The 56,597-nt window shown below is 54.2% G+C and carries 58 protein-coding genes, 1 tRNA gene and 1 pseudogene; 33 read left to right on the forward strand and 27 right to left on the reverse strand.

The window, feature by feature from the left end:
- The first annotated feature begins 83 nt into the window (after positions 1–83).
- A tRNA-Ser gene (locus EDM57_RS06430) sits at positions 84–172 on the forward strand.
- Positions 173–522: 350 nt separating this feature from the next.
- Positions 523–2,091, forward strand: a complete 1,569-nt coding sequence (locus EDM57_RS06435) for an acyl-CoA synthetase (protein ID WP_122903943.1) — start codon at positions 523–525, stop codon at positions 2,089–2,091.
- Positions 2,092–2,168: 77 nt separating this feature from the next.
- Here EDM57_RS06435 and EDM57_RS06440 read toward each other — a convergent pair whose 3' ends face one another.
- Positions 2,169–4,433, reverse strand: coding sequence for an exo-beta-N-acetylmuramidase NamZ domain-containing protein (locus EDM57_RS06440; RefSeq protein WP_122903944.1), 2,265 nt, complete (start codon positions 4,431–4,433; stop codon positions 2,169–2,171).
- Between the two features lie 269 nt (positions 4,434–4,702).
- Here EDM57_RS06440 and EDM57_RS06445 point away from each other — a divergent pair, with 269 nt between their 5' ends.
- The 7 genes from EDM57_RS06445 (at position 4,703) to EDM57_RS06475 (ending at position 13,196) form a co-directional block, all read left to right on the forward strand.
- Positions 4,703–5,482, forward strand: a complete 780-nt coding sequence (locus tag EDM57_RS06445) for a copper amine oxidase N-terminal domain-containing protein (RefSeq protein ID WP_246005770.1) — start codon at positions 4,703–4,705, stop codon at positions 5,480–5,482.
- Between the two features lie 65 nt (positions 5,483–5,547).
- On the forward strand, positions 5,548–6,171 hold the full coding sequence (locus tag EDM57_RS06450; RefSeq protein WP_122903946.1) for a sporulation protein: 624 nt from the start codon (positions 5,548–5,550) through the stop codon (positions 6,169–6,171).
- Positions 6,172–6,288: 117 nt separating this feature from the next.
- Complete coding sequence (locus EDM57_RS06455) at positions 6,289–9,495, forward strand: AfsR/SARP family transcriptional regulator (RefSeq protein WP_122903947.1); 3,207 nt, start codon at positions 6,289–6,291, stop codon at positions 9,493–9,495.
- A gap of 114 nt (positions 9,496–9,609) precedes the next feature.
- Positions 9,610–10,194 (forward strand): TetR/AcrR family transcriptional regulator, encoded by a 585-nt coding sequence (locus EDM57_RS06460; RefSeq protein WP_122903948.1) that lies wholly within the window; start codon positions 9,610–9,612, stop codon positions 10,192–10,194.
- 36 nt (positions 10,195–10,230) lie between these two features.
- Positions 10,231–11,421 carry an HlyD family secretion protein gene (locus EDM57_RS06465; RefSeq protein ID WP_122903949.1) on the forward strand — a complete coding sequence of 397 codons (1,191 nt, stop codon included), beginning with the start codon at positions 10,231–10,233 and terminating at the stop codon, positions 11,419–11,421.
- Positions 11,414–12,589 (forward strand): ABC transporter permease, encoded by a 1,176-nt coding sequence (locus EDM57_RS06470; protein ID WP_122903950.1) that lies wholly within the window; start codon positions 11,414–11,416, stop codon positions 12,587–12,589. The genes EDM57_RS06465 and EDM57_RS06470 overlap by 8 nt, the downstream gene beginning before the upstream one ends.
- A 94-nt stretch (positions 12,590–12,683) precedes the next feature.
- Positions 12,684–13,196, forward strand: coding sequence for a DUF3907 family protein (locus EDM57_RS06475; protein WP_122903951.1), 513 nt, complete (start codon positions 12,684–12,686; stop codon positions 13,194–13,196).
- A gap of 45 nt (positions 13,197–13,241) precedes the next feature.
- On the opposite strand, the gene EDM57_RS06480 is transcribed toward EDM57_RS06475, so the two are convergent.
- The 7 genes from EDM57_RS06480 to EDM57_RS06510 all read right to left on the reverse strand — a co-directional run bounded on the left by EDM57_RS06480 (position 13,242) and on the right by EDM57_RS06510 (position 20,118).
- Positions 13,242–13,835, reverse strand: coding sequence for an NAD(P)H-dependent oxidoreductase (locus EDM57_RS06480; RefSeq protein ID WP_122903952.1), 594 nt, complete (start codon positions 13,833–13,835; stop codon positions 13,242–13,244).
- A gap of 34 nt (positions 13,836–13,869) precedes the next feature.
- On the reverse strand, positions 13,870–15,270 hold the full coding sequence (locus tag EDM57_RS06485; RefSeq protein ID WP_122903953.1) for a S8 family peptidase: 1,401 nt from the start codon (positions 15,268–15,270) through the stop codon (positions 13,870–13,872).
- Between the two features lie 70 nt (positions 15,271–15,340).
- On the reverse strand, positions 15,341–15,973 hold the full coding sequence (locus tag EDM57_RS06490; RefSeq protein WP_122903954.1) for a trimeric intracellular cation channel family protein: 633 nt from the start codon (positions 15,971–15,973) through the stop codon (positions 15,341–15,343).
- Positions 15,974–15,999: 26 nt separating this feature from the next.
- Positions 16,000–16,776, reverse strand: a complete 777-nt coding sequence (locus tag EDM57_RS06495; protein WP_122903955.1) for a Cof-type HAD-IIB family hydrolase — start codon at positions 16,774–16,776, stop codon at positions 16,000–16,002.
- Between the two features lie 127 nt (positions 16,777–16,903).
- Positions 16,904–18,019, reverse strand: coding sequence for an ABC transporter ATP-binding protein (locus EDM57_RS06500; protein ID WP_122903956.1), 1,116 nt, complete (start codon positions 18,017–18,019; stop codon positions 16,904–16,906).
- Between the two features lie 109 nt (positions 18,020–18,128).
- Positions 18,129–19,163 (reverse strand): PucR family transcriptional regulator, encoded by a 1,035-nt coding sequence (locus tag EDM57_RS06505; RefSeq protein WP_122903957.1) that lies wholly within the window; start codon positions 19,161–19,163, stop codon positions 18,129–18,131.
- A gap of 46 nt (positions 19,164–19,209) precedes the next feature.
- Positions 19,210–20,118, reverse strand: a complete 909-nt coding sequence (locus EDM57_RS06510; protein WP_122903958.1) for a metallophosphoesterase — start codon at positions 20,116–20,118, stop codon at positions 19,210–19,212.
- A gap of 164 nt (positions 20,119–20,282) precedes the next feature.
- Between EDM57_RS06510 and acsA the strand changes: the two genes are divergently transcribed.
- Positions 20,283–21,998: an acetate--CoA ligase gene (gene acsA / locus EDM57_RS06515; protein ID WP_122903959.1), complete on the forward strand. Its 1,716-nt coding sequence runs from the start codon at positions 20,283–20,285 to the stop codon at positions 21,996–21,998.
- A 105-nt stretch (positions 21,999–22,103) separates the two neighbouring features.
- Here acsA and EDM57_RS06520 read toward each other — a convergent pair whose 3' ends face one another.
- The 3 genes from EDM57_RS06520 to EDM57_RS06530 form a co-directional block, all read right to left on the reverse strand.
- Entirely contained in the window at positions 22,104–23,153 is a 1,050-nt protein-coding gene (locus EDM57_RS06520) for a cation diffusion facilitator family transporter (protein ID WP_122903960.1), read from the reverse strand.
- A 14-nt stretch (positions 23,154–23,167) separates the two neighbouring features.
- Positions 23,168–24,226, reverse strand: a complete 1,059-nt coding sequence (locus EDM57_RS06525) for a flavin-containing monooxygenase (RefSeq protein ID WP_122903961.1) — start codon at positions 24,224–24,226, stop codon at positions 23,168–23,170.
- Positions 24,227–24,355: 129 nt separating this feature from the next.
- Entirely contained in the window at positions 24,356–24,757 is a 402-nt protein-coding gene (locus EDM57_RS06530) for an ArsR/SmtB family transcription factor (RefSeq protein ID WP_122903962.1), read from the reverse strand.
- 103 nt (positions 24,758–24,860) lie between these two features.
- Between EDM57_RS06530 and EDM57_RS06535 the strand changes: the two genes are divergently transcribed.
- Together EDM57_RS06535 and EDM57_RS06540 are read left to right on the forward strand one after the other, a co-directional pair.
- The gene (locus tag EDM57_RS06535) at positions 24,861–25,901 is read left to right on the forward strand and encodes a permease (protein WP_246005758.1); all 1,041 of its coding nucleotides are present in this window, start codon (positions 24,861–24,863) and stop codon (positions 25,899–25,901) included.
- 11 nt (positions 25,902–25,912) lie between these two features.
- Entirely contained in the window at positions 25,913–27,031 is a 1,119-nt protein-coding gene (locus tag EDM57_RS06540) for a TIGR03943 family putative permease subunit (RefSeq protein ID WP_122903963.1), read from the forward strand.
- A gap of 79 nt (positions 27,032–27,110) precedes the next feature.
- On the opposite strand, the gene EDM57_RS06545 is transcribed toward EDM57_RS06540, so the two are convergent.
- From EDM57_RS06545 to EDM57_RS06555, 3 genes are all read right to left on the reverse strand, one after another.
- Complete coding sequence (locus EDM57_RS06545; protein ID WP_122903964.1) at positions 27,111–27,509, reverse strand: SET domain-containing protein; 399 nt, start codon at positions 27,507–27,509, stop codon at positions 27,111–27,113.
- A gap of 98 nt (positions 27,510–27,607) precedes the next feature.
- A complete protein-coding gene (locus tag EDM57_RS06550; protein ID WP_122903965.1) occupies positions 27,608–28,258 on the reverse strand; it encodes a response regulator in 651 nt (216 codons plus the stop codon).
- A complete protein-coding gene (locus EDM57_RS06555) occupies positions 28,255–29,061 on the reverse strand; it encodes a sensor histidine kinase (protein ID WP_122904322.1) in 807 nt (268 codons plus the stop codon). Before EDM57_RS06555 ends, EDM57_RS06550 begins: the two co-directional genes overlap by 4 nt.
- Positions 29,062–29,166: 105 nt before the next feature.
- Between EDM57_RS06555 and thiD the strand changes: the two genes are divergently transcribed.
- The gene (gene thiD, locus EDM57_RS06560; RefSeq protein WP_122903966.1) at positions 29,167–29,961 is read left to right on the forward strand and encodes a bifunctional hydroxymethylpyrimidine kinase/phosphomethylpyrimidine kinase; all 795 of its coding nucleotides are present in this window, start codon (positions 29,167–29,169) and stop codon (positions 29,959–29,961) included.
- A gap of 62 nt (positions 29,962–30,023) precedes the next feature.
- Here the strand turns inward: thiD and EDM57_RS06565 are convergent, their stop codons facing one another.
- Together EDM57_RS06565 and EDM57_RS06570 are read right to left on the reverse strand one after the other, a co-directional pair.
- Positions 30,024–31,361 (reverse strand): DUF4179 domain-containing protein, encoded by a 1,338-nt coding sequence (locus EDM57_RS06565; protein ID WP_122903967.1) that lies wholly within the window; start codon positions 31,359–31,361, stop codon positions 30,024–30,026.
- A complete protein-coding gene (locus EDM57_RS06570; protein WP_122903968.1) occupies positions 31,362–31,886 on the reverse strand; it encodes a sigma-70 family RNA polymerase sigma factor in 525 nt (174 codons plus the stop codon).
- Between the two features lie 140 nt (positions 31,887–32,026).
- On the opposite strand from EDM57_RS06570, the gene EDM57_RS06575 reads away from it, so the two are divergent.
- From EDM57_RS06575 to EDM57_RS06620, 10 genes are all read left to right on the forward strand, one after another.
- Positions 32,027–32,236 (forward strand): hypothetical protein, encoded by a 210-nt coding sequence (locus EDM57_RS06575; protein WP_122903969.1) that lies wholly within the window; start codon positions 32,027–32,029, stop codon positions 32,234–32,236.
- Between the two features lie 88 nt (positions 32,237–32,324).
- On the forward strand, positions 32,325–33,398 hold the full coding sequence (splB, locus tag EDM57_RS06580) for a spore photoproduct lyase (protein WP_122903970.1): 1,074 nt from the start codon (positions 32,325–32,327) through the stop codon (positions 33,396–33,398).
- A 161-nt stretch (positions 33,399–33,559) separates the two neighbouring features.
- The gene (locus EDM57_RS06585; RefSeq protein ID WP_122903971.1) at positions 33,560–34,201 is read left to right on the forward strand and encodes a deoxynucleoside kinase; all 642 of its coding nucleotides are present in this window, start codon (positions 33,560–33,562) and stop codon (positions 34,199–34,201) included.
- 51 nt (positions 34,202–34,252) lie between these two features.
- Positions 34,253–34,942, forward strand: coding sequence for a deoxynucleoside kinase (locus EDM57_RS06590; RefSeq protein WP_122903972.1), 690 nt, complete (start codon positions 34,253–34,255; stop codon positions 34,940–34,942).
- Positions 34,943–35,143: 201 nt separating this feature from the next.
- Positions 35,144–35,881 (forward strand): class I SAM-dependent methyltransferase, encoded by a 738-nt coding sequence (locus EDM57_RS06595; RefSeq protein ID WP_122903973.1) that lies wholly within the window; start codon positions 35,144–35,146, stop codon positions 35,879–35,881.
- 88 nt (positions 35,882–35,969) lie between these two features.
- Positions 35,970–36,254 (forward strand): 4a-hydroxytetrahydrobiopterin dehydratase, encoded by a 285-nt coding sequence (locus tag EDM57_RS06600; RefSeq protein ID WP_122903974.1) that lies wholly within the window; start codon positions 35,970–35,972, stop codon positions 36,252–36,254.
- Positions 36,255–36,359: 105 nt separating this feature from the next.
- Complete coding sequence (locus EDM57_RS06605) at positions 36,360–36,683, forward strand: hypothetical protein (protein ID WP_122903975.1); 324 nt, start codon at positions 36,360–36,362, stop codon at positions 36,681–36,683.
- Positions 36,680–37,453, forward strand: a complete 774-nt coding sequence (locus tag EDM57_RS06610; protein ID WP_122903976.1) for a DUF3109 family protein — start codon at positions 36,680–36,682, stop codon at positions 37,451–37,453. The genes EDM57_RS06605 and EDM57_RS06610 overlap by 4 nt, the downstream gene beginning before the upstream one ends.
- Positions 37,454–37,520: 67 nt before the next feature.
- Positions 37,521–38,030 carry an acyl-CoA thioesterase gene (locus EDM57_RS06615; protein ID WP_122903977.1) on the forward strand — a complete coding sequence of 170 codons (510 nt, stop codon included), beginning with the start codon at positions 37,521–37,523 and terminating at the stop codon, positions 38,028–38,030.
- 75 nt (positions 38,031–38,105) lie between these two features.
- Positions 38,106–39,026, forward strand: a complete 921-nt coding sequence (locus EDM57_RS06620; protein ID WP_122903978.1) for an aldo/keto reductase — start codon at positions 38,106–38,108, stop codon at positions 39,024–39,026.
- A 121-nt stretch (positions 39,027–39,147) separates the two neighbouring features.
- Here EDM57_RS06620 and EDM57_RS06625 read toward each other — a convergent pair whose 3' ends face one another.
- From EDM57_RS06625 to uvsE, 4 genes are all read right to left on the reverse strand, one after another.
- A complete protein-coding gene (locus EDM57_RS06625; RefSeq protein WP_122903979.1) occupies positions 39,148–39,576 on the reverse strand; it encodes a thiol-disulfide oxidoreductase DCC family protein in 429 nt (142 codons plus the stop codon).
- A gap of 104 nt (positions 39,577–39,680) precedes the next feature.
- Positions 39,681–41,162, reverse strand: a complete 1,482-nt coding sequence (gene hutH, locus EDM57_RS06630) for a histidine ammonia-lyase (RefSeq protein ID WP_425455787.1) — start codon at positions 41,160–41,162, stop codon at positions 39,681–39,683.
- 282 nt (positions 41,163–41,444) lie between these two features.
- The gene (locus EDM57_RS23690; protein ID WP_246005759.1) at positions 41,445–41,963 is read right to left on the reverse strand and encodes a hypothetical protein; all 519 of its coding nucleotides are present in this window, start codon (positions 41,961–41,963) and stop codon (positions 41,445–41,447) included.
- A 482-nt stretch (positions 41,964–42,445) separates the two neighbouring features.
- Complete coding sequence (gene uvsE / locus EDM57_RS06640) at positions 42,446–43,378, reverse strand: UV DNA damage repair endonuclease UvsE (protein ID WP_122904323.1); 933 nt, start codon at positions 43,376–43,378, stop codon at positions 42,446–42,448.
- Between the two features lie 61 nt (positions 43,379–43,439).
- On the opposite strand from uvsE, the gene EDM57_RS23230 reads away from it, so the two are divergent.
- The 5 genes from EDM57_RS23230 to EDM57_RS06660 all read left to right on the forward strand — a co-directional run bounded on the left by EDM57_RS23230 (position 43,440) and on the right by EDM57_RS06660 (position 46,821).
- A complete protein-coding gene (locus EDM57_RS23230) occupies positions 43,440–43,604 on the forward strand; it encodes a hypothetical protein (protein ID WP_170163406.1) in 165 nt (54 codons plus the stop codon).
- A gap of 223 nt (positions 43,605–43,827) precedes the next feature.
- On the forward strand, positions 43,828–44,658 hold the full coding sequence (locus tag EDM57_RS06645; RefSeq protein ID WP_122904324.1) for a DUF3100 domain-containing protein: 831 nt from the start codon (positions 43,828–43,830) through the stop codon (positions 44,656–44,658).
- A complete protein-coding gene (locus tag EDM57_RS06650) occupies positions 44,655–45,092 on the forward strand; it encodes a hypothetical protein (protein WP_122903981.1) in 438 nt (145 codons plus the stop codon). The genes EDM57_RS06645 and EDM57_RS06650 overlap by 4 nt, the downstream gene beginning before the upstream one ends.
- 152 nt (positions 45,093–45,244) lie before the next feature.
- Positions 45,245–46,036 carry an ABC transporter ATP-binding protein gene (locus tag EDM57_RS06655; RefSeq protein ID WP_122903982.1) on the forward strand — a complete coding sequence of 264 codons (792 nt, stop codon included), beginning with the start codon at positions 45,245–45,247 and terminating at the stop codon, positions 46,034–46,036.
- 95 nt (positions 46,037–46,131) lie between these two features.
- Positions 46,132–46,821 (forward strand): MBL fold metallo-hydrolase, encoded by a 690-nt coding sequence (locus EDM57_RS06660; RefSeq protein WP_122903983.1) that lies wholly within the window; start codon positions 46,132–46,134, stop codon positions 46,819–46,821.
- 88 nt (positions 46,822–46,909) lie between these two features.
- Here EDM57_RS06660 and EDM57_RS06665 read toward each other — a convergent pair whose 3' ends face one another.
- The 3 genes from EDM57_RS06665 to EDM57_RS06675 all read right to left on the reverse strand — a co-directional run bounded on the left by EDM57_RS06665 (position 46,910) and on the right by EDM57_RS06675 (position 50,397).
- A complete protein-coding gene (locus EDM57_RS06665; protein WP_122903984.1) occupies positions 46,910–47,527 on the reverse strand; it encodes a SurA N-terminal domain-containing protein in 618 nt (205 codons plus the stop codon).
- A gap of 159 nt (positions 47,528–47,686) precedes the next feature.
- Positions 47,687–48,373 (reverse strand): tetratricopeptide repeat protein, encoded by a 687-nt coding sequence (locus EDM57_RS06670; RefSeq protein ID WP_122903985.1) that lies wholly within the window; start codon positions 48,371–48,373, stop codon positions 47,687–47,689.
- 80 nt (positions 48,374–48,453) lie between these two features.
- Entirely contained in the window at positions 48,454–50,397 is a 1,944-nt protein-coding gene (locus tag EDM57_RS06675) for a beta-propeller domain-containing protein (RefSeq protein WP_122903986.1), read from the reverse strand.
- Positions 50,398–50,576: 179 nt separating this feature from the next.
- On the opposite strand from EDM57_RS06675, the gene EDM57_RS06680 reads away from it, so the two are divergent.
- The 3 genes from EDM57_RS06680 to EDM57_RS06690 all read left to right on the forward strand — a co-directional run bounded on the left by EDM57_RS06680 (position 50,577) and on the right by EDM57_RS06690 (position 53,004).
- Entirely contained in the window at positions 50,577–52,109 is a 1,533-nt protein-coding gene (locus EDM57_RS06680; protein WP_122903987.1) for a fumarate hydratase, read from the forward strand.
- 207 nt (positions 52,110–52,316) lie between these two features.
- On the forward strand, positions 52,317–52,694 hold the full coding sequence (locus EDM57_RS06685) for a LysM peptidoglycan-binding domain-containing protein (protein ID WP_122903988.1): 378 nt from the start codon (positions 52,317–52,319) through the stop codon (positions 52,692–52,694).
- Positions 52,695–52,815: 121 nt separating this feature from the next.
- On the forward strand, positions 52,816–53,004 hold the full coding sequence (locus EDM57_RS06690) for a hypothetical protein (RefSeq protein WP_122903989.1): 189 nt from the start codon (positions 52,816–52,818) through the stop codon (positions 53,002–53,004).
- A 200-nt stretch (positions 53,005–53,204) separates the two neighbouring features.
- On the opposite strand, the gene EDM57_RS06695 is transcribed toward EDM57_RS06690, so the two are convergent.
- Positions 53,205–53,459: an alpha/beta-type small acid-soluble spore protein gene (locus EDM57_RS06695; protein WP_122903990.1), complete on the reverse strand. Its 255-nt coding sequence runs from the start codon at positions 53,457–53,459 to the stop codon at positions 53,205–53,207.
- A gap of 30 nt (positions 53,460–53,489) precedes the next feature.
- Entirely contained in the window at positions 53,490–54,605 is a 1,116-nt protein-coding gene (yfkAB, locus tag EDM57_RS06700) for a radical SAM/CxCxxxxC motif protein YfkAB (RefSeq protein WP_122903991.1), read from the reverse strand.
- A 78-nt stretch (positions 54,606–54,683) separates the two neighbouring features.
- Between yfkAB and EDM57_RS06705 the strand changes: the two genes are divergently transcribed.
- Together EDM57_RS06705 and EDM57_RS06710 are read left to right on the forward strand one after the other, a co-directional pair.
- Positions 54,684–55,364 (forward strand): DUF1385 domain-containing protein, encoded by a 681-nt coding sequence (locus tag EDM57_RS06705; RefSeq protein ID WP_122903992.1) that lies wholly within the window; start codon positions 54,684–54,686, stop codon positions 55,362–55,364.
- Between the two features lies 1 nt (position 55,365).
- Positions 55,366–55,626: pseudogene (locus tag EDM57_RS06710) on the forward strand (N-acetyltransferase family protein); the annotation flags it as partial.
- 45 nt (positions 55,627–55,671) lie between these two features.
- Here EDM57_RS06710 and EDM57_RS06715 read toward each other — a convergent pair.
- Positions 55,672–56,202 (reverse strand): gamma carbonic anhydrase, encoded by a 531-nt coding sequence (locus EDM57_RS06715; RefSeq protein ID WP_122903993.1) that lies wholly within the window; start codon positions 56,200–56,202, stop codon positions 55,672–55,674.
- Between the two features lie 13 nt (positions 56,203–56,215).
- The gene (locus tag EDM57_RS06720) at positions 56,216–56,524 is read right to left on the reverse strand and encodes a HesB/IscA family protein (RefSeq protein ID WP_122903994.1); all 309 of its coding nucleotides are present in this window, start codon (positions 56,522–56,524) and stop codon (positions 56,216–56,218) included.
- Between the last annotated feature and the right edge of the window lie 73 nt (positions 56,525–56,597).

Genomic DNA, 56,597 nt, shown 5'->3' on the forward strand with positions numbered 1-56,597 from the left:
ACTATGGCTTGACTCACACCCCCGCCTGGAGCAGCTTGCATGCAAGGGCGGGGCTGTGCTATATTTGAGTTAATCAGCAACGCGGAGGGATACCGAAGTGGTCATAACGGGGCGGTCTTGAAAACCGTTAGAGTGCAAGCTCACGCGGGTTCGAATCCTGCTCCCTCCGCCATCTTTTTTTCTGACAAACTACAACTTGCAGGACGAGGCGATCTCTTTTTTACCAAAAGAGGTCTTTTTCTTTTTCGACAGCAAAAGCCTGGTTGCCGGGTCCAACAAGCACAGGATGGTCCATTGGCAGACTATCCGTTTTTTTCCTCAAAATCCAGAAGAACCAATATCGAAGCTTGGCGCGATATGAGATATGCTGTAACCAAGGACTCGATTGTTTCTTGGGGCCTGCGGCAGCTTCAATAATGCAGAGGAAGCTGCCGCTTTTTTCATGATAAAAAATCAGAAAATAAATACAAAACAGAAAATAAAAATATAATAAAGGCAAACGAGGATGAGGGAGGTATCATGATGATCGAAACCCAACGAGCCAGAAGAAATACGCTTGGTGACATCCTGCGAAGAAGCCGAATGCGGTACCCGGACAAAATTGCCTTGCAGTTTGAGGAAGAAGTTCTTACATACAGCGAGCTGGATCAACTGGTCAATCAGGCGGCCCATACGTTCCTCGCCAACGGTCTGCAAAAGGGTGAGAGAGTGGCGGTGCTGTCTCGAAACTCGATGGATTTTGTCATTCTCAACTTTGCGCTTGCCAAAGCAGGACTGATTATGGTGCCGATCAACTTCATGCTGAACACGAGTGATGTCGCGTTTATTTTGGGTCACGCGGAGGTGAGCGCCTGCTTTGTAGCTCCAGAGTTTCTCACCGTGGCCCAAGAGGCGATTGTACAGGCTGGGCTGTCGCCCAAGCTGCTGTCGCTCATCTCCAGACCTGCAAAGCCGGAAGGAGCGTGGGTGCCGTTTCGCACGCTGATTCAGGATGCGAGCACCGACGAGCCGGAGCAGGAACTGTTTGACGACGATGTTGCGCACATTTTGTATACGAGCGGTACGGAGTCGCGGCCAAAAGGGGTCATGCTGACGCACAGCAGCATTTTGTCCGAATACGTGAGCACGATCATTGACGGGAACATGGCGCACGATGACGTGGCGATTCACGCGCTACCGCTGTTTCATAGCGCACAACTGCATTGCTTCCTAGGGCCCTACATTTATCTGGGGGGAACAGGCATCATCCTGGAGCAGGTAACGCCCGGACTGATCCTGGAGATGGTCGAGACACACAAGGCGACACAGCTGTTTTGTCCGCCAACCGTCTGGATTGCCTTGCTGCGCTCGCCTGATTTTGCCTCCCGCAACCTTTCCTCCTTGCAAAAATGTTACTACGGAGCGGCAATCATGCCGGTCGAAGTGCTGAAGGAGCTGGGGACACGCCTGCCGAACGCGCAGTTTTACAATTTTTATGGCCAAACGGAGGTAGCTCCGCTGGCGACAGTCTTGCCGCCGCAGGACCAGATTCGAAAAGCAGGCTCGGCAGGCAAGCCTGCGCTGAACGTGGAGACGAAAATTGTGGATGAGGAAGGGAACGAGGTGCCAAGGGGCTGCGTTGGCGAGATTGTGCATCGAACCAGCCATGCGATGATCGGCTATTTTCGCGACGAGGAGAAGACGCGGGCGGCCTTCAAGGGAGGCTGGTTCCATAGCGGTGACTTGGGGATAATGGATGAAGAAGGATATATCACGATTGTAGACCGCAAAAAGGACATGATTAAATCAGGTGGCGAAAACGTGGCAAGCAGGGAAGTGGAGGAGCTGATTTATCAGCACCCAAAAGTATCCGAGGTGGCGGTGATCGGTGTTCCGCATCCGTATTGGATCGAGGCGGTGACGGCGGTCGTTGTGCCGAAGGCTGGCGAGACGTTGACGGCAGAGGAACTGCTCGCGTTTTGCAAGGAGCGCCTTGCTTCGTTCAAAGCACCGAAGTACGTTTTCATCACAGATACCTTGCCGCGCAACCCCAGCGGGAAAATATTGAAGCGCGAATTGCGTCTGCGGTACGACACGCTTCCAGCCACGTAGCTGCCTGCTGGCAAACGAACAGAAAACCCGCCCGACTGCCGGCTGGTCCGGTTTGTCGGGCGGGTTTTTTCGTGCGTCTATTTCACATGGGAGACAGTCGGCCGATCAGGGCTGATGACTTCGAAGCGGTAGCCTTTTGACTTTAAAAAGGTAATGACTTCCGGAAGGGATTGTGCCGTTGGCGTTTTCGTACTTGCGTCGTGCATGAGTACGACAATTTCTTTTTGCGATTTTACCTGCTGTTTAATAGTGGCGAGTGCCTGCTGGGCAGTGTATTGATTGCTGCGGGCGTCGCCGTTGGTGACATTCCAGTCGATGAACGTGTAGCCTTTTTTGTTCGCTTCGGCTTTAATGGCGCTCATGACTGTTTTTTGGCTGTTGTACCGTTTCGGGTCCTGGTATTTGAGGCTGACCGTGTTGGTGCTGCCGCCCGGATAGCGGAACAAGACAGGCTTGGTGCCGATTGCTTTTTCGATGAGCTGATTGCCTTTTTCCAGGTCGGCAAAAAAGGCTTCGGTGCTTTTGTAGACGACTTGGTAATCGTGTGAGTACGTATGCCCGCCAATGGCGTGCCCTTCTGCGACGGCCCGCTTCAAAATCGCTTCGTGGCCAGGGACGTATCTGCCTACGACGAAGAAAGTAGCTTTCACCTGGTATTTTTTCAGCGTATCGAGGATGTGCGGTGTCACAGGCGACGGGCCGTCGTCAAATGTCAGATACGCGATTTTTTCCCCAGTGTTCGGCGCTGGTGCCACGGGCGGCTTGGGAGCCGGGGCGGCTGTGACTGGCGGCTGGGCAGTCCCCGGTTTTGCAGCCGGAGCCGTCGTACCCGGTGGCTGGGCCGTTCCAGGCTTCGGAGCTTGCGTCGTCGCACCCGGCGGCTGGGCCGTTCCAGGCTTCGGAGCTTGCGTCGTCGTACCCGGTGGCTGAGCCGTTTCAGGTTTCGGAGCTTGTGTCGTCGTGCCAGGCGGCTGACTAGTACCAGGCTTCGGAGCTGGGGCAGTCGTACCTGGCGGTTGAGTCGTTCCGGACTGCGGCGGCAGATCCGTCGTAACCGTTCCAAGCTCGGGAGCCGGAGCGGTTGTAGCAGTCGGCTGTGTTGCTTCCGTTGCTACTGGCCCGCTGTGAATTGGCTTGGTTGGAACGAACGGGGCATCGCCATAAATGAAAAAGTTTTTGCGCAGCTCCTTGAATTTGCCAAGCGCTTCCGCGTAGGAGTCAACGATTTCCTGCGGGCTTTTGCCTTGCGCAAGCAGTTGGCCGATTTTGTCTGTACCCATCACCTGCTCGAACAACGTAATCTCCTTGTCCGTGCCAAGCGGTACAGGGAAGGGCTGGAGCTGTCTCGCATAGGCAAGCGCGTACAACCCCGTTTTTACCGGATTGAAGCTTCGCGGATCGTAAATGCGCAGCCTGACGCCGCCTGCTTTCCCCTTTTTCTCCGGGAGAAAAATTACGCCTGGCAACAGGCTGCCGTTCATGAGATCGGCGTATCTCACGGAATCGATGCCTTCTGCGCCAACCCAAGTAAAATGGTCTGCCTGGGTAACGGGGGTGCCTTCGCCAAGGCCTGTCGCCATGTAGCCGTAGACCGAAGACAGGTCAGGCAAGTGCGGGGAGCCCGGAACCCAGCTCAGCCCCGTCTCCTGATAGAGCATGGAGCGGGTGTAGCCCTGCATGGGAACGACGTACAGGTCAGCGCCTATGGTACGGTTGAAAAACAGCGCAAGCTCGCCAATCGTCATGCCGTGGGCCAGCGGCAACTCGTCGACGCCGATAAAGGATTCATACCGCTTTTCCAGCACGGGCCCTTCCACGATGGTGCCGCCGAGCGGGTTGGGGCGGTCGAGTACGATAACCTGCTTACCTTGCTCCTTTGCAGCCGTCATGGCGTATTTGAGCGTCGATAGGTAAGTGTACGTCCGGGAGCCGATGTCTTGCAGATCGACGAGAAGCGTGTCAAGATGTGCAAGCATTTCCGGTGTTGGCTGGCGGGTTGAGCCGTACAAGCCGTAGACCGGAATGCCATAGACCGGGTGAATGAAGCTCTCCGGCTGGCTTGCCACCTGTGCCTTGCCATCCAGTCCATACTCGGGAGCGAACAACGCTGTGAGCGTGATGGAGCGGTCACGACGCAACAGGTCGATGGTGCTCGTTCCCTGACTATTGACGCCGGTTTGGTTGGTAATCAGCCCGACTTTTTTTTCCTCGATCAAATGATGGAATTGGTCGAACAGTACATCGCTTCCCAATTGAACAGTAGCTGTGTTCGCAGAGCTGCCTCCGGGGGGAAGCATGGTCAAAATCAGTGCCAGGATAAGAAAAGGAATAAATTTTTTCATCATCATTGCCTCTTTCGAAGAAAAATACAGTCGTTTCTAAATTCATTGTAACGGTTTTTGACAGAATGATGGCTTTATTTTTGTAACAATTTGAAATTAGGTCTAAAGATAGAGAAACATCGTATTTTTTGACGATTACCAGTTGGTTCCTGCTTGTCCAATCCGGGTCATTCCTTTTACAATGACAGTACGGTCTTGGCAAGGAATGGCTTGAAACCGCACCAAGCCTATAGTAGATTAAGAATCGTGTGAATCTTAGTGGAAACGGAGTGGACATCTTGCTGAAAAAACTCGCATCATTTGTGCTGGCAATTGCTCTGGTGCCTATGGCAACATTTTCTGCGGCGGCAGCTTCTGCCCCTGTGCAGAGTGCCGTCAAGGTGGAGTACAATAAAAAAGAAATTGTATTCCCCGATCAAAAGCCGCTGATTCGCGACAGCCGGACACTGGTACCGATCCGTCCGATCGCGGAAACATTGGGCTTTAAAGTCGATTGGAACGAGAAAACGAGAACCGTGACGATTGACAAAGGAAACGACAACATCCGTCTCGTCGTCACACAAAAAATTGCCAAGAAAAATGGACAAACGATCAATCTGGACGTGCCTGCGCAAATTGTCAACCAGCGCACCGTCGTGCCTGTGCGTTTCATTGCTGAGGCGCTGAGTTACAAGGTCGATTGGGATCAGGCTACGCAAACGGTTTTGATTGCGGATCAGGCTGTTGTTGAGGAAGAAAAGCCACAAGAGCCGGCCAAGCCTGCAGAAGACAATAGCAAACCGGAGCAGGCAAGCTTTGATAAGGACAGCATTTCTGGAAAAAGCTTCCGTCTGGGGACGATGGGCATCTACGAAATCCTTGGAACCGTTGATCCAAAGGCAGAGGTGACAGTCACTTTGGAAGGAAAGACGTATGAGGTAGAAGTCAAGGCGGATGGAACTTTCGAGTTTTATCGGACCACCTACGATGGCATTAAAAATTTCACACTCAAGGCTGAAGTCGATGGCAAAGAGGATACATTCGAGGGCGAGTTTGCTGCTCGAAACTAAGCCAGCCACTTCCTGAGTAAGAACACCTCCCGCGCACCACACTATGCGCAAGGAGGTGTTTTTTGTTGAAGCGAATTGGTTATTGCCTATATGCGTCGATTTTGCTTGTCGCTCTGATGACGGGCTGCACGCCAAACAAGGAACAAGGCACCGAGGATCGCAACGGTAACGAGGCCAAATTCGATGCGTACGGCATCAACTTTCGCAATGACAACGTCGGAATGGACAAAGGGCCAGCGGCAATGATTACCCAGAAAATGGTTCATAATCGCGAGCCGCATCTCGTCGCCTATCTGGAGCGGCATGCGGAAAAGGTGCCTGGCGTAGCCGATTTGAAAGTGCTGGCGTACAAGGACACGCTATTAATCGGTGTTTTGCCACTGGATACGCCAAAACCCGATGAAATCAATCCGCGTCCGTCGATCCGGCATACGCCGGGGAGGATTGTGCGCAACGACAACGGACATACAGATGCGCTGCAAAAGCGCGTGGTGGATCGAATGCGAAGCAGGCTGCAGAGCGAGTCGCGCTTCAACTTGATGTACGTGTCCACGAACAGGGCGGTTTACGACCGCATCTTCGATTTGCACCAGCGTATTCTTCGCGGCGAGGCAGTCAGCAACGAAGAGTTCCAGGTGCTGCTCAACGATATTGGCTATACCGTCAAAGGGTACAATCTCGTCGATTGACAAAAAGCCACCTGGATGTCCGGGTGGGCTTTTTGTCGAGCGTGGCTTGCGGCAGGAGTTTTGCAAGAAATGGGGAAATAGTCTGGAAGAGTAGGTGAACGGCAAGGAGTGCAACCGATGAGTCATTTCCAGGTACCCATTTCCAAAATCACGCTTCCTTCGCAAAAGCCGTATGTGCTCAGGCGTCCTGCGCTGGCGCGGAAGCTGCGGCTGCTCGCTCACGCCCGGCTCTGCCTGATCCACGCCGGGGCGGGGTACGGCAAAACGACATCGTTTGCCACGTTTTTGCACGATGAAGCGCGATCTGCTTCCTGGTATTTCATCACGGAAGAAGACACTGCGCTTCCCGATTTTTTGTGGTGTCTGTTGGAGAGTGTCCGGCGTGTCACTCCTGACTTTGCACCGTCTTTGCGCGAGCTGCTTCTTAACTTGGCGGAATCGCAACAGGAGCATACGGCAGAAGCCAGGCGGCTCGCAGACTTGTTTGCCCACGAATGCGCCGGGCTTCCCGACGATTTTGTGATCGTTCTGGACAACTATCACCGGATTGCAAGCGGAAGTGGTGCCGACTGCTTCGTGTCCGAACTGGTCGAACTGCTGCCGCACAAAGTCAAGCTGGCGATCCTGACCCGTGTCCGTCCCGACTGGGCACAGTTGGAGCTGCTCACGGCGCGCGGTGATTGCCTGGAGCTTGCGACGGATGACTTGGCGTTTACGCTGGAAGAGAGCGAAGCTTTTTACTCCGATCAATACGACATCGCCCTGACAGACGACGAATGGAAGCAGGTCGAAGAAGTCACCCGTGGCTGGGTGATCGCGCTGCGCTCGATCGGGGAGAAAATTGCACGGGGCTTCCGGCTCGCAGACAGTCTGCACGAATTGTCCCGGCTGCTGCATTTGCTGGAAGCGGACGTGTGGATTGGCCTTGCCGAAGATATGCAGCAGTTTTTGATGGAGGCTGCGGCCCTGGAGGCGTTTACCCCTGAAGACTGCGAGCAGGTCTTGGGAGCTGCGGCGTTGGAAAAGCTGGAGGAGGCGAAGCGCAGTCATCTGTTTTTGCACGTGGACGAGCGGGGGATGCATGTTTTCCATCCGTTGTTTCAGCGGCTGTTATCGAGCAAGCTTGCGTCACGCCAGGACATTTACCGGCGAGTCAACCAGGGAGCGGCCGTCTGGTACCGCCGCAAAGGCGAAGAAGAGCGGGCGTTCGAGCGCTTGCGCCTGATTGAGCAGTGGGATGTGCTCGGCTCATGGGTATGCATGGCTGCGGAGCGCTTTTTGAGTGCGGGCGTGCTGGACGGGCTGTACAAATGGCTGACGCTGTTGCCGGATTCGATCAAAGCAGAGGAGCACTGGCTCTGGTTTTACCAGGGAGAGGTGGAGCGGTACCGCTGTCTGTACGCCAAGGCGTTTGCCTCCTACGAGCAGTTTCTCGCCTTTTGCGAGGAAAAACACGACCGGATCGGGCTGTGCCGCGGGTTGGAAGGCAAGGCGAGAGTCCATCTCGACAGCGTACAGGGCGTCAAGGCGGAGGAACTGCTCAAGCGGGCAATCCAGCTGCTTCCGCCGCAAGAGCAGGAAAGCGAGATGGCCCCAAGACTGTACCGCCTGCTGGCGGAAATTTATACAAACCGCGGAGATTCGAGGCTGGCGGCGGCGTGGTATGAAAAAAGCCAGGAGCTGGAGCAGCAGACAGAGGTCGAGCTGGAGTCGCGGCTGCTGTTTCGCACGGGACGGCTGCAGTCGTCCATCCAGCTTTTGGAGAACAAATGGCAGATGGAACAGACCAGGCATCCGGCCTTGACGCGCTCCTATCGGGAAACGTCGCTGTTGCTGTCCTTCGTCTATGCGTTAAACGGCGAGTGGGAGCGCGGTTTCGAGGCGGCGGAAACAGCCATTCAGCTTGGACGAGCGGCGCATTCCCCGTTCGTGGAGGCGAATGGCTACGTCAGAAAAGCGCATGCGGCGCTCATTGGCCAGGCACTGCCTGCGGACGAGATTCGCCAGCTTTACGAAAAAGGCTTGCAGATGATGGAGGAACTGCAGTCCACGCGCGGAAAGTCCGAGACGCTGCTCGGGCTGACGCTGTTTCACGCCAGTCAGAAGGCGCTCGATCAGGCGCTGTTGTACGGCAAGCGAGGAATACACGAAACCGAGGCCATGCGCGACGACTGGCTGGGCAGCCTGGTGCGGATGGCGATCGGAATCGCCTATGCCAGATACGGCAAGGACGAAGAGGCACTGGAGACGTTTCGCGACTGCTCGGAGCGGCTGAGTCGTTGCGGAGACAGCTATCATGTGGCGATTTGCCAGTTGTGGCAAAGCTTTCTTGCGTACCGCAGCAAGCAGTGGGAGCTGTTCGTCCCCGCCGTAACGCAGGCGCTGTCGCTGATGCAGACAGGCGAGTACGTCTTTTTGCTGCAGCGTCCGACCCTGCTCACTCCGTACGACGTGCAGCAGCTGATGCCGATTCTGCTGGAAGCGGAACGGCGAAAAGTATCGCCGGACTACGTTTCCCAACTGTTAAACGATCTCGGCTTGCAAAATGTCACCTTTCACCCTGGCTATACTTTGCGCATCCAGACGTTGGGCGCGTTTCGCGTCTGGCTGGGCGAGCGCGAACTGAGCGAGAAGGCGTGGCAGCGCGGAACCGCCAAGCTGTTGTTCCAGCTGCTGTTGACCAAGCGCCACCATCTGCTGGCTCGCGAGGACATTATGCACCGTCTCTGGCCGGATAGCCAGGAAGAAGCGGCGATCCGCGATTTCAAGGTCGCGCTCAACGCCTTGAACAAAGCGCTGGAGCCAAACCGGACAGCGCGGACGGACACCTTTTTTATTCAACGCCATGGCAGTTCCTACGGATTCAACCTCGCGTCCGGCTATCATCTGGATGTGGAGGAGTTCGAAAAGCTGGTCACATCGGGATTGGCCGAGCAGGACGAGCGGCAGGCGGGTGTTTTGCTGGAAAAAGGGCTCAGCTACTACCAGGGCGAGTACATACCGGAGTGCCGCTACGAGGAATGGTGCGTAGAAGAACGGGAGCGACTGCAGGCGCTGTTTTTGCGGGGCGCGGAAAGGCTGGCGAAAATCAGGCTGGAGCAGCGGCAACTGGAAAAAGCGATTCGCTGGTGCGAGGCGATCCTGCAGGTGGACGATTGCTGGGAGGAAGCGTATCGGCTGCTGATGACCGCTTACTACGAGCTAAACAACCGGACACAGGCCATCCGTTGGTACAAAAAATGCGTGGCGAAACTGCAGGAACAGCTCGGCGTCGCGCCGATGCCAGCGACAGTGGAGACGTACAACCGAATCAGGGAAAAATGAAAGACCGTGGGCGAGCGGTCTTTTTGCTTTTCATGTTGACAAAATCAGGAGGGATCCCTATACTGATTTTTGTACTGACCAGTCAGTTTAATAAAGGCGAGGGGGATGGGAGTGATGGCAACATCCAAAAAAGATCAAATTGCCCAAGGAGCGCTGAGCGCGTTTGCCCAGCTAGGCTACAGCGAAACGACGATGGACGCAATCGCGGAAGTGGCACAGGTAGCGAAAGGAACCCTGTACTACCACTTCTCGACCAAAGAGGAGCTTTTTTTGTACGTGATTGAAAAAGGCGTGAAGATGCTGATTTACCATGTTGACAGTGTGATGCAAAACGAAGAGCTGTCTTTGGATGAACGCATGCTGAATGTGCTGGATGAGCATCTTCGCTTCTTTTCCGAAAATCGCGAGCTGTGCTTCCTCTTGCTCAGCGTCTTTACAGGGGACGAACAGCGCGATTTGACAGTCGCCAACCTGTTGACCGGTTATTTTACGATGATGGAAACCTATCTGAAACAAATGCAGGAGCAAGGCTACATACGCCCGGATATTGAGATCGGGACGCTTGCTTCGGGATTGTTTGGCATGGTCGGTTTTACGGCGATCCGCAAGCAATATCGCAAGGAACCGTTGGACACGCAGGAAAACAGGCATACACTGCGCTGCTTTTTGGCAGGCATGCTGCAAGCCAAACAATCGTAAAGCCCATACAGAAAAGTCACAGAGGAGAAATCGACGATGAAAAAACGAGCATGGATCGGAGTGGCCGGTTTTGCGGCCGTAATCGCAGTCTTGGGAACAGTGTTGTTCTCATCTGGCGGAAGCAGTCTGGCCGGGCAAAAAACGCCGCCGCTGACAGGTGTGATCGAAGGGACGGAAGTGGACCTGTCCTTTAAAATGGGCGGCTCCATCGAACAGATCGCCTTTAAGGAAGGCGATGAAGTAAAAGCAGGGCAAGTGGTCGCCACCTTGAACAGCGAAGAACTGCTGGCGAAAAAGGAACAGGCGGAAGCAGCCTACCGTCTGGCGCAGGTGAAGCTCGACCAGGCGAAAAAAGGCGTATCGCTGACGGAGAGCACAAGCAATGCCCAGGTCGATCAGGCGCAAGCGGTAGTCAGCTCGGCGGCGGCTCAGCTTGCGGCGAACAAAAACGGGGCGCGCAGCGAAGAAATCGCCCAACTGAAAGCGAAGCTGCAGGCTGCCCAAACAGCGAACCAGATTGCCGCTACCAATCTGGAGCGGATGCAAAAGCTGCTGGCCGAGGGCGCTGTTCCACAGGTAAAAGTCGAGGAAGCGCAAATGCAGGCGGAAAAAGCCCAAGCAGAACTGAAGGCTGCTGACGAACAGTTGAGAATGGCCCAGTCCGGCGCTCGCCGCGAGCAGGTTGATGCCGCACAGGCCCAGCTCGATCAGGCCAAGGCAGCCTACAAGCAAGCGGTAGCGGCACGCGATCAGGTAGGCTTGAAGGAGCTGGACGTGAAATCGGCCGAGGCTGGCGTGCTGCAGGCAAAAGGCGCTCTCGCGGAAATCGAGGCGTATTTGAACAATACAAAGCTGGTCGCGCCAATGGACGGAGTAGTCAAATCCGTTGCCGTGCAAAAAGGCGAGCTGGTCGCGCAAGGCTTTACGGTTCTTACGCTGCAAGCAAAAGCTGATAACTACGTGAAGCTTTACGTGAACGAATATGCCCTTGGCCAGATCAAGACAGGCGACACGGTCAACCTGTTCGTCCCTGCGCTCAACCGGGAAGTAGAGGCGAAAATTGCCACGATTGCTCCGGCAGCAGATTTTGCCGTCAAAAAGGCAACACAGGAGCTGGGCGACCGCGACATCCGCTCGTTCCAGGTGAAGCTGCTCGTCTCTGATCCAGAGCTGCGGCCAGGCCTGACGGTCGAATGGAAGCTCGAAGGAGCTGTTGAAGGTGAGTAATTTCTCCCGGCTGTTCTTTCGTGAATGGAAGAATCTGTTTGCCAATAAAACGATTCGCAATGTCTTGTTTATCGTGCCGATCATTTACCTGACGCTGTTTGGCTTTTTGTACAGCGAAAAGAAAGTGATGAACATCCCGACCGTCATGGTAGACGCGGACCAGACTGAGCTGAGCCGCGAGCTGTACCGGGCGTTTGAGGCCGACAAGACATTCAAGATTACGTCCATCGTCGGAACGGAAGATGAGGCGATGCGGCTGGTTGACAAGGGCGAGGCGAACATCGCCCTGTTGATTCCGGCTGATCTGGAAAAAAACGTCAAATCCGGACGGCCCGCAGAAGTTTTGACCGTCATTGACGGCAGCAACATGATGATCTCGAACACGGCTGTCCGCGCCGCGAGTACGGTGGTCAAATCCGTTGCCGCAGGTGCGACGCTGAAAAAAATGGAAGCAATGGGCAGCTGGGGCGAGGAAGGGAAAAACTTGTTCACCGGAATCGACTTTCGCTACCGCGTGCTGTACAATCCGACGTTCAGCTACATGTCCTTCATGGTATTCGGCTTGACAGGAACGGTGCTGCAGCAGGTCCTGTTCCTTGGAATTGCCTTGTCGGTCGCGCAGCAGAAGGAAGAGGGAACGTGGAAGGAGACGCTTGCCTCGCACAGCTTTTTCGCGATCACGGCAAGCAAGCTGCTGCCGTACTTATTGGTAGGCACGTTCAATGTGTTTCTGGGCTTCACCCTGCTTTTGAAAGGGTTTGAAATTCCGTACTACGGCAGCACCCTTGACCTGATGCTCGTCGCGACGGCGTTCAACCTGGCGGTGCTCGCCATCGGCTACGCGATTTCCTTTTTCTCCAAAGACCAGTTGCAGGCTACGCAGATTGCGATGATGATTGCCGTTCCTTCGTTTATGCTCTCCGGCTTCACCTGGCCGCTCGCTTCGATGCCAACTGCTGTTGCCGCGATTGGTAAATCTTTGCCGTTGACATACTTCCTTGACGGCGTGCGGGAGATATTGAGCAAAGGGCATGGGCTGTCCTACGTGGCATATGATGTGGGCGTTTTGGGCTTCATGACCCTCTTGGGTTTGTTCCTGGCCTACGTCACATACTTGTTGCAGACAAGGAAAAATAAGGAGGTCGTTGCCGAAACGACAACGGTTTAGCGAGTTTTGCAGAAAAGAAACCCTTGTGTTGTAAAGAAAATTTCTTATATACTTAACTAAAAAAGGGCAGATTCTTCAACGCAAGGGGGACAATATGGCAGCGACTCATCTGAAGCAATTGTGCGAAGAGACATACACCAAATTGAAAAAGGCAAGCATGGAACTGGAACGTTATCTCAATCAAGTTACCTTGTCTAGCCTTGTAGCTGCATCAGGCGATCCGGAAGAGTATGAAACCTACTATCGTGCCTATCTTTCCGATTTGCGTCACCTTTTGGTTTACTGTGAAAATGCGTACGACAGGCTGGGGGTATCCTTGCGCCGGGCACGATTTAACGAGGAGTTTGCTGAAGAGGTACTGTATCAGGTGTACCACACCTGTATCAATTCCTTCTATTATCCTAAAGGCGAGGTTTATGAGGAAGACAGCCGCTATGCCTACACGGGACAAGACTGCATCATTTTCCGCAAACAGGTAACGCCCGAGCTGCAACAACTGACTTTGTCCTTGTCCAAAGTGTTTGAGCAACTGCGTAATGAATTGCAATACTATGAAAATGACTATATAGCCAAAAAACGGCGGCATAAAGAACAAGCACAGGTATAAGAGCCTGTGCTTGTCGCTTTTTACGACAGAGGTTTTCTCGTATGGCTACACGCCGAGCGGCTTGCGTACTCCTGCGGCGATTTTCTCGACTTCGGCAAGCATTTGCTCGCGTGCTGCGTTCTCCACATAAGGAACAGCTGCGAAATTGCGATAGGTGACATCGTAGCCGATCATGGCGAGCGTGCCGTCCACAATCTGTTTTTTCACCACATCGTCCAGGCCGCTTCTCTTCATCTCCGCTTCGGACTCCCGCGTCGTCGTAAGAACGATAGCCTGCTTGTTTTGTAACAGACCGACAGGGCCGCCAGATTCGTAGCGGAAGGCGAAGTTGTTCGTAAACACCCGGTCGATATAGCCTTTGAGAATGGCAGGAGGCGACCACCACCAGACAGGGTAAATCATCACCAGCAAATCGGCTTCGGAAATCAGCTTCTGTTCTGTCAAAACATCCTGGGAGGCTGACCCGCTGGATACGTTTTGCATGTCTGCCGCATCGAAGACAGGCTGGAATTTCATCTGATACAAGTCGCGCACTTCGCAGGCGATCTGCTGCTTTTGCAGTGACTTGGTGACGCGGTCGAGAATGGCGTGACAGAAGCTCTCTTTTCCTTCGTGAGCAAAAACGATGCAGGCTTTCATAGTCCATTCCTCCGTTTGTTTTTCGTCTGTTTGTTTATTCGAAGCCAAAGCGCAGGCGCATGAAAAATTTGTTCAGCAGTCCGCCGACCGTATTTTGTGTATTCGTCGTGTCAACTGGTTCTGTCGGCTTGATTTGCCGCAACGTCTGATTGACGTCAATCATCCCGTAGCCGTACAACTGGTCGTGACCGGGAGCGCCAAGGTCTTTGGCCGATTGCCGGATCAGCTTCATCACTTCGTGGTTTTTCATGTCAGGTTGGACGGAGCGCACCAGCGAGGCGAGCGCTGCCACGTGCGGACAAGCCATGGAAGTGCCGGAGAGCGAAGCGTAGTCGCTGTAAATGTACGTGCTCGGAATATCGACACCGGGAGCGGCGACATCCACGTAATCCCCAAAGTTGGAAAAATCGGCGCGTTCCTTGCGGTGATCGACAGCCGCAACGGCGAGCACTTCCTCATAGGCAGCGGGGTAGCTCGGCTGGTCGGTGGCGTCGTTTCCGGATGCTGCGACGAGCACGACGTTTTTCTCATACGCATAGCGGCAGGCTTCCTTCAAAGCGGCGGATGATGTGTAGTTGCCGACACTGAGGTTGATGACGTCTGCTCCGTGGTCGGTCGCCCAGTAAATGCCACGCGCGATGTCGACAGCCGAGCCGGAGCCGTCTGCGCCAATAGCCTTGATCGGCATCAGTTTGCTGTTCCACGACATGCCGGCAATTCCGTCTGCGTTGTTCGTTTTTGCGGCAATGATGCCAGAGACGTGTGTGCCATGCCCGTTGTCGTCTGCCGGACGGTTGTTGTCTTCCAGCACGTTGTAGCCTTCGACAAGTTTTCCGGCAAATTCGGGGTGATCGAGATCAATCCCCGTATCGATGACAGCCACAATGACATCACTGCTGCCTGCGCTCACATCCCAGCTTTGCTCCATGCCGATCAGCGGCAAGTTCCACTGGTACTCCGTGTAGTACGTGTCGTTTGGCTTGCGGTTGGGCAAAAGCAGGTAGTTCGGCTCGGCAAACACCGAGTCGGGATGCTCGGCCAGCTTTTTCATCAGCTGCTTCGTCGTCAGGCTTTTGGATTTGATGATGAGAAAATGCTCAAAGTCGCGCTTGATTTTGGCATCCAGGGAAGCGACCAGCTGGTCAATTTTTTTCTGCTCTGGACGAGGGGAGAAACGGACGACGACTTCATGCTCGACATAATGGCTTCGGTCACGCGGGTTGTGGCGCAGTGTCTGTACGTGACTGCTTTTTTCCAGGTTCCTGCGAATGTCCTTGACCTGCTCGATATAGTTGATCCGCGGTATGGTCGCTCCGATGGAAGTGACGCGGGGATGAGGTTCGCGCATTTCCTGCTCGGCAATGTGGTGACGATAAGGAATGACGACCAGACCGATCAAGGCAAGGGCGGCGATAATCGGGGGCAAGACGCGCAAAAAAACTCACTCCCTCCAGTGCTGATGCTTATAGCGTGCACAGGGAGGGAGTGATTATGAAGGAAATAGCTTACATTCGGTTGTCAAAAGGACGAACATGAACCGGACGAAGCGAACGGCGCGGCAGCTTCCAGCCCTTGTAGACGGAAACCATCCGGAAAGCGATGATCGCGGAAAACAGGGTGTACAACTCGCCAACCGTTGTCGCCCACTTGAGGCCGACCGCTACCCCGGCGAGCATCGCCCAGACGGCATAAATTTCTTCCTGGAACACAAGCGGCTTGCGTCCGGCCAACACATCGCGGATGATCCCGCCGCCGATTCCGGTCAGAACCGCGGCAACGATGGTGGCGCTCAGCGGGTAGTTCATTTGGGTAGCGTACAGAGCACCCTGAATGGCAAAGGCAGAGAGCCCGACTGCGTCAAAAAACATGCCGCACTTGTTCCATAAGCCAAGGTAGTGATGGGGGAGAACAAAAACGATCAGCATCGACACAAGGGCGATCGTAAACAGCGTTCCCTGATTCCAAAACTGGGTGAAAGGAATTCCAAGCAACAGATTGCGCATGATCCCGCCGCCAAATGCAGTGGCCAATCCGAGAACGATTACGCCCAGGATGTCGTAATCTTCCTCCATGGCAATGATCGCGCCGCTGATGGCAAACGCGATGGTGCCAATGATGTTAAACCATTCCCAAGACATGTATTATTCAACGTCCTTCCTGATTCCTAGTTGATAAGTCCAAGCTGCTGCAAGCCGTACCGGATGCCGTCCTCGTTCACATGGCGCGTGACCATCCGGGCAAAAGGCTTCAATTCTTCATGGGCATTTCCCATGGCGACGCCCATTCCGACGTAAGAGAGCATCTCCTTGTCGTTCAGTCCATCTCCAAACGCTACGGCATCAGCGGGAGTCAGACCCTCGTGCTTGAGGATGGCTTCGATGCCGCGCGCCTTCGAGCCGCCTTTCGGGAGAATGTCGAGGACGTGCTTGTGCCAGCGCACGTACGACACCTGCTCGAATGCTTCCGTATAGATCGCTTCTTCTTCGGCAGTACAATACAGAAACGCCTGGTAGATCGGAGCGACCTCCCAGTAGCGATGGTGATGGGCCGGAGCAGGCAAGCGCAAGAACGCGAACGAGTCGAGGATGTGCGGGTGATCGGCTGTGTTCGCATAGCACTCTTCATGGCTTAAAAACACCATCGGATGGGCATTGCCTTTTGCCTTCCGTTCCAGCTCGGCCAATGTCGTCGCGGCAAAAGGAGTATGATGAATGACTGTATTCCCGCTCACGACATAGGAGCCGTTAAACCCGACGAACGTATCGATCCCAAGCTGCCGGGCAATCGGCATCAGATGGTACGGCGAGCGGCCCGTTGCAATCGCTACCCGGATACCGTTTTGCCTGAGCTGGCGCACGGCGTCCACGGTTGATGGCGGAATCGCGTGCTCCGTGTTCAGGAGCGTGCCGTCGATGTCGAAAAAGACAATTTTGTACGCCATTTTTTCTCTCCACTCTTTCTTTTATTTCATATAAAACAACCGCCGTTTGTATAGCCGCCACGGACTGAAACGTTTGAGGGCAATAGAAAAAGGAATGCCGGAAAAGACATTCCTTTTCACTCCGCTATTAGAATACAGCCACTTCCGTCTCGCTGTCAAATAGATGACATTTGGAAAGATCCATGGCGAGCTTGACTGTCATTTTCGCTTTCAGATCCTCGCGGGAATCCACGCGGGCGACCATTTGTGTCTGGCCGATATTATGGAAGTAAACGTACAACTCGGAACCCATGTTTTCCACAACTTCAATCTGTGCCGTAATCGCGCTTTCGAACGGATTGGCTTCGATAAAAGACGTATCGCTGTAAATATCCTCAGGGCGAATACCGAAGATGCCCGGCTTGTGCACATACCCTTTGGCGCGCAAAATTTTCGCCTTGTCTTCCGGGAAGCGGACGTGAATGTTGTCGGCATCGAAGTACAGGGCACCGTCTTTTTCGGAAATGTGACCTTTGACGAAGTTCATGGCAGGGGAGCCGATAAAGCTGGCTACAAACAGATTGGCGGGATGGTTGTAAATCTCGCTCGGCGTCGCCACCTGCTGGATCACCCCGTCTTTCATCACGACAATCCGGTCGCCCATCGTCATCGCTTCCGTCTGGTCATGGGTGACGTAGATGATGGTCGTGTTCAGCCGCTGGTGCAGTTTCAGGATTTCCGTACGCATCTGGACGCGCAGTTTGGCGTCGAGGTTGGACAAAGGCTCGTCCATCAAAAAGACTTGCGGCTCCCGCACGATGGCCCGGCCGAGTGCGACACGCTGCCGCTGACCGCCGGAAAGCGCTTTGGGCTTGCGGTCCAGCAGGTGGGAAATATCGAGGATGCGCGCGGCTTCCTGAATCCGCTTGTCGATCTCGCTTTTGGAAAACTTGCGCAGCTTCAAGCCGAACGCCATGTTTTCATACACGTTCATATGCGGGTAGAGGGCATAGCTCTGGAACACCATCGCGATGTCCCGATCTTTGGGAGGGACGTCGTTGACGCGGCGATCGCCAATGTACAAATCGCCCTTGGAGATTTCTTCCAGTCCAGCAATCATCCGCAGCGTCGTCGATTTTCCGCAGCCGGACGGCCCGACGAGGACGAGAAACTCCCGATCCTGAATGTCCAGATGAAAATCATTTACCGCTGTTACATTTTCGCCATAAATTTTGTATATGTGGTTCAATGTCACTTTTGCCATGCATGAGGCACCTCCTTGAATAATCGGGGAGCAGATTCTGAGGTGTTTTTTTGCAAGAGTAACAATTGTTGGACAATTTAACCATGGGCGAAGTATACAAAAAGTTTTGTTAAGACTGCCGAAAGAGCAAATAGAGCTGCAGCAGAACGGCGTCAGCGAACTGGCGGGGATCGAGGCCTGTCTGTTCAGTCAGCTTGTCCAGTCGATACAAGAGCGTGTTGCGGTGCAAAAAAAGCTGGCGTGCCGTCTCGCTGACATTCAACTGCTTGACGAACAGCGTTTCCAATGTTTCCAGCTGCTCTGCACTGAGTTGCGGCACAGACATCAGCGCGGCAAGTTCACGGGACATCGCCTGCGCGACTTCTGGAGGCAGGGAGACGGCCCAGCGCTCCAGCGGATACATCCAGTCTCCCGCCACCATCACCTGTGCCCGGTATTGCTGCAGGGCGCGAGACAACAGCAGCTGCCCGGCGAGCGTCTTTTCCAGGGAGGACGGCGCGGCCACAGGTGTACTGACGATGATGCGGACGGGCTCCATCCATTCGGTAGAGATGAGGTCGTACAAACCGGATGCCCATTCCAGCAAGTCGGACCGTTCCTTTGCGCCCTCAAGGATTGAAAGCGGGAGCAAGAGGACAGAATAAGCATGACTCAACGGGAAAAAGGCGAGGCTTGCAGCTGTCGGCGTGTACGCAGTCGTTTCGCGGAAAAAAGGGTGCAGGCAGCTTTGTAGCGTTTCCCATGTGCCTGTTCCTTCTGTCCGGTTGCGTTCGATCAAAAACGATAGACGCTCTTCTTTCCACGGCCAGAGGGCATCCAGACGTTCGGGGGGAGCCTGTCGCGGACCCGTGACGAAAGACTTCAGCCACACCGTGATTTGCTCGTGCAGCGTCGGGGGTGCTTTTTCTGCGGAGCGGGAAAAAAACAGACTCAGCAAGGAACGGGCAGAAGCGGGCCACTGGATCGCTTCAATCAGCACGAGATAGAAGGCGTCGTGCTCTGACGCAAGCGAAACGAGCTCCCAGCCTTTTTGCTCCCATTCCTGCCGAGTCTGGCTGATTTCCTGTTCCAAAACTTTGAGGCAAACGATCGGCAAATTCGTAGCCTGCCTGATTTGCTCGACTTCTTTCATCCATTTTTCCACAGCAAAGACCTCCGTTGCAAAACAGCTAACGTAGGTCTATTATACATTACTCCAGCGCAAGCGTGGCGGCGCTTTCTTGCAAACCGGACGGCTGTGCTGCTTTTGATTCGGCGTTTTCAGGCTGGCTTGCCCGCCCCAGCATATGCAGCGTTATTTCCGGACGGGAGCGAAGGCGGACATTCAGCCCGGTTTGCCCAAGACCTTCACTGATGTAGAAAGGGCGTCCGTCCATTTCATGAAGCCCTTTGACCATGTTCAGCCTTGGCAGCTTCCCCATTTTGGCCAAATGGTAGGGACGCGGCCAGTGAATTTGCCCGCCGTGAAAATGGCCCGCCAGCAAGTAATCGTAGTCGTAATCTTTCATATGCAATACGAGATTCGGGTCGTGCGTGAGAACGAGGCGCGCACCTGACGCGGGGACTGCTTGAAACGCTTTTTCCAGCTGACTGCGGCGCGTGCTGTAATCGTCGACGCCGATAATGTGCAGCGGCTGGCCTTTATGGGTAAGTGTCGCGTGCTCGTTGATAAGGACGCGGCAGCCGATCCGGGCAAGCTCCGATTTCAGTTGAGCCAGCTTTGACGGCGGCAGGACGTAGTCGTGGTTGCCAAACACGACGAACGTGCCGAGTGCGGGCTGCAATTGCATCAGCTGCTCGATGTAGCTGACGGCTTTCGGAATGTTTTTATGGCGATCCAGCAAATCGCCGGTAATCGCGATCAGGTCGACTGGTTGCCCGGAAAAATCGTGAACGATCCGCAGCGGATCAATCGACAAATTTTCCATGTGCAAGTCGGACAGATGCAGGATCGTAAGCGGTTCGAAATCTTGCGGATGATCGACATGCTGCGACGGCCACAGCGGGATTGTGACGTAGTTGGTATGGACATCAAATGTATTGCGATACGCTTTGACAAAGAGCAAGGCGACAGCGACAATCAGCAAAAACCATAGCATCTCTTTCGGCCATCTCCTTTCTCTCCAATGGTAGTGTCATTATAATCGATTTCGGCTCTTTTCGAATAAGTAGGTTCTGGCAGAAGGAATTTGCTGAAAAGTGCAGAAATATTATGAATGTTGTGTAGCAATGAATTCTATGAGGGGTTTAGGAGAGTGAGAGCATGAACGTAGAAAAAATTCCGGCGACAGAAGGCCGATTCAACCTGGAGAATTACGACGAGACGTACGCCAATTTTGACTGGAAAGATGTCGAAAAGCAATTTTCCTGGTATGAAACGGGAAAAGTGAACATGGCTTATGAAGCCATTGATCGCCACCTTTCTACTGAGCGCAAGGACAAAGTTGCTCTGCTGTACAGCGATCTGACCCGAGAAGAATCCTACACCTTTGCCCAGCTGAGTGAGTTGTCCAACAAGTTCGGAAATGTACTGCGTGACCTGGGAATCAAAAAAGGAGACCGCGTGTTCGTCTTCATGCCGCGTACTCCAGAGCTTTATGTAAGCGTTTTAGGAACGTTGAAGGTCGGCGCGATTGTCGGGCCGCTGTTCGAGGCCTTCATGGAAGCTGCGGTGCGCGACCGTCTGGAAAACAGCGAAGCGATCGCGATTGTTACGACTCCGGCTCTTTTGCCGCGCATTCCGGTGTCCGAGCTACCTGCCCTCAAGCACGTCATCGTTGTCGGGGCAAAAGAGGAGCTCGCAGAAGGGCAAGTCAGCTATGAAAAAGCGATGGAAAAAGCATCCTCCGAGCTTGAGATCGAGTGGGTGGATCGTGAGGATGGCATGATTTTGCACTATACGTCCGGCTCGACGGGAAAACCAAAGGGCGTGCTGCACGTCCACAACGCCATGATCCAGCAATATCAGACAGGAAAATGGGTGCTGGACCTGCGGGAAGACGATGTGTACTGGTGTACCGCTGACCCAGGCTGGGTGACAGGTACAGCGTACGGCATTTTCGCCCCTTGGCTGAACGGCGTGACAAACGTCGTTCGCGGTGGCCGCTTTACGCCGGAAGACTGGTATAAAACGATTGAAAAATATAAGGTAACGGTTTGGTACAGTGCGCCTACGGCATTCCGCATGCTGATGGGAGCAGGCGATGAGCTTGTGAAACGCTTCGACCTGTCCAGCCTGCGCCATGTGCTGAGCGTCGGTGAGCCACTCAATCCGGAAGTGGTGTATTGGGGCTTGCGCGTGTTCAACCAGCGTATCCACGACAACTGGTGGATGACAGAGACGGGCGCCCAGCTGATTTCCAACTACCGCAGCATGGCGATCAAGCCAGGCTCGATGGGCAAGCCGATTCCAGGTGTCTATGCGGCCATTATCGACGACCAGGGCAACGAGCTGCCGCCAAACCGGATGGGCAACCTCGCGATTCGCGTCGGCTGGCCATCGATGATGCGTCAAATCTGGAGAAACCCGGAGAAATATGCGGAATATTTCAGCATTCCGGGCTGGTATGTGTCGGGCGACTCGGCGTACAAGGATGAGGAAGGCTACTTCTGGTTCCAGGGCCGGATCGACGACGTTATCAACACGTCGGGCGAGCGTGTCGGCCCGTTTGAGGTCGAGAGCAAGCTGGTCGAGCATCCGGCTGTTGCCGAAGCAGGGGTGATTGGCAAGCCTGATCCTTTGCGGGGCGAAATTATCAAGGCGTTCATCTCGCTGCGTGCAGGCTATGAGCCAAGCGAAGCTTTGATGGATGACATCCGCAAGTTCGTGAAGGAAGGTCTGGCTGCCCACGCCGCTCCGCGCGAAATCGAGTTCCGCGACAAGCTGCCAAAAACGCGCTCCGGAAAAATCATGCGCCGCGTCCTGAAGGCATGGGAACTGGGGCTGCCGACAGGCGATCTGTCCACGATGGAAGACTAGGCGAACAGACAAGAACCATCTCTCTTTGGCAGGGGAGATGGTTCTTTTTGGTTTGGTGGGGGAGGGACTTGCAGATGGGCGCTCGTGGTAATGGGAGCGCGTGTTTTAGCGCGAATGCTCGTGGCCTTGGGAATGTCCGTGTTCATGCGGATGTCCGTGTTTGTGCGAATGTCCGTGCTCGTGTGGATGTCCGTCTTCATGTTCATGCTCATGCGAATGCCTCCGCGCCCCTCCCTGGCAATGCAGTTCGCCGTGCGAGATCGAAGAGTTTTCAATCTGGATCGTCGCGTGCGTGATCCCGAATTCTTTTTGCAAAAGCTCCAGTGCCGCATTCAGCACAGGGTAGCTCGGCAAGCCGTCCTCCACGATGAGATGGCACGTCAGCGAGTCAAAGCCGGAAGTGACCGTCCAGATGTGCAGATCGTGCACCTTGCGCACGCCGTCGAGTTGGCCGAGACGTGCTTCCACCTTTGTCGTGTCGATGCGGGAGGGCGCTCCTTCCAGCAGGATGTTGACCGATTCCTTGGTGACGCGCCAGGCGCTGATGAGAATCAGGAAGGCGACGATGATGCTGATGAGCGGGTCGGCGATGTACCAGCCGAAAGCGAGCATCAGGATGCCGCCGAGAATCGCGCCGACAGAGCCGAGCATGTCGCCCAGGACGTGCAGGTAGGCGCTGCGCACGTTCACGTTGTCCTTGTAGTCGCCGCGCATGAGGACGAAGGCGGCGGCGATATTGGCGAGCAACCCGATGGCGGCAATGACGATCATTTTTCCGCTGGCCACCTCGGGAGGCTGGAGCAGGCGCTGGAAGCCTTCCCAGAAAATGAACAAGGAAATCAGCACGAGCGTGACGCCGTTTGTCAAGGCGGCGAGAATTTCAAATCGCTGCATCCCGAACGTTCTTTTGGCAGAAGGGGGCCGCGCGGCAAAGTGCAAGGCAACGAGGCTGAGCAACAGCGCCAGGGCATCGCTGAGCATGTGACCGGCGTCGGACAAAAGCGCAAGACTGTTGGTGAGAAAGCCGCCGATGGTCTCGACGATCAAAAAAAGTGTGATGATGAGAAAAGAGGTGAGCAGCGCTTGTTTGCTCGCCCCTTTTCCGTGGTGATGATGGTCGTGTCCATCTCCGTGATCGTGATGGTGGAATCCCATAATGTAAACCTCCTCTATCGGGTCGCTTTCGCGATTATATGTTCCGCAAGAAAAAAAGCGTCTTTTCCCACGCCGCCCATGAGTGCAGAGCCGCGTGTATGCTGCCAGGGAAGCCCGAGAAAATACAGCCCCGGCACAGCGGTGACACCGCGCTCATGCCGCGGCCAGCCGCCTGGATCGAGTACGTCTGCCATGGACAGCCAGCTGTAGTCGGGGCGAAATCCGGTCGCCCATAAAACGCTCTGGAAGTTCGCCTGCCCGCCGTCCGCGAAATAGGCGGTCTTGCCAGCAATGCGAACGGTTCTGGGCACGGTCTGCATGGCACCGCTTTTCGTCAGGGCTTTCATCTGTTTGGAGTAGCCAAAAATCGGATCAGGCCGTTTCATCAGCTGCTTTCCGACCCATGACGAGCGCGGCGCGGAAAGCAAGCCAAACAGTTGCAGGTAGTCAAAAATAGTTTTGCCCAAAACGTACATAGGCAGATGAACGCGCGGTTGTCCGCCGGAAAAAATGACAGGGCGGTGTCGGGCAAGCTCCACAGCGATTTGCGCGCCTGAATTGCCTGATCCGACGACGAGGACGGGCCCGGCGGGGAGCTGGCTCTCGTTTCGGTAGTGCGCCGTATGGAGCGAGACGGCATCGGGGGCGAGCTGCCCGGCAAACGGCGGGATGTAAGGCGATTGAAACGGGCCTGTTGCCACGACGACGTTTTTTGCTCGCAGCGCTTCAAGCCCTGTCTGCACGAGAAAGCCCGATGCCGTGCGCTCGACGGAGACGACCTTCGTATTCAAGCGGACAGGCAATTGAAAATGACTGGCGTACAGCTCCAGATAGTCCGCAGCTTCGTCCTTCATCGGTACGGTATGCGGCTCCCCGGGAAAGGCCAGACCGGGGAGGGCATTGTTCTTGCGCGAGGTAAACAGCACGAGGGAGTCGTAACGTTTGCGCCAACTGTCCCCGACGCGTCCGTTTTGTTCCAGAATGACGAAGCGTACCTGCCGCTGCTGCAAAAAATGGCCCAACGCAAGTCCGGACTGGCCGCCGCCAACGATGATGACCTCGTAGTCGTGCATGGAGAAACCTTCTTTCAACCAGGAATTTACCTAAATCATACCACTTTCATTATTATATTCAAGCAATTATTTGAATGTTAGTCAAAAAAATAAAGCCGCCACAAATGTGACGGGCCACAATGGAACTGCTCAAGAACGAGCTGTCTTTTTCGATTGCTTCAATTCGGCTGCATGCTCGATCCCGCACATAATCAGATGGCGAACATGGTCGTCGTCCAGGGCGTAGTAGACGAGCTTTCCGTCCTTGCGGTGCCGGGCCAGTCCCATATTGCGCAGCAAACGCAGATGATGGGAGGCGTTGGCAATCGAGGTGTTGATCGTGGCGGCGACATCGCACACGCACAGCTCGCCCTCCAGCGCCAGGGCGTAAATGATTTTCGCACGCGTGTCGTCAGCCAGCGCTTTGAACAGGGGAGCGACACCTTCTGTTTCGCTCATCTTCGGCCGCAGCCTGGTTACCTTCGCCTCATCGACCGTTTGGATCTCGCACATGTCTCCTTCTTCAGCAGCACGTTGAATTTCCAGCCCCATGCTTTTCCCCCCGGCACAGTTGATTTTTTCATTATAAAACGGAATGAGTCGGAAAAAAAGCCGGGAAGCCGAAGGAAAGTGCGGAAAGAGTGTCTAATTAGGAATGATGACGATTTATGTGAAGGAGTGGAGTTCTGACGTGCTGGCTAAAATTCGGCCCTTCCTCATAGAAATAATAGGGGCCGTCCTGCTAGGTTTAAGTGTCGTATGGCTTACGGCAGACCGGGATTATAGTTGGTTTTCCGGATTTCGCATCGAGTGGTCTTCGCGCTGGCTCGATGTCAAAACGTTTTTTCTCAGCATATTGCTTGAGGCCATCCCTTTTGTCTTGCTAGGTGTGTTTTTTTCCGCCTTCATCCAGACGTTTGTCTCGGAAGAGCAGGTCAGGCGCTGGATGCCGAAGCACCCGCTCGTCGCGTTGCCGATTGCCGGATTGCTCGGCTTTTTGTTTCCCGTGTGCGAGTGTGCCATCGTCCCGGTTGTCCGCCGTCTGATTCAAAAGGGGATGCCTGTGTCCGTCGGCGTTGTGTTCTTGCTCGCCGGACCGATTGTCAATCCGGTGGTACTCTCCTCGACCTATGTCGCCTTCGCGCGGCAGCCGGACATGGCGCTGTACCGGGGAGTCGTCGGCTTTCTCGTCGCGCTGGCTGTCGGCTTGTTGGTCTGGCTCTTTGTGAAAAAGAACCCGTTGCGACTCGGGACGGAAGCGCAAATTCGCCATGAAGCCGCCCATAGCGAAGCGATGCGGGGCAAGCTGTCGGCAACTTTTGCGCATGCGGTTGACGAATTTTTCGACATGGGCAAGTTTTTGCTGTTCGGGGCATTGGTCAGCAGCATCCTGCAAGTGTACATCAGCCGCGACTTTTTGGTACAGATCGGACAAACACCGATTACGTCCCATCTGGTCATGATGGGCATGGCTTACTTGTTTTCGCTTTGCTCGGAAGCGGATGCCTTTATTGCTGCATCGTTTTCGGGCACGTTTCAAAGCAGCTCGCTGCTCGCTTTTCTCGTCTTCGGACCGATGCTTGATTTCAAAACGACGCTGATGCTTCTCTTGACATTCCGCTTCGGATTTGTCGTCAAGCTGGTCGTCGCCATAACAATGCTGGTGTTGGCGGTTACGCTGCTAATGCCGATCTAGGGGGAGGAAAAATGAACCAGACGAACTGGACCTGGCACTATTTGATGCGCAGCCTGATTTTGGCCGGATTCGCCGCGCTTTTGTCCTACCTGATCTGGACGGAAAAGCTGGGGCACTACCTCGCGCCGAAGCTGCATGCGCTAAGCTACGTCACGCTAGGCATTCTCGTCATCTTGACGATAGTGAGTGTGCGACATGTGTTCACGGGAAACCGGGCGTACGAGTGCGACTGCGAAGAAGCGCATCAGCTGCCGCGCACGCGCTGGGGCTCGCTTGTCATCTACAGCCTGTTTTTGCTGCCGATCCTCATGGGCTTTTTCATGCCGGACAAAATATTGGGGAGCGCCGTAGCGGAAAACCGCGGGGTTACTCTGCTTGGCAGCGACGCCAGAAAATTGGCGGCAGTGGCGACAGAAACCGGGCAGCCGGAAGCAGCATCCCAGCCTGCCGGAGAGCAGGGAGGACAGGCTGCACCGCCACAGCAGGCAAATGCGCAGGGCATGGCGGAAACAACAACAGGTGAAGCTCAGACGAATGAGTCGCAGACAGCACAGCAACCCGCGCCGCCGAAAGCGACAGAGCAGGCAGCGAGCGCAGAGGCGACAGCAGCGGATACAGCGCCGAATGCTGCCTCCCAGCCGTCCGGTGCCAATCCGTCCATGAGTGAAGACGAGCTCAAGCGATACTTTTCTGGCGGGGGCTTTGGCGATTTTTACACCGATATTGCTGCTGCCATGTACAAGCAGCCTGTGATCTCGCTTCACGATAAAATTTTTCTGGACGGTCTGACGACGTTGGAACTGTACGCCAAAGACTTTGCGGGAAAACAGTTGGAGACGCTCGGCTTTGTATACAGAGAGCCTGGGCTTGGCGACAAACAGTTCGTCGTGGCGCGTTTTTCGGTGACGTGCTGCACGGCCGATGCCAGTGTCTTCGGTATTCTCGTGGAGAGCGAGGACGCCAGCAAGTGGGCGAAGGACAGTTGGGTCAAAGTGCGGGGCAAGCTGGAATTGCGCCAGGTCGACGGCTATGACATGCTCGTGCTGAAGGGTGCGAAAATTGAGCCAGTGAAGGCGCCGAAAGATCCGTATGTGTATTACAGCTATGAGGCGGCGGATATTCAATCGTAAAAAGTGTGGCAACACGGTGAAGGAATGAAAAAAGGGGCATCTCAAAAGTGGCAATATCGCCTTTTGAGATGCCCTTCGCTTATCCTTGCTTGCCGGACTGCTTCTCTTCGTTAAACCAGAGCGGATCTTCGCAATCTTCCTCGCCGTTGTAGTTAATCAAAATCTCTTCGCCCGCGTGAATGTCGCGATAGGCGTAGAAATCGAACGTGTGATTGTCAAAGTTGATGCTGTACGTGGCGTTTGGCGTGTAGGAATGGTTGAAAAGCATGCCGTAGCCGAGCAAGAACGCGGTATGGTTGGCACCGTATTCAAAGGCGTAGTCTGCCAAAAGCGTTTTTTCGATATGTTCGTGTTCCTCATTCAAATAAGGAAGAACCGGAGCTTCATGGAGCAATTCGCCTTTTGCAAAATCGCGCATGGCGAAAACGCCTCTGTTTAATTCTCCGTTGCTCAGCTTGGAGGTCCTGACTTCGAGCATGTGGTTCACCTGCCATTCTTCATGTCTGGAATCGTAAAACGAGTCCATCTAAGAATGACAGTGGTTGGCACGGAAAGCAACTGTTTTCGAATGGGAGCCTACTTTTTCATAATCAGATGGTGGCGCACCGCGTAGGCGGCAAGCTGCACGCGATTGCTAAGCTGCAGCTTTTCCAGGATGTTTTTCAAATGGTTTTTCACCGTGTTTTCCGCGATAATGAGCGCTTCGCTGATTTCCCGGTTCGTCTTTCCGGCTCCGACGTACATGACGATTTCCCGTTCGCGCGGCGTCAGCACATCCGGCACAAGCTCGTCTACGTGCTCCTCCTGTCTGAAACTGTACATGAGTCTGGTTGCCATCTCCCGCGTCAGCTCGCTGTCTTCGCCAAGCAGCGCGTGCAAATAGTTGATCCAGTCGTCGGGCTCCAGGTTTTTCAGCAGGTAGCCTTGCGCACCGAACTGGATTGCCGTAATCAGGTCTGCGACGTCATCCGAGACGCTCAGAATGACGACCTTGATGTGCGGGTACGCTTTTTTCACTTCGCGGGTCGCTTCCAGACCGCTCCATTTCGGCATGTTGATGTCCATCAGCACCAGGTCTGGCTGCAGCTGTCCGCAGAGCAAATACGCTTCCTCGCCGTTTTCAGCCTCCCCGATCACTTCAAACGAAGGGTCCGGGTCGAGAAGCGAGCGAATCGCCATGCGGGCCATCGGGTGGTCGTCTGCGATCAGGACACGGTATGCGTTCATTTCGAAAAACCTCCAGCTTGGGCGGTCAGGCGAATGGTCGTGCCGCCTTCTGCCCGTTTTTGAATGTCAATGGCGGCGTGCAACTGACGCGCCCGCTCGCGCATCATCGACAGGCCGTATTTTTTCGTGTCTGGCTGGGTGTGGGCAATTCCCAGGCCGTCGTCTTCGATGACAAGCTCCCAGCTGCGCGACTCGCCTGTCGCAAGCCGAATCCAGGAATGCTTGGCCTGCGCATGCTTGCGGATATTGGCAAAAGCTTCCTGGATAATCCCGAACAGCTGCACTTCTTCGGCAGGGGTAAAAAAGCTTTCCTGCATGCGCAAATCGGCTGCGACATCGACGCCGGACAAGGCACTCCACTGCGCCAGCCATTTTTCCAGCCGCTGGTCGAAGCTGCCTTCCTCCGGCAACGAGCGCAGATTGAAAATCGCCTGACGCACGTGGTTGTCGATGGCGGAAACGGCTACTCTCGCGTCATCCAGATGCCCTTGCTTGAGCTTGACATTGAGAAAAAACAAAGACTGTGCGATGCCGTCGTGCAACTCCCTGGCCAGACGCTCGCGTTCCTCGTACACGGCGCGTCTGGCTTGCTCCTCAACGATCCGCGCATTCATCTGCCTGATCGTGCGAAACATCCAGGTGGCGAACAAAAAAGACAACAATAGTGTCAGCAAAGTAATATAGACGTTGCCCGTTTCCATGGACATATAAGGCAGCAAAAAGTCGTGCCGAACAAATTCGAAGCCCCCGATGATGATCGTGGGTATGAGCACGGTCAGCCAGTAAAACAAGCGATACGACATCGAGATCCCTTCTTTACGGTTGGTCATCACTCCTAAGTATACCGAATGGGACAGGCGGATGATATACTCGTAGGAGAAATGGTGGCGAAAGCAGGAGGGGTATTCATGCATACAATCGCGAGAGCATTGACGATAGCAGGATCAGACAGCGGGGGCGGAGCGGGCATCCAGGCTGATTTGAAGACGTTTCACCAGCTCGGCGTCTACGGGATGAGCGCGATTACGGCGATTACGGCGCAAAATACGCTGGGCGTGGCGGGAGTGTACCCGCTGCCGACAGAAGCGGTAGCGCAGCAGATGCGCGAAGTGTTGCGCGACCTGGGAGCGGACGCGGCGAAGACGGGGATGCTGTTTGACGCAGACATCATTCGCGCAGTGGCAAGCGAGGTGCGCGCTGCGAGTCTGCAAAAGCTGGTCGTCGACCCGGTGATGATCGCCAAAGGCGGGGCCAAGCTGCTTCTGGACGAAGCGATTGACGCGCTGAAAACAGAGTTGCTGCCGCTCGCGGAAGTCGTGACGCCGAATTTGCCGGAGGCCGAGTGCCTGACAGGGATGACGATTCGCACTCCGGACGACATGCGCGAAGGCGCCCGCGCCATTCATGCGCTCGGAGCGCGCAACGTCTTGATGAAGGGCGGCCATCTCGACGGTGATACCGTCGTCGACATTTTGTTTGATGGCCGCGACTTTTTCGAGCTGTCCCATGAGCGCATCCATACCCGACATACGCACGGAACGGGCTGCACGTTTTCCGCTGCGCTGACGGCAGAGCTGGCGAAAAATACGCCGCTCGTGGCTGCGGTTGAAAAAGCGAACCGCTTTATTTTCGAAGCGATCAGGACCGCTCCGCAATTGGGCGGCGGCCACGGTCCGACCAATCACTGGGCGGTTGTGGAGTAAAGCGAAGGGGAGCGACAACAAAATGGCCTCGCGGAGAGCAAATTCTCTGCGAGGCCATTTTGTTATTTGACTTGCACGGTAAACCCGCCTTGCAAACGAGCGGGATAGTCCGTGAGGGTAAAAGTGTAGAAATCAGGGGCGCCGTTCTTCGTCAGCCTTTGGTAAATCAGGCTGTACGTCTGAAGACGCCTCGCCGGATCGCGCGAAGACGAGCTTCCCAGGACGTAGTCGTATTTATTCGCCTGATTGTCCGTGATGTCGCTGCCCAAATAGATGAAGCGATGCGCGTCCGCTTCCTCGACTTCCAGCTCCCAGTCCATGCCGACCACATCATCGACCTGGCGCAGCGCAGTCAGCTTGAGCCTGGCATCGGGTGCTTTGACGAGCTTCTGCGTCTTCGCGTCGATTACCACCTGCAGCTTGTCGCGGTCCAGCGCCCGAATCCCGTTTGCTTTCAAAAACAGCTTTTGCGGCTCCAGAAAATAGATGCTTTCCAGATTGTACACTTTGCCGTTTTCTCCGTTGTCCCGCGTTGACACGCCATTCCCCCAGAAGGCGTACGTCTGGCCTTTTTCATCTACCAGCCGCAGCTCGTCAAAGTCGAAAATATGTTTGGAGTTGCCCGGATCAAAGCGGATGCTGACCTCTGTTTGCGTAGGGAACACCGTAATTTGCTCGATGGTAAACGTCTGTCCGTCCACCGTCACTTTCTTGCCGACAGGAACCACTTTTTTCTCAAACGCCGTATATTTGCTGTGGTCAATGGAAAACGTGATCGCAAGCGGAGGGTTCAGTTCTGCGCCGTCGAGATCGAGCGTCACTTTGGCTGTCAGTGTGTCAGGTACTTCGCTTGATTCCGGGAAAAAAATATCAATACGGTTCTTTTCCTCTGCGGAGGCCTCTACGTCCATGCTGGACCAGCTTGCTCCGTACTCCTTGCCGGAGGCGTCAAACAGCTCCAGCTTGCGCAACCCGACCTTATGACCGGTACGCTCATGCTTTAGCGTGTAAAACAATAGCATGCGCTTCTGATCGGTCAGCACCTGGTCGATTTTGAAAGTGATGCCCGCAAGTGAACCGCTTGTGCCCACGTCCTGAACCATCTCGTGCTCGGCAGCCCGCTGCAGCCCTTTGTCTTCACGGATCAGTTCCACGAGCTTTTCCATCCCGGGAATATGGCTGACGTAAGCGGCAACCGCCGGGGAGAGACGCACCGAGAACACGAAGGCCAGAAGCAGACACCCTGCCGCAACCCCCGAGCAGAGTTGAACAAGTCGGCTACGGCGTTGTCTGTGCTGAAGGCTTTTGGCTTGGGCGATGCCAGAACGAATGTAATGCTCGATTTGCGGCGGTACTTGTATGTCAGTCTGTCCCTCTTTTTTTTCCCTATCCAAATTCATTCACCAGCCTTTCCCAAGTTCTTTTCGCAATGAAACCAGTGCCTTGTGCAGCCAGGTCTTGATCGTTCCTTCCGGATGGCCGAGCCGCAACGCAATTTCACGAATGGTCAGATCTTCAAAATATTTCAGGATGATGATGCTGCGGTACACAGGCGTAAGCTTGGCCAGTGCTTCCTCGATGTCGATTTTATCTGCCGTGTGCTCCCACTGCTTGCGGTTCGGGTCGGTCAGACCGTCAGCATCGGGAAAGTCGGGAGCAAACCGTTTTTTTCGTTTCAACTCGTCCAGACAGACGTGGATGAGAATGCGCGTCAGCCAGGTGCGAAAATGTGCCGGCTGCTTCAGGCGAGACAAGCGGAGATAGGAGCGGCAGGTCGCCTCCTGTATCGCCTCCAGCGCGTCCAGTTCGTTGCGCAAAAAGGCGTAAGCCACGCTGTACAACTGCTGTTGCTGCTGGCAAATCAGCTGGTAAAAAGCTTCGTCGTCTCCTTGTCTGGCTTGCGAGACAAGTTGTTCCAGATTCACATGTTCCCCCTCCTACACGTATTAGACTGCGCAAAGGCGCAAACAGTTTTGGAAAAATCGGCAATGGCTGTGTCTTTTTAGAACCAACTTTCTGCTCGCTGCTTACAGTAAAGCAAGAAGCAATTGAGGGTGAGGAAGGCATGTGGACCAAATGGGTAACGATTCATGAATCGTACGGGCTGCCCAGAGTGGCGAGCGAATGCCGGCGATATTTGGAGATAAAAGGAATCCGCGTCAGGCTGTTGTCCCGGGAAACGAAAAAAGGCGGTTACGTATACATGCTGCAGGTGCCGTCCAGTCAGGCGGAGGAAGCGCGGCAGTGGCTGCGCGAGTTCAAAAGCACGCTGTAGAGCGATAACCATGCACCAAAGCCAGTGATCTCCTTGCAGCCAGAATCAGTTGTATGGCCATACTACACAGGGGAGGGAGCTTGTGCATATGGTGACGACACTGTTGGAAGCATCCGAAAAAGCAAGCCAGACAAGTGCAGGGCTGTTTGTGCCCGACTACGTTTTTGTCGAGCCCAATGCCCTGAACTATCCGCTCGGCCAGGAACTGTACCAGCGTTTCAAGGCGCAAGGCATTCCGCTGCAAATGACGACCAGCCACAATCAGGTGCGCGGCATTCCCGGCGAGACAGAGGTGGAAAAGTACCGCAATGCCAAGCGAACCTTGGTCATTGGGGTGCGCAAAACGTTGAAGTTCGAAACGTCCAAGCCGTCCGCCGAATACGCGATACCGCTGGCTACAGGCTGTGCGGCGCATTGTCACTACTGCTATTTGAATACGAATATCGGGTCCAAGCCGTACATTCGCGTCTACGTCAATACTGATGAAATTTTTGCCCAGGCGAAAAAGTACATCGAGGAACGGCCGGGAGAGATTACCCGCTTCGAGGCAGCGTGTACATCCGATCCGGTCAGTATCGAGCATTTGACAGGCAACCTCAGGCGAGCGATCGAATTTATGGGGGAGCAGGAGTACGGCCGTCTGCGGTTCGTCACCAAGTTTCACCATGTCGATTCGTTGCTGGATGCAAAGCACAACGGACACACCCGTTTTCGCTTCAGCATGAATGCCGATTACGTCATCAAAAATTTCGAGCCGGGCACCTCCAGCTTCGCGCAAAGAATCGAAGCGGCGGGCAAAGTGGCAAAAGCAGGCTATCCACTCGGCTTCATTTTGGCTCCCCTGTACTGGTTTGACGGCTGGGTGGAAGGCTACACCGACTTGCTGGAGCGGCTGCATAAACAGCTCGTCCCGGAAGCGCTGGGCGACCTGACTTTTGAGCTGATCCAGCACCGCTTTACCAAGGTTGCCAAAAACTTGATTTTGCAGCGCTATCCGAAGACCAAGCTGACGATGAACGAAGAAGAACGGAAATACAAATGGGGCAAGTACGGCAAAGGCAAGTACGTCTACCCGGATGTTCAGGCCAAAGCGTTGCAGGCGCATTTGGAGGGCGAGATTGCCAGACTTTTTCCGCAGGCCAAAATCGAGTATTTTACGTAGGGCAAAAAGCTTCGTCAAACCCAACTGCTCTGATTCACGGGAGCAGTTTTTTTGCTGGAAAAAAACGGCGTGCGACAGAAAACGAATAGTTTCGACAAATGGAAGGGCGCATGCTAGAATATGGAGTGCTCTCATTTTCGGGGAAAGGAACAGACGCGTATATGAAGTCCATATTGATAACCGTTGAGGGACCGATTGGAATAGGAAAAACCTCTCTTGCGCGGGAACTGCACCGCACCTGCGACTTGCAATTATTGGAAGAAATTGTATATGAAAATCCGTTTTTGGGAAAATTTTACGAAAACATCGCAGAGTGGAGCTTTCAGCTGGAAATGTTTTTCCTGTGCAACCGCTACAAGCAATTGCAGGATATTCACGCCCACTATCTCGATCAGGGCATTTCTGTTGTATCTGATTACAATATTTTCAAAAATACGATTTTTGCCAAACGAACGTTGTCTGACAACAATCTTCCAAAGTACCTCAAAATTTATGATATCCTGACAGAAGATTTGCCACAGGCCCATCTGGTCATTTACTTGACGGCGTCCATCGACACGGTCATGAAGCGGATTGCCATGCGCGATCGCGAAGTGGAGCGGTCAATGGATGTGGGCTATATGAAAAATCTCATTGCCGACTACAACGAATTTATGGACGAGTTTGAAAAGCACCACCCGGATACGCCTGTCATCAAATTCAACTGTGACGAGCTGGATTTTGTCCATCGGCCGGAGGATCGGCAGTACATGCTCGACCTTATCGTGCCGCGCATCCAGGAGCTGCGGGGGCAACAGGCATAACGATTGATTGTCATCTGTGACGGGCAAGTATTTGAATAAGGAGTTGCGTACATGTCTAGGTTTCAAAACAGCCATCTTCGTGAAAAATACGGCATTCCGAGCAATGCGGTTATCACCATCGGCGGCACGGTAGGCGTCGGCAAGTCGACGTTCACACACGCCCTGGCCGATCAGCTCGGGTTTCGCGTGTCCGTGGAAAAAGTGGACAATAACCCTTATCTGGGACGTTATTACAACGATTTGGCCCGTTGGGGTTTTCACCTGCAAATCTTTTTTCTGGCTGAGCGTTTCAAGGAGCAAAAGCGCATGTTTGACTACGGCGGCGGCTTCGTGCAGGATCGTTCGATTTATGAGGATACCGGCATTTTCGCCCGCATGCTGTACGAGCAGGGCAACATGACGGAAGAAGACTACCGCACGTACACCGAACTGTTCGAAGCGATGGTCATGACGCCGTATTTCCCGCATCCCGATATTTTGATCTATCTGGAAGGCAGCTTCGATGAAATTATCGGACGCGTCCAGGAGCGTGGACGTCCGATGGAGCAGCAGACCCCGATTGACTACTGGCGCGATTTGTTCGACCGTTACGAAAGCTGGATTCACTCGTTTACCTCCTGTCCGGTTTTGCGGGTGAACATCAACGAGTACGACGTCGTGGACGACCCGGCATCCGTGGAGAGCATTATCGCCCGTGCCGCGGAAAAAATTCGTCTGGGACGAACTGCACGCCTGCGGTAGCCTGTCTACTCGAATACAAGGCCCCCGATCTGTACCTGGCAAGGCAAAGCTTGTCGCCAGCACAAGAGCAGGGGGTTTTTGTTTTTTCGTGTACCTCCTATTGTTGGCAGGCTGTCCCTGCACTTTGGACGGGGGAAATCGGCTGCGGATCAACCGCGCTGTGGTATAATGGGAACATCTTGAAATTAAAGGAGCTAGGGAATGGGAGAGGAATGGTTTGAACGCAGCTTTCGCGAAGATTACATACTTGTGTATCGGCATCGGGATGATTCGGCGGCCGACAGCGAGATCGCCAATTTGCTGGAGCGATTGCCGGTAAAGAGTACGGGGCGCGTCCTTGACCTTTGCTGTGGGAGCGGGCGGCATTCGCGGGCGCTGGCTCGCAGAGGATACGAAGTCGTCGGTGTCGACCTGTCTCCTGTGCTGCTGCAGCTTGCGGAAGAACAGAACACGTATCCACAGCTTAGCTTCGCTCGCTTTGACATGCGCCATATTCCGTATCGGGACGAATTTGACATCGTAGTCAACCTGTTCACCAGCTTTGGCTATTTTTCGTCGGATGAGGAAAACGAGCAGGTCATTCGCAATATGGCACAGGCATTGAAAGCGGGTGGAGAGGTCGTCATCGACTATTTGAATCCCGCTTACGTGAAAAAAAATCTCGTGCCGCACTCGACCAAAGAGGTCAACGGGATGCTGATTGAGGAAAAGCGCTGGATCGAGGACGAAACCGTGAAAAAGCGGATTTTGATTCGCGACGATTCCGCAGCACAGCCGAGGGAGTACATGGAGCAGGTGCGGCTTTACTCTGTGGAACAGATGACGGCCATGCTGGAGCGGGCCGGATTCGGACAGATTCAGGTGTTTGGCAATTATCAATTTGAACCGTATCGCGCCAGTCAATCGCCGCGCATGATTTTTTACGCGATCAAGCGATAAGTGATGCGGATAAGCGTGACTAACCTTTCTGTCTGCTGAATATGATGGTGTTACCACCGATTCATCGGGCAAAAGGGGGGCGATGTAAGTGAGCAGGCTGTCTTTGGAACAGGTCAAACTGTATTTGAGCAAGGTTCCGGGCTGGCGGCTGGCAGAAGACAAAATGGCGCTGTCTCGCACCTATCACTGTAGAGACTTGGCCACGGCTGTGAGCTTTGTGAACCGCGTGGCGGAAATGATAGAGCAGGACAGTCAGCATGTGGAGATTCACCTGTCGGGCGGAACCGTGACGTTTACGCTCGCGACCCGCGAGGCAAATGGACTGACGGGCAAAGACTTTGCCCTCGCCCAGACGATCAGCAAAGTAAGCTAGCAGCAGGAAACAGCCGCTTCCGTTTTGGGGGCGGTTTTTCTTTTGGCTTTTTCGTCGCACTTTGCTATGATGGGCAGTAATGATATTTTTTCGGAGGGATTGACGATGGATATTCAACAGCACGAACAGCTTCTGCGCCTGCTTGTGGACGAGTTTGCCAAGCAGCCGCTGTCCGTCACGTTTACACAATGGGACACGGAAAGCGAGGACGATGAAGAAGTCACGCAGTTTCAGGGGCAACTGGCAGAGGTGAAGCTCACCGACAACGAATTCGCCGAAAAAGACCTGTGGCTGCTGTTTGTGGCAGAGGACGAGGAAAGCGTGGAAATTTTGATGGAAATTCCCGGAGAAGAAGTGGATCTCGCCTCGTATGCTGACGGAAAACTGAACATTTTCGGTACGGAAGCGGAGATCATTCTGGAAAAATGAGCAGGAAGTCATCCTATCGCTACGTCGGAACACCTGACCCGATGACGGAAAAAGAAGCGTACAGTTGCGAAAAGTACATGAAAAAAAACAGGCATGCGATGATACAGGCAGGGCGGTACATGGTGGACGTACCCGCTCTGCTCGCTTTGTTTCACCTGGACTGCTGGAATTGCCGGGCGGTTCACCGCGAGACGTGCTGTGAAGGCGGCCAGCCGTACGCCGTCGAGGAATGGCAAATTCCGGTGCTGGAAAAAGAAGTACCGGAGATCGCTGCCCGTTTGCAGACAGCAGGCGAGCGGGAAAACTGGGAGCGCTACGGCGTATGGGACCCGGAACAGACGACAGGCACCATTCGCCTGCGGCATGGCAACTGTCTGTTTTATCAGGAAAACAACGGCCGCTTCGGCTGTGCGATCCACGCCTATGCAGAAGAGTCAGGGCACGATGTCTTGCCGCTCAAGCCGTTCAGCTGCCAGCTTTATCCGCTGGACTTGATCGATACAGGCAAGGAAATTTTGCTGACCGCCGTGACCAAAGAGACGTCATCCTTTTCCAGATGGGGGACGGATTATCTGGAGCAGTTTTATTGCGCCAACCCGGAGCGCAGGAAGCTGGCTGCGCACCTCGACGAAAACTGGTTCGCGCTGGATGGCTATCGCCCCGCTTTTGAATGGAACATGCCGATGCTGCGCTATTTTTTGCAGGAGGAAGCTGACAGCATTCTCGACCATCTGCGAAAGAGCAGCCATACGCCAACTGCCAGTATGTAATTGGAACAGCGGATGCCTTGTGATATGATGGGGGAGCATGAACTTGATTGGCAAAGGAGCAACAGTAATGAAAGTCAAGACTACTCAAGAATCCCGTACGATCCAGGCATCCTTGGTTCAGCCGTCTGATACCAATTACCACGGGACCATCTTCGGCGGGACGATGATGGCCTATATAGATGAGGTAGCGGCAATCGCTGCCATGCGGCATTCGCGTCGCCCTGTCGTAACTGCTTCCATCGACTCCATCGACTTTTTGGCACCCGTGAAAATGGGGCATTCGATTTGTCTGGAAGCGTTCGTTTCCTCGACGGGGCGCACTTCCATGGAAGTGTTTGTGAAAATTGTCTCGGAAAACCTGCAAACAGGGGAACGAGTTCTGACTGCCACTTCGTTTTTGACATTTGTCGCGCTGGATGAAGCGGGCAATCCGACCGAAGTTCCGGCGATTGTACCGGAAACCGAAGAGGAGAAAAAGCTGATGGAATCAGCAGAGGAGCGCAAAAAAATGCGCAAGGAACGGAAAGACAACCTGCGAGAGTTTGTCAGCCAGTTAAACATCGAAAAAACGATCTGATTTTCGGTTGATTTCACCCTGAGCGACAGTTCGCTCAGGGCCTTTTCTACATACAGTCGCGAGGAGGAATCGACGATGAAGTACCGCAGACTTGGGAAAACAGAACTGACGGTTTCGGTCATTGGCGTGGGTACGTGGCAATTTGGCGGAGAGTGGGGGAAAGACTTCTCCCAGTCCGAAGTAGATCAGATTTTGGACAAGGCGCATGAACTGGGGATCAACCTGATCGATACGGCGGAGTGCTACGGCGACCACCTCTCGGAGCAACTGATCGGAGGCTATCTGAAAAAGAACCGCCGCACAGATTGGATCATCGCGACGAAGTTCGGCCACCATTTTCACGACAAGTTTTCGCGAACGGACGATTACAGCGTGGCCGCCGTGCAGGAGCAGCTGGAAAAGTCGCTGCGAGCGTTGCAGACAGACTACATCGACCTGTACCAGTTCCATTCGGGGCCAAACGAAGCGTTTGACAACGACGAGCTGTGGACCTACCTCGACAAGCAGGTGCAGGCTGGAACGATTCGCCACCTGGGACTGTCGATTGCAAAAAATGGAAACATGCATCAGGTGACAGGAGCCTCGCGGGTCAACGCGCAGACAATTCAGGTCGTCTACAACCGATTGGACCGCAAGCCGGAGGAAGAGGTGTTCGCCTCGTGCATCGAGCAGGATTTGGGCGTGCTCGCACGCGTGCCGCTGGCGAGCGGCTATTTGAGCGGAAAATACAAGCCAGGCGCCGTCTTCGCCGGAAACGATGTGCGGCACCGCCACAATTCGCAGCACGTCGACCATTTGCTCGCAGAAGTGGCCAAAATCAAGGAAAGCGAAGTGCCAGAGGGCATGGATATGGCGCAGTGGGCGCTGGCGTGGTGCTTGAAGCACCCAGCCGTCACGGCGGTGATTCCCGGCAGCAAAAGCCCGGAGCAGGTGGAAGCAAACGCCAAAGCCGCTGCCTACGCAAGCGACGATCATCCGCAAGCGCGGGTCAACTAGCAAAAAAGAGGAGCCGACAGCAAGCGACGGCTCCTCTTTTTTGCGCATGGGAAGGACGATAGGTGCAGCTTGGCTGCGACAAGCTATCGGTGCAGCCCGGCTTGCCATTTTTTTTTTTCGGTTAGTCCAGAAAGCGAGACTTGATCTCGGCGGTAGGCAACATACATTGCTCCTGTTTTCCAAACCAGCGGTAGCGGTTTTTTGCAACCCAGTCGTAAGCAAAATCGCGAAAAGGACGGGGAAAGAGTCGGCCAAGGTAAAAGCACAGCGGCCAGGCTCCGGACAGCTTGTGGGCCACGCGCAAGATCGCGTCTGACTTGGTATACAGCCGTCCATGGGCTATCAACACCACCGTCGACAGCTCAGAGGGATCGTACGAATAGCGGGACAAAAGCTGCTTCGCCTTTTCTGACTGCAAGGAAGCGAAGTGAATGCTGCCGGACGGATCGCGCTTGAGAATGAACTGCACGGCGCTGTTGCACAAGTGGCAGACGCCGTCAAACAACAAGAGATAGTCAGGGTGTTGCAGCGACTCAGATGCTGGCTTCATCAGGCAGCCCTCCATGCTCTACTGCGAATCGGATTGTGCGTTGTCGCACAGCCTTTGCTTTCATCATAGCAGAGAAGGGAGGGCGTTCCCAGCAGGATCAACCATTAGAGAATGACAAGCGCTCCTTTTTGGATCAGTTCCTCTGCTTTCACCAGGTCGGGGTGCATTTCCCGGTCCTCGTGCAGACGGGGAACGGCGCGGCGCAGCTCATCGTAAGCTTTTTTCGTGCCTGCGCCCAGCTTGCCGCTCCCGAAATCAATTGCCTGCGCAGCCGCCAAATATTCGATGGCGAGCACTTTTGTTACGTTGGAGACGACTGTGCGCAGCTTGCGGGCAGCGGTTGTTCCCATGCTCACATGGTCCTCCTGGTTTGCCGAGGAAGGGATCGAATCGACGGAGGCAGGGTGACACAGCACTTTGTTTTCCGAAACGATGGAAGCGGCTACATATTGCGTAATCATGAAGCCGGAATGCAGTCCGCCGTTTTCGGTCAAAAATCCGGGCAGGCCGCTGAGCTGCGGGTTGACGAGCCGTTCTGTGCGGCGCTCGGATATGTTGGCCAGCTCTGCCATGGCGATAGCCAAAAAGTCTGCGGCAAAGGCCATCGGCTGACCGTGAAAATTCCCGCCGGAGATGACGTCGCCTGTCTCTGTGAAAAGAATCGGGTTGTCCGTCACGCTGTTGCACTCGCGGGTGACGGTCTCCCAGACGTACTCCAGCGTGTCGCGTGTCGCCCCGTGGACTTGCGGCAGGCAGCGCAGGCTGTACGGGTCCTGGACGCGCAGCTCGCCCTGTTCCGTGGTGCGTTCGCTGCCGGACAAGTGCGCGAGCAGACGTCTCGCTGATTCCTGCTGTCCCGGATGCGGGCGGACGAGGTGCAGCTGCGGATCAAATGCTTTCGGAATGCCGCGCAGCGCTTCGATCGTCATGGCGGCGATCAGCTCCGCGCTTTCCAGCACGACGCGGGAATCGTACAGGGCCAGGCAAAGCTGGGCGGTCATGGCCTGCGTGCCGTTGATGAGGGCAAGCCCTTCTTTTGCTTGCAGGCGAATCGGGGAGAGTCCGACCTGTTTGAGCGCTGCTTCACCGCCAAGGCGCTGTCCGTTGACAATCGCTTCGCCTTTGCCGAGCATGACGAGAACCATGTGCGCGAGTGGAGCCAAATCGCCGCTGGCGCCGAGCGAGCCTTGCTGCGGAATGACCGGATGGACGCCGCGGTTGCACAGTTCGACCAGATGAAGCAGCGTTTCTTCGCGAATGCCGGAGTAGCCTTTTGCCAGAGCATTGATCCGCAGGGCCATCATTGCGCGGACGACTTCCTCGGGATAAGGCTCCCCCATCCCGCATGCGTGGCTCATAATCAAGTTTTCCTGCAGCTTGCTGACATCCTCGCCCTGGATCATGACATCGGAAAACTTGCCAAAGCCCGTCGTGATGCCGTAGACGACTTTTTGCTCCTCGACCATTTTTTCCACCATGGCACGGGAGCGGCGGACATTTTCCAGCGCCTTTTGGGTCAATTCGATGCGGTGTGAGTTTCTGGCGATCAGGACGACGTCTTCAATGCGCAGATCATTTCCGTTCATGTGAATGACATGTGCTTGCTGATTCACGAATAGTTTCCTCCTTTAACAGAGCAGAGAACGAAAAGAGCGAGGGGTTAGGATACTGGCTCCTAACCCCTCGCTCCCGGGTTCTATGTGATTGGATGAAACGTGTAAGCCTGATGGGCGGCTGCATACGTCTGTCCTCACTTTCGCTCTACAACTGTCAGATAATTGTTGTTATTAGTATTATTGTAACGAAAGTGAGCGCGCCGTCAAGATCAAGAATGGCACGGCTCCTTTCCTATAGGAGAAAAAACGGGCTCAGTCCACTTTGGGAAACTGGGCGAGTGTCGTTTCTTGAGCGGGATAGATGTCATACCATGTACTGTGTGATTTCATCAGAAAGGACGTGTTCAATTCCGTGGAAAAGCGACGCAAGATGCCGCCTGGGCCTCCATCGTCCAAAAGGCGTCCCAAAGAAATGCCGAAACCGCCTTCTTCCATGATGCCGTTGCCGTCACCGAACATACCATCGCCAGCGAAGCCGAATATGCCAAAAAGCTCGGAAAATCCGCAGCACAACATCCCGGCCCGCCCGATGCCGCAACCGCAGCGGCCGACTGCGCCATCTCCTAACCAGATGATGCCGAATACGCCGAACCCGATGCCACCCAAACCAATGCCGGCCAACCCGATGCCGCCGAATCGGATGCCAGCAAATCCAATGCCGCCGAACCGGATGCCATCCAACCAGATGCCGGCAAATCCAATGCCGCCGAATCCGATGCCGCCGAATCGGATGCCAGCAAACCCAATGCCGCCGAACCGGATGCCATCCAATCAGATGCCGCCAAACCGGATGCCAGCAAACCCAATGCCACCGAAACCGATGCCGCCGAACGCCATGCCGAATCGGCGTCCACCAAATGCTTCGCCAAACATGAGGCCGCCGATGCCGGAAAACGTCCGGCCAGGCTCGAAAATCGAGCTTTACTTGTTCAAGTTCCATTTCCATATGGACCGGATGCAGTATTTCCGCCACAAATGCGAGCAATACCGGGATCATCGCCGCAAATACAGCGAATACCGCAGATATTACAAGCATCACCAACGGAGAATGAAATATTATCACGATCGTTGCCAGATTTGGCAGCATCGGAGCAGCAGTTCGTGTGATCGCGGCAGCTCCTCGTCCTGGGGACATAGAGGTTCATCCTCCGGACATGGCTGCGATTGCGGCTGCAGCTGCGATTAGGAAGAATCCTGAAAAGGACGCCTGTGATACGCGGGCGTCCTTTTGGCTGTTAGGGTGACAGCAACGATCAAGGGACAGCGGCAAACACCTCGACATCGACCCCGCGCTTTTTCAGATGATGGCGAAGCGACAGCAGGGCATCATCTTTGTTTTTGCATTCCAATACAATATCGACATGGTAATCCGCCAGCGCACTCACAAAAGAGATAAATTCGTCCGGATCGATCTTGTCTGCATGAGCGCGAAATTCTTTGGCCGATTTCGGAGAGGACATGTGCATTTTCGGGATGCGGTTTCCCCACGTCTTGATGATGCGCGGGAGGTATTCGGTCCAATCCTCGCCGTCCGAATGGCAATGATGGTGATGAAGGTCGAACACCATCGGCACACCAAGCCGCTCGCACAGTTCCAGCACCTCGCGCATGGTAAAGGACGTATCGTCGTTTTCCACGACAAGCCGCCGCTTGACCTGCTCGGGAAGTCGCGCAAAGTTGACCGCAAACCGTTCCAAGGACGAAGCCTTGTCCCCGAACACGCCGCCGACGTGCGTAACCAGCACCGAGTTATCGTCGAGACCGAGCAGATCAAACACTTTGGCGTGATAAGAAAAATCAGCGATGGTCGCCTCGACCACGGATGGCTTGTCGCTGTTCAAAATACTGAAGTGGCCGGGATGCGCTGTCAGGCGAATGCCATTGTTGCGGATGAACTCTCCCGCTTTTTGAAAGTCCCAGGAAAATTCTTTGGCCCAGTCCCAATCTGCCGCCACCGGGTGCGTTGCCAGCGGGACGAATTCCGAGGGGAGGCGATACAAAAAAATCCGGTTTTCCACGTTGTAGGCGAGCAAATCCATCAGGTTGAAAAAATTCGTCTGCAACACTTGCCGCAGCTTTCTCAACCGCTCCTGCGGCTCCAGCTTGTTGAGTTGCGCAACGGTCGTCTTTTTGTTGGGATTGTTTTTCAGCTTCACACTGATACAGGCATAGCCCAAACGGATCAAGGAAATCACCCCTGGGAGCGTCGTCACCAGTAGTATCCCCAAAAACGGGGGCGGCTTGGGAATGAAAAGTTCCCAGTTGAACGAACAGACGGAATGGCCGCGTTTTCCGTCAGCCAGCTCTCGCCTGGCAAGCGGTGGTGAGGGGACAAAGATGGATGCAAACGGCACAGCAGCAGGCTCGGCCAAAGCGGCTGAAAACATGGATGGCTTGCCGTGCATTTTGTAAAAGCGAAGACAGAGCATTATTTTGCCGGAAAACGATAAAAAATGCTGTTTTAAAGCTGTTTTTCGTGCTTTGTATACTTTGCGTGGACGTTAATGATAGAAAATTCTAATATAACTAAATATCACAACAAAAAAGGTGAATTCGACTAAAAAAATGTCCGCGTGAAATGGTCGAAGAGCAGACAGAAACAAGACCGAACAGGGGGATTCTTATGACAGAGAAAGTGACAGAGGGACGCGTGAATGTGTACAAGCTGCACGTCCTGGTGCTTGTACTGGTAGCCTTGACAGAGTTTATCGGCACGCAAAAAATCAATATCGGCATCGGTGTCATCGCCTTGTTCCCGATGCTGTATGCACTTGTGCTCGGCGGTGTCATCAGTTGGCCTTCCTTCAAGTTTTTGAAAGAAAAAGACATGAATGTTGCGGGGAACATTTTGGGCTTGTCGTTTCTGATCTTCGTATGCAAGCTGGGGGCGAACATTGGACCGGAGCTGCCCAAGCTGTTCGGAGCGGGGGTATCTCTGCTCGTCCAGGAAGTCGGGCACATCGTCGGAACGATCATTTTGGGCTTGCCTGTAGCGCTTTTGCTCGGTTTGAAGCGGGAATCGATCGGGGCCACCTACTCTCTCGATCGCGAGCCTAACCTGGCGATTATCGTCGACAAGTTTGGCGGAAGTTCCCCGGAAGCGCGCGGCGCCCTGGGCGTTTACATCTGCGGTACGTTGTTTGGCGCCATTTTCATGTCGCTTCTCGCCAGTATTCTTGGCAGCAGCGGAATTTTTCATCCGATTTCGCTCGCGATGGGCGCAGCGGTTGGCTCAGGCAGTATGATGGCGGCTGCAACTGGCTCGCTCGCCGTTATTTTCCCGGAAGCACAAAACGACATCGCCTTCTATTCCGGGGCGGCGAACCTGATGATGAGCATTATCGGGACGTACGTCTGCATTTTCATCTCCTTGCCGCTGACGCAGCGCCTGTACGCATGGCTTGAGCCGATCATCGGCCGCAAAAACGCTTCTTCGAAAACAGAAGGGGGGAAAAGAAGCGCATGAATCAAATTTTGACGATTCTCATCATTGGCTTTATTTCGCTGATCGGAAACTGGATCGGCTACGGTGTGCCGCTCCAGGAATCTTTGCCGGGCATTTTGCTTTTGGCGGTCATCACCTTGATCGGGATGGGCTTTACCAAAATTTTGCCGTTCAAGTCTCCGGTCATTGTCTGGATTTCCCTGTTTGCCATGCTCGCTACTTCCCCCTTTTTCCCGGGAAGCGAGTACACGGCGGCAGCGATTGGCAAGATCAACCTGCTGGCGCTCGCAACACCGATTCTCGCTTATGCGGGCCTGTCGCTCGGAAAAGACATTCATCTGTTCAAGCAGCTGAGCTGGCGGATTGTTGTCGTATCCCTCGTCGTTTTCACCGGAACGTTTTTGTTCGCAACCTTGTTCGCGGAGATCGTGTTCAAGTTGCAAGGAAAGTTTTAAGCATACTGCATTGTCGAAACCTTCGCGGCTTGAAGTTTGCCATGAAGGTTTTTTGCATTGATCCGTCTGAAATGGACAGGTATACTCTTAATAATCAGAAAGATTACGTTTTTTTCCGACAAGACAAAGAAAGACAGGAGTGGAGCGAGCAAATGATAATCGACGTAAACCAGGTCATGTGGCAAAGGGACGAAACGGTTATATTGCGCGACGTGAACTGGCAGGTGCGGGAAAACGAGCATTGGTGCCTGGTCGGCTTGAACGGCTCCGGCAAAACAAGTTTGCTGAAAATTATTTGTGGCTATACCTGGCCGACAAAAGGGCAGGTCAGCGTTCTCGGCAATTTGTATGGAACGGTCGATTTGCGCGAGGTGAGAAAAGCAATCGGATGGGTCAGCACCGCTCTGATCGCGCAGCTTCACGAGCATGAGACGGCCTTTCGCGTCATTTTGAGCGGGAGAGAAGCGACGATTGGCCTGTATTCGGTTCCGGCGGAGGAAGACGTGCAAAAAGCGTCAGCCCTGCTCGAAACATTTGGCTGCACAGAGCTTCGGGACAGGCCGTTCGGGGCGCTTTCGCAAGGAGAGCGGCAAAAGGTGCTGATTGCGCGGGCGCTGATGGCCTCTCCCCGGCTGCTTATTTTGGACGAGCCGTGTACTGGGCTGGATTTGCTGGCAAGAGAGCAGCTGCTCCAGATGATCGAGCAAATTGCCAGGCAGCCGGATGGACCGACACTGATTTACGTCACGCATCATATTGAAGAAATTTTGCCATGCTTTACGCACACAATGCTGTTGAAGGCGGGGGAGGTAGAGCGCGCGGGAAGAACGGACGAGGTGCTCACAGCAGACGGATTGACCCGCTTTTTTGGGGTTCCGGTCAACATCACCCGTTCACAGGGGCGCTTCTGGGTCAGCTTGGGCGAAAAGGCAACTGTACTTTAACGGCCGATGTTTTGGCAAGTGTCGGCAAGGTCGTGTATCATTGTGTATAATATCATTATGAATAAAAAAACTGGGAGGAGAGGAGAGATGGAGGCATGAACAACGTGATTGCACCAATCACAGACTCCACCTGGGCGATCATCACCTACGAGGATGCGTGGCAGAGCTATGTGAACAGCTACGTCATCAAACAGGGTGAATCGTTTGTTGTTATCGATTCCCACCTGCGCAAGCAACGTGCGTACTTTCAGCAGGCGCTGGAGGGAATCGGTGCCAAGCCGGAGCGGATTGAATACGTTTATTTTACCCATCGGCATGCGGACCACATCGGAAACGCCGACATGTTTCCATCCCGCAACAACTGGATTCATCTCGACGACTACTACGAGCTGGACGATTTCTCTCAGACGCTGTTCGGGCACACTTTCACAGGGAGCAGGGGAGACCTTCCGGTGCTGCGCTTTCAGCAGCTGTCCTTTCATACGGAAGGCTCGGTAGCTTTTTTTGACCCACAGAGCAAGATTTGTTTTGTGGGCGATCACATTTGCTTTGAAAAAGCCGAGCTGGGGCAAATCATCGGCAAGGAAAGCGAATGTCGCGCCGCGTACAAGACGCAGATCAAGAACTGGGCGATGGAGGAGCCAGATCGCGTCCCGGAGTACGTGGAGGGGCTTACAGCTTTGCTGGAGTGGCCAATTGAATATTTGGCAACGGGACACGGTCCGGTTTTGCAAGGCGACATCGCCGAATTTTTGCAGGAGCTGATCGAAATTGTCCGCTCGTAAATGTTTATCAGCAAAAAAGACTTGTGCACCGGAAAACGGGCGACACAAGTCTTTTTTGGCGTTTCGCGCCTGAGCGAAGCGAAACCGATTATTTTGCTTCTTTCTCGACGAGAATCGGGTCCATGATCTGGACGTTATATTTTTTCTTCATCTGCTCCAGCCACTCGTCCGCATGCTTGCGTCTGTTCCGATCCTGCAGCTTCTCTTTAATCTGCGGACGAGCTTCTTCCAATGTTTGTTCGAGCTTATCCTTGTTCTTCTCGTAATATTCCTTGATTTGCTCCTCTGTCACCGGATAAGCTTTGTCAAACAGCTTGTCCCGCAGCAGGAGCATGCCGAACCGCTCGCGGAGCCCTTTTTCATCCAGATTTCGCTCCTGCAAATATTCCTGGAACTTCTCCGGTGTTTTCAATTTTTCCTTGATCGGATTGATCTTCGCGTCAATTTCTTGCTCGGTCACTTTGATGCCTTGCGCGGCCGCTTCCTGTTTGCACAGCTCAATGGCAATCAGGTCGGTCAGGACTTTGGTGCCTGTCTCTTTTTTCATCTGTTCATAGAGCGCGGTCTGCGAGATCGTGGAATTGCCGACAGTAGCTACAGTGCCTGCATGGGCGGCAGCCGAGTCTTTTGCCTGCGATACGCCGATCACGGCCAGTCCTGTCAGGAGCACGGCGGCCGTCAAAATCGAAATGTCAAACTTTTTCATGTTGAAAAACCTCTCTTTCTTGCCTGCATCTGTGAAATAGGATAGAGTAGCGCACATTTTTCTGCCAAAAATGTCGGGTTTCTGGAAGCAGGCAGCAACAGAAAACCGCACACCAGAAATCATGTGCGGTGTCACTTTCATGGGAAAGCAGGGGGAAATTTAGCTGGCGTGGGTCGAAGCCTTTTGCCATTCTTCCAGGCGCTTTTCCAGCTCGGAGCGGTTGAAGTACAAGGAGCTGGCCGATTTGTTCAGCAGTTGGCGAAGGTGGGTCAAGGCGTGCTCGTAATTGCCTTTGGCCGCTTCGATCTCAGCCAGGCAAAACAGCTTCCACTCCTTGGCAGAGCGTCTGCTGGCAATTAGCTGATAAGCTTCGAGTGCGCTTTCGATTTCACCCAGTCGAGCGTGCGAGCAGGCGATGAGCGCCAGCGAATCCGTCATCCCCTGGTCGCGCTGGTAAATGCGGAAGGCGACTTCCAGCGATTCGTTGTAGCGCCCGGACGAGTAGTAGACGATCGCCAGGTTGTAAAACAGGTAGTGAATCATGGCCTGGTTGAACAGAGAAGGGTGTTCCTTGCAGACGTTGATTCCTGACACAATGTACTTTTCAGCCAGTTCGTAATTGCCGATCATGATTTCATGTGTTGATTTGTCGAGCATGGCTACCGCACGCGAACGGTTTTTTCGGTAGGATGCCTCCAGCCAGCTAAGCCGTACATCCAATCGGCGCTTGTACAGATTCGCCATATATTGAAAGCGGAAGGGCCAGTGCAGGCGAATGAACATGACCAACAGCACGGCAGCCAATCCCGCCAGTGTTGAAGTCCAGTTAAGACTCAAATACTCCACGTAATGACACCCTCTCTTTTTGCGCTGCCTCTATTCCCCCATCTTAGCACAGAATATGTCCACGTTACAGACCATTCCCTTTATTTCGTCAAGGGCAAAGTTTTTACAGCTTTTTGCCCGTACAATTGCTGGGCTTTGACGATGTCGTCCGAGATGGTGTAGAGCGTCTGGTCAATCGTCAAGATTCGCCTGATGTTTTTGGAGCTCTCGTACCAGCCTTCTCCTGCCTTGGCGATGTCTTCTGGCTCCAGATGGGTAATTTTGTCGGTCAAGGTAAAGCCTTTTTCCGGATCGATCCGGTAGACGTACGCGCCCTGGAACGTAAAGTGGCCGTAGCCGCGGATGTTCTGCTCCGCCTTTTGTGCCTCCGTCCATTCGTAGACGCTGAGCGGGAAGGCGAGCAGCCCTTTTTCCCTGGAAAACAGCAAGGCTTTATGGTTGTGCAACAGTTCGGAGTCTGTTCCGCGGTCGCCGATGACGGTTTTGAACTTTTCTTTCGGCTTGCTCACGTCGCTTACGTCGAACAGTGCGATTTTCATCCCCTGGTAGTACGCCATGTCCTTGTCTGATTCTGTTTCCTTGCCGAATCCGATGATGTGATTCTCGTCATACGGATGGAGGTAATCGCTGTAGCCTGGAATTTTCAGCGCTCCCAAAATGCGGGGGGCGTCAGGCTTTTCCAGATCAAGCACAAACAGCGGGTCCACGTTGCGGAATGTCACCATGTAAGCGCGTTTTCCCATGAAACGGACGGAGTAGATACGCTCGGTGGGCGCGACGCCTTCCAGCTTGCCGTGTATGCCGAGCTTGCTGTCGAGGACGTAAATGTTGTTTTTCGAGGTGTCCGCATCAGTGCGCCACATGTTTCCGCTCGTTGTCGCGATTCGCAAATAGCCGTCGTATTCGTCCATCGAGAACTGGTTGAGAATTTGGCCTGGCACGCGGCCCTTTGCTGAAAAGGCGATTTTTCCGTCGTTCATGCCGAAGCGGTAGATCGTCGTGTCCGCGGCAAGCGGCGGAGCAAACAAACGGTCAAATGACTCGGTTTGCATCATATTGCGCTGATTCGCTTTATACTCGGTTACTGCTACGTACAGACTGGTCGGGGAGGCGTAAATGTTTTCCCCTGCCCCCAAATAAGTGGAAAGCGACAGCTTTTGCCTGGGCAGGTCGAGATTGACGCCTGCCACCATCAGGTAATTGGGCTGCAAGCTTTCCGGAAAATAACGGATGTCGCTGTACGGAACGGGTTGATACTGTTCGCCGAAGGCACTGTCGCGATAGGCGGGGCCGGGAAGCTCCGTTTTTTCCTGCAAAATCCGGTAGGTGTCGATGGAGTTGTTGGCCGTCAAGTACAGGCTGGAACCGATTTTGCGGGAGGACAGGTACTGCCCTTCCACTTCCAGTTGTCGGATCAGCCGCGGATTTTCTTTGTCCGCGATGTCGTAAACGAGCGCTTTTACCAGCTGGTTGTTGCGATAGTACGGGATGGCGCGCTTGGAAGCTGGCAAGGGAGCCAACTCGACGTAGTTGTCCGCCTGGCCGATCACGATGAGTCTCTTGTCGTCGACGAACATCTCCAGTGGGGTGAACTGGCCGTCCTCATAGCTGATCCTGCTCGTCACGCGCATCTCTTGGGCCGGGTAGGCTTTGACAATGCGCACTTCCCGATTCGTTGACTGGTACAGATAGGTGCCGTCCGTCTTGACGATGTCGGCTTCATCGACGCCTTGCACCTGCGTATTTGTCACCGAAAAATCCGGGGCTGCTGTACTTTTGGCGGCATCCCCCGCTTGCAGGGCAGGAGCCATTGCGGGTATGCCCAATTCGAGTTCTGCATAGGTGTTGTTGGCCACCGATTTTTTCAGCAGTTTCTTGAATTTCTCGTAGGTACCGACGACGGGCAATTCATCTTGCGCTGCCGCGGTGACAGTCGGCTCCTTGATCGAACCTGCCGGCAGCAAAAACGGCAGCGCACACAGTACGAAGGCCGTCACGACAAGTCCCGCTGCTTTTTTCTTCATCTCGATCCCCTCGCATCTAATTCTTGGCAGGATGTGCGTTCAATCATAAGACGCAGGATACTGCTTTAACGTTTCACACAGTCTTTGGCCCGCAATCTACGGACAGGGGGGAGAGCGTGTGCTATAATAGTAGGCGGTTTAAGCTACCATTCACAATTACGTCAAAAGGGGCGTCATAGATGGAAAACTTGAAGCAAAGCATTCTGGAACTCATCACGGATACGTCAACGAACTTGCCGCCAGACGTGCGTCGCGCTGTCAATGCAGCCAAAATGAAAGAAGATTTGGGCACACGTGCAGCACTTTCTTTGTCTACGATTGCGCAAAACGTCGTGATGGCCGAGGAAAACGTTTCTCCGATTTGCCAGGATACGGGAATGCCGACATTTGAGGTGAAAACTCCGGTTGGCGTCAACCAGCTCATTATCAAAAAAGCGATCAAGGAAGCGATTGTCGAGGCGACCAAAACAGGCAAGCTGCGTCCCAACTCCGTTGACTCCCTGACAGGGGCGAACAGCGGGGACAACATTGGGCCAGGCACTCCGGTCATTCATTTCGAGCAGTGGGAAGAGGATGAAATCGAGATCAAGCTGATCCTGAAAGGCGGCGGCTGTGAGAACAAAAACATCCAGTATTCCCTGCCCTGTGAGCTGGAGGGTCTGGGCAAAGCGGGCCGCAACCTGGATGGCGTGCGCAAATGCATTTTGCATGCCGTCTACCAGGCACAAGGACAAGGCTGCAGCGCCGGCTTTATCGGAGTAGGTATCGGTGGCGACCGCACTTCCGGCTATGCGCTGGCGAAGCATCAACTGTTCCGTCCTGTGGACGATGTCAATCCGAACCCGGATCTGGCCGCTCTGGAAAACTACATTATGGAAACAGCGAACCAGCTCGGAATCGGTACGATGGGCTTCGGCGGAAACTCGACCCTGCTCGGCTGCAAAATCGGCGTGGAAAATCGTCTGCCGGCAAGCTTTTTCGTTTCCGTCGCCTACAACTGCTGGGCGTTCCGCCGTCAAGGTGTGCGTCTGAATGCAGAAACAGGCGAAATTATCCGCTACCTGTACAAGGATGAGAAAGTCGAAATGGATGTGACTCCTGCCGCAGCAGCAAGCGAAAAAGCCGAAGGCCGCCGCGAGGTTGTCCTCGAAGCGCCGATCTCGGAAGAACAAATCCGCAGCCTGAAAGTGGGCGACGTCGTCATCATCAACGGCGAAATGCACACAGGACGCGATGCTCTGCACAGCTACCTCATGGATCACGACTGCCCTGTGGATCTCAATGGCGGAATTATTTACCACTGCGGCCCGGTCATGCTGAAGGATGAAAACGGGGAATGGCACGTAAAAGCGGCCGGACCGACAACCTCCATCCGCGAGGAGCCATACCAGGGCGAGATTATCAAGAAATTCGGAATCCGCGCTGTTATCGGAAAAGGCGGAATGGGCGCAAAAACGTTGAAAGCATTGAACGAGCATGGCGCTGTCTACCTGAACGCCATCGGCGGTGCGGCTCAGTACTATGCCGAGTGTCTGGAAAAAGTAGAGGGCGTGGACTTCCTGGAATTCGGTATTCCGGAAGCGATGTGGCATTTGCGTGTGAAAGGCTTCGCCGCCATCGTCACGATGGACTCCCACGGCAACAGCTTGCATGCCGATGTCGAGAAATCCTCCCTGGAAAAATTGGCGCAGTTTGCCGATCCGGTATTTTAATAAGACTCGCAAGTTTTCCTGATGAAAAGCCTCTGGCGACACCTTGTGCGCCGGGGGCTTTTTGCGTGCCTTGCCCATCTTGGCCTGCAACGGCGAATATACTGGGTGTACACCCATCTTTGCAAAAATAGGTATTGGTTTAGCTCCTCTCTCTCCGGGCGGGCATAGGCTAGAAGCGAACAAGAAAAGATAGAGGGAGTGAGCTTCGTGAACTATACAGTCCGTGCGGGAGATACATTGAACAGTATCGCCGCCCGCTTTGGCGTCCCGGTTCAGGAATTGATCCGCGTCAATAATATCGCGTATCCGTACTACATTTACGTCGGGCAAAACCTGTACATCCCGATTACAGCAACGCCTGCACCAACGAGTGATGTGGAACGGAGACTGACGCGCGTGGAAAATCGTGTGGATGCGCTGCGCGAAGACTATACGAAGGTAGACGATCGCGTGGATCGCCTGGAAACGCGCCTCAACCGTCTGGAAGCCCGCGTAACCCGTTTGGAGCGGCTCGTGCCCGGACCGGCGCCGACACCGACGCCAACGCCCCGACCACGGCCGACAACGACTCCGCGCCCGCGCTAGGCTACGGTGCCGTCCTGCCATCCTTTCTTTTGCAAGGGGCTGACAATTTTCCCGCTTCGCCATTGCCCCATGGCCCCAAGCTGCATAAGGTGGTACTAGAGGATTACGAGGAGGTGCGGCCATGCTAGGGTTTAACGGCAAAAACCTCAGACACCATTTCATGGGCGTCTATGGAAAAGTGGTGCAGATCCGTGAGCTGGTGGAAGTTATCGATCAAGTATTCGATTCCTTTCACAAAGTAAACACCATCAGCAAGTCGATGCTGGGCCAACGCAAGCCGAGTGCGAAAAATCTCGACAAACTCAGATGACGACAAGACGCCAGACAGCCAAAAAACCGCCTCCAAACCATTTTTCGGGGCGGTTTTTATGTACATAACTTTCGCTTGTGCTGGCTCAGCTTTCGTTTGGCAATCGGCAAGGGGCTTGCTGACACAAGTACGGACAATCGCTCGCAAAAAAACCCCGCCGCTGGCAAGCAGAAAAGGCGGGGTTCCAAGGTGTGAGGCGTTTACAATTTTTTACTCATGGCTTGCGCGGCCATCCGCACCAATTCCTTTACCATGCTGCCGCCCAGTCTGCCGCCGATCCGGCCTGCGTCATGTGCGCTTAGCTGGCCGTTGTAGCCGCGCTGCAACGGGACGTGAAGCTCGGAAGCCACTTCATACTTGGCCTGGTTCGGATCTGCGACATGGGCGACTCGTGCCTTCAGGGCATCGAGCCCCTCTCTGGCACCTGGGACGAGAGGACGCTTTCGTCTGCTCATCATCATCACCTCTCGTCCTAGCGTGCCCAACTAGACGAGGGCCTTGCGCGCGGTGAAGTTCGTCTCCGGGTAGTAAGTGTTGGCAACGAGCAGGTTTGGCCCTGCGCATTTGGCCGCCGGACAGTAGCAGTTGATTTTCTGATTCAGGGCATGGCGCTGCCAGATGTCAAACATCGTCTGCAACTGATCGTTCTGAATATTGCCGAGCGGCTCGACATCGCCGAAGTCGGTGACGATCACATCCCCAGTAAAAATGTTGATATTCAGGCGATTCCGACCATCCGGATCGTTGCGGGTGGTCACGTTTTTCGCTGTCCGCAGCCTTTGGATCAGCTCTCTGTCTGCCGGATCGGGGCTGCATGCGAAAAACGGCAATGTCCCGAACAGCATCCACAAGTTTTCGTTGCGAATGTCGAGCATCCGGTGAATCGCCTGGCGCAGTTCATCCAACGACAGCACGTTGAGATCGCGGGCAAAGTCGCTGGCGTACATCGGGTGCACCTCATGCCTGCGGCAGTCCATCTCCTGAATTTGCCGGTGCAGCGTATCGAGCTTGGGCCACGTCCGATGATTGAGCATCGTTTCCGCCGAGACGAACACGCCTGCCGCAGCGAGCTTGCGGGAATTTTCCATAATCCGCTCAAACTGCGCTTCGGCCTGTTTGCTTGAAACTGTTTGCCTTGCTTTTGCGTAGACAATATCATGGAATTCCTCTGGCGAAGACCAGTTCCAGGAAATGTGCATCACATCTATGTAAGGCAAAATCAGCTCATAGCGGGAAAACGGCATGGACATGTTCGAGTTGATCTGTGTGCGCAATCCGCGGTCTGCCGCGTAGCGCAGGATCGGCAGGATGACTTCTTTTACAGTTCGCTCGCTGTACATCGGTTCTCCGCCTGTTATACTTAGCGTAAGCAGATCCTTGGCTTCGTCCAGACGGCGCAGGATCAGATCGACAGGCAGGGCGGGGTCGTCCTTGTATCGCAATGTATCGCCAACCGCGCAATGCTCGCAGCGGAGATTGCACAGATTCGTTACCGTAAATTCCACGCTGGTGAGCTTGTATGCGGGCGGTGTCGCATTAAACAACGGCTCCCATGGATCGTGAAGCGGTGTGATTGGTGTTGTTGGAACCATGCGGATCAATGGTGGAAACCTCCTTCATTCTGCGTACAACTCAACCTATTATAACGACATTGGAGCGGAAGGAGAATAGCTAACGGCATGATTATGGGGATGTCTTTTGGACGCGGTGTGCTTTTTCATGATCGGAACGTGCTTGCTTGTGCGGAAGTAAAAGACGGCGTCATCCATACGTGGGCGGAAAAAATGACACTTAAGACGATCGGCAAGCTGTGGTATCGGATTTTTTTCTCCTTTCCCTGGTATTATCAGCTTTTTCACCTTTTGCTCGCCGGTTATGTGGCCGCCGCTCTGGTCAATCCGGGGTGGGCGGTTGTAGACCCGATGTGGGTCGCGGTGTATGTCGGCGGCTTTCACTTTGTGTTTCCTAAAATGATGAAAAAATTTCACGGTGCAGAACATAAAGTTTTCAGCTATCCGGGCAAAAAATCGCTTGCTGCCTTGCCGCAAATTGCGAAAGCGGATATTGTCAACGCGGGATGCTCGACAAATCTGGTGGTCTGGTTTTTCACCGGATTTTTGCTGTCGGTCTGGTTTTTGCCGCTTGCGGGAAGCATTGCCTGCGGCGTGGGCGGCCTGTTGGTCGGGATGTTTGGAGATCGCTACGTGCGCAAATATTGCGGGGTGCTCTACAAGCTGTCCGCTTTTTTTCAAAAGCATTTCACGACAAAAGAGCCGGATCGTCTGCACCTGGAGACAGCGATTCGCTCCTATATGCTGTTTGAGCATATTCGCGAAGTGGAGCGGCAGCGATCCGCCTGAACACGAGGTGGAGTTTGGCGTCGGCGTCCTGCAAGCTTTTTGGGGATATGGCATTGGGAAAAATTTGTTGCAGGAATCCATTGCGTGGGCGGAGCGAACTGGCGTGAAAAAAATGACGCTGCACGTCCTGGAAACGAATGAGAAAGCGATCCGGTTGTACGAGAGGCTTGGCTTTGAGGTGGAAGGTGTTTTGAAAAAGGACAGACGCCTTTCCGACGGCAATTACTACAATACGATTGTGATGGGGAGGTATCACGATTAAAAAGGTCGAGGGCAACGATGTCCTCGACCTTGCTTTAGCAATATGCTACCGTTCCAGCGGGTTTTCTTCCAGCTTGCGGTACAGCTTGCCTTTGTCCACATAAGACTGGCGGATGCGCACCAGCTCTTTTAAGTCTGTTTCGGTAAGCTCCCGCTTGACCTTCGCCGGGTTGCCGACGACGAGCGTGCGGGGCGGCACCTTCATGCCGGGAGGGACGAGGGCGCCGGCAGCGACCATCGCTTCTTCGCCGATTTCGGCGCGGTCCAGCACAATCGCGCCCATGCCGATCAAGGCTCCGCGGCGGACGATGCAACTGTGCAGGACGGCATTGTGTCCGACCGTTACTTCGTCTTCGAGAATCAACGGATTGTTCGGGCTCTGGTGCAGGGTGCTGTTGTCTTGTACGCTCACCCGCTTGCCGATGACAGTCGGCGCAATGTCGCCGCGAATGACGGTGTTGTACCAAATGGAAGAATCCTCGCCGATTTCCACGTCTCCCGATACGACGGAGCCTTTGGCGAGGAAAACAGTTGGATGAATCTTGGGCTTGCTGTTTTCGAACGAAAGCAGTAACATAATAACCTCCTGGTCAGTGAGTATGCGAGCAATCAGCCGCTTGCGGCCGGGGGTGGCGAATGGAAAAACGTCCCGTGACAGGATCGCAGTCAATGACAGTCCCAACGAGCTTGTCCACGTCTTGTGGCTTGTAAAAAAAGCGGACTTCGTTGATGACCTGGACCTGATCGTGTTTTTCCGCTTCGGTAATGGCGATGCTGTAGGTAAAGCTGCCGCAGCCTGTCGTTGTCGGAACAAGCCTGATCCCCAGCTCGTTTGCGTCGTGCTCTTCCGCGATCATGAGGGCAAGGCGTGCTGCTGCCTGCGGGGTAATGGTTATCACGGTCAACCCTCCTTGTAGCCTCTTTATTGTACTACAGGTTGGCAACAGGATCGAATGGGAACAACCCAGTTTT

Origin of the sequence: Brevibacillus gelatini, assembly GCF_003710935.1 — a bacterium.
Lineage (GTDB): Bacteria > Bacillota > Bacilli > Brevibacillales > Brevibacillaceae > Brevibacillus > Brevibacillus gelatini.

Bases quoted from the DNA above. Each gene is read 5' to 3' on its own strand.
- EDM57_RS06590 (WP_122903972.1), top strand. From the start codon at position 34,253: ATGTCTAGGTTTCAAAACAGCCATCTTCGTGAAAAATACGGCATTCCG.
- thiD (WP_122903966.1), top strand. From the start codon at position 29,167: ATGCATACAATCGCGAGAGCATTGACGATAGCAGGATCAGACAGCGGG.
- EDM57_RS06615 (WP_122903977.1), top strand. From the start codon at position 37,521: ATGAAAGTCAAGACTACTCAAGAATCCCGTACGATCCAGGCATCCTTG.
- EDM57_RS06660 (WP_122903983.1), top strand. From the start codon at position 46,132: ATGAACAACGTGATTGCACCAATCACAGACTCCACCTGGGCGATCATC.
- EDM57_RS06605 (WP_122903975.1), top strand. From the start codon at position 36,360: ATGGATATTCAACAGCACGAACAGCTTCTGCGCCTGCTTGTGGACGAG.
- EDM57_RS06440 (WP_122903944.1), bottom strand. From the start codon at position 4,433: ATGAAAAAATTTATTCCTTTTCTTATCCTGGCACTGATTTTGACCATG.
- EDM57_RS06495 (WP_122903955.1), bottom strand. From the start codon at position 16,776: ATGGCGTACAAAATTGTCTTTTTCGACATCGACGGCACGCTCCTGAAC.
- hutH (WP_425455787.1), bottom strand. From the start codon at position 41,162: ATGAACGGAAATGATCTGCGCATTGAAGACGTCGTCCTGATCGCCAGA.
- EDM57_RS06690 (WP_122903989.1), top strand. From the start codon at position 52,816: ATGCTAGGGTTTAACGGCAAAAACCTCAGACACCATTTCATGGGCGTC.
- EDM57_RS06475 (WP_122903951.1), top strand. From the start codon at position 12,684: ATGGCAGCGACTCATCTGAAGCAATTGTGCGAAGAGACATACACCAAA.
- EDM57_RS06650 (WP_122903981.1), top strand. From the start codon at position 44,655: ATGAATCAAATTTTGACGATTCTCATCATTGGCTTTATTTCGCTGATC.
- EDM57_RS06540 (WP_122903963.1), top strand. From the start codon at position 25,913: ATGAACCAGACGAACTGGACCTGGCACTATTTGATGCGCAGCCTGATT.
- EDM57_RS06585 (WP_122903971.1), top strand. From the start codon at position 33,560: ATGAAGTCCATATTGATAACCGTTGAGGGACCGATTGGAATAGGAAAA.
- EDM57_RS06535 (WP_246005758.1), top strand. From the start codon at position 24,861: ATGATGACGATTTATGTGAAGGAGTGGAGTTCTGACGTGCTGGCTAAA.
- EDM57_RS06550 (WP_122903965.1), bottom strand. From the start codon at position 28,258: ATGAACGCATACCGTGTCCTGATCGCAGACGACCACCCGATGGCCCGC.
- EDM57_RS06680 (WP_122903987.1), top strand. From the start codon at position 50,577: ATGGAAAACTTGAAGCAAAGCATTCTGGAACTCATCACGGATACGTCA.
- EDM57_RS06695 (WP_122903990.1), bottom strand. From the start codon at position 53,459: ATGAGCAGACGAAAGCGTCCTCTCGTCCCAGGTGCCAGAGAGGGGCTC.
- EDM57_RS06610 (WP_122903976.1), top strand. From the start codon at position 36,680: ATGAGCAGGAAGTCATCCTATCGCTACGTCGGAACACCTGACCCGATG.
- EDM57_RS06675 (WP_122903986.1), bottom strand. From the start codon at position 50,397: ATGAAGAAAAAAGCAGCGGGACTTGTCGTGACGGCCTTCGTACTGTGT.
- EDM57_RS06655 (WP_122903982.1), top strand. From the start codon at position 45,245: ATGATAATCGACGTAAACCAGGTCATGTGGCAAAGGGACGAAACGGTT.
- EDM57_RS06595 (WP_122903973.1), top strand. From the start codon at position 35,144: ATGGGAGAGGAATGGTTTGAACGCAGCTTTCGCGAAGATTACATACTT.
- EDM57_RS06460 (WP_122903948.1), top strand. From the start codon at position 9,610: ATGGCAACATCCAAAAAAGATCAAATTGCCCAAGGAGCGCTGAGCGCG.
- EDM57_RS06465 (WP_122903949.1), top strand. From the start codon at position 10,231: ATGAAAAAACGAGCATGGATCGGAGTGGCCGGTTTTGCGGCCGTAATC.
- EDM57_RS06715 (WP_122903993.1), bottom strand. From the start codon at position 56,202: ATGTTACTGCTTTCGTTCGAAAACAGCAAGCCCAAGATTCATCCAACT.
- EDM57_RS06500 (WP_122903956.1), bottom strand. From the start codon at position 18,019: ATGGCAAAAGTGACATTGAACCACATATACAAAATTTATGGCGAAAAT.
- acsA (WP_122903959.1), top strand. From the start codon at position 20,283: ATGAACGTAGAAAAAATTCCGGCGACAGAAGGCCGATTCAACCTGGAG.
- EDM57_RS06455 (WP_122903947.1), top strand. From the start codon at position 6,289: ATGAGTCATTTCCAGGTACCCATTTCCAAAATCACGCTTCCTTCGCAA.
- EDM57_RS06575 (WP_122903969.1), top strand. From the start codon at position 32,027: ATGTGGACCAAATGGGTAACGATTCATGAATCGTACGGGCTGCCCAGA.
- EDM57_RS06510 (WP_122903958.1), bottom strand. From the start codon at position 20,118: ATGCTATGGTTTTTGCTGATTGTCGCTGTCGCCTTGCTCTTTGTCAAA.
- EDM57_RS06555 (WP_122904322.1), bottom strand. From the start codon at position 29,061: ATGTCGTATCGCTTGTTTTACTGGCTGACCGTGCTCATACCCACGATC.
- EDM57_RS06625 (WP_122903979.1), bottom strand. From the start codon at position 39,576: ATGAAGCCAGCATCTGAGTCGCTGCAACACCCTGACTATCTCTTGTTG.
- EDM57_RS06705 (WP_122903992.1), top strand. From the start codon at position 54,684: ATGATTATGGGGATGTCTTTTGGACGCGGTGTGCTTTTTCATGATCGG.
- EDM57_RS06665 (WP_122903984.1), bottom strand. From the start codon at position 47,527: ATGAAAAAGTTTGACATTTCGATTTTGACGGCCGCCGTGCTCCTGACA.
- EDM57_RS06530 (WP_122903962.1), bottom strand. From the start codon at position 24,757: ATGGGGCTGGAAATTCAACGTGCTGCTGAAGAAGGAGACATGTGCGAG.
- EDM57_RS06520 (WP_122903960.1), bottom strand. From the start codon at position 23,153: ATGGGATTCCACCATCACGATCACGGAGATGGACACGACCATCATCAC.
- EDM57_RS06620 (WP_122903978.1), top strand. From the start codon at position 38,106: ATGAAGTACCGCAGACTTGGGAAAACAGAACTGACGGTTTCGGTCATT.
- EDM57_RS06545 (WP_122903964.1), bottom strand. From the start codon at position 27,509: ATGCTCGAAGTCAGGACCTCCAAGCTGAGCAACGGAGAATTAAACAGA.
- EDM57_RS06565 (WP_122903967.1), bottom strand. From the start codon at position 31,361: ATGAATTTGGATAGGGAAAAAAAAGAGGGACAGACTGACATACAAGTA.
- EDM57_RS23230 (WP_170163406.1), top strand. From the start codon at position 43,440: ATGAAAAGTTCCCAGTTGAACGAACAGACGGAATGGCCGCGTTTTCCG.
- EDM57_RS06490 (WP_122903954.1), bottom strand. From the start codon at position 15,973: ATGTCTTGGGAATGGTTTAACATCATTGGCACCATCGCGTTTGCCATC.
- EDM57_RS06435 (WP_122903943.1), top strand. From the start codon at position 523: ATGATCGAAACCCAACGAGCCAGAAGAAATACGCTTGGTGACATCCTG.
- EDM57_RS06480 (WP_122903952.1), bottom strand. From the start codon at position 13,835: ATGAAAGCCTGCATCGTTTTTGCTCACGAAGGAAAAGAGAGCTTCTGT.
- EDM57_RS06525 (WP_122903961.1), bottom strand. From the start codon at position 24,226: ATGCACGACTACGAGGTCATCATCGTTGGCGGCGGCCAGTCCGGACTT.
- splB (WP_122903970.1), top strand. From the start codon at position 32,325: ATGGTGACGACACTGTTGGAAGCATCCGAAAAAGCAAGCCAGACAAGT.